Genomic DNA, 57,671 nt, shown 5'->3' on the forward strand with positions numbered 1-57,671 from the left:
CCGCGACGCGGCGGCGGTCTTCACCGTCACCGCGGGCGGCACGGTCACCGTCAACGACACGCTGATCGCCACGGGCAGCATGACCGGCCGCTTCACGGACGCGTCCGGCGCCGCGGTGCCGTGGGTGGACGTCAACGTGACCAACGGCGACTACTTCGGCACGGCGCAGACCGACGAGGACGGCCGCTACCGGTTCGACCAGGTCCCGGTCGGTTCGGGCTACACGGTGGAGTTCGCCAACGTCGGGCAGTCCGTCCACCAGTACGCCTACGGCACGGTGAACCCGGCGGCGGCCGCCCGGTTCGCGGTGGCCGAAGGCCAGACCGTCACGGTGGACGACCAGCGGCTGCCCACCGGCAGTGTCCGGCTCACCGCGGTGGATGCCCGCACCGGCGCGGCGATCCAGAACTTCACCTCCGGCATCGACCTCGACGCGCGCGACACGGAGAACGGTGAGGTCGTCTACCCCGCCATCCCGGTCGGCACCCACGAGATCTGGGCCCTGGCCGGCGGCTACTCCTTCGACGGCGCGTCGGTGACCGTCGTCGCGGGCGAGCAGGCCGAGGTCCGGCTGGTCATGGAGCCGAGGGCCCGGTTCACGGCCACGGTGGTGGACGCGGCGACGGGTGAGCCGCTGCCGGGCGTGTGCATCGTCCCGGTCCGCGTGCAGGAGGTCCGGATGCCGGAAGGCTGCGGCGAGGTCACGGACGCGAACGGCAGGCTGACCGAGATGTTCTGGCTGGGCGCGGGCACCTACCAGCTGCTGGCGTGGCCCCGGGAGGCCGACGGCTACGGCGCGCAGTGGGTCGGGTCGGCCGGTGGCACCGGTGACCTGCGGCGTGCTCAGCGGTTCGTGGTCGAGTCGGGTGACGTGGTCACCCCACCGGTGATCAAGATGGACCGCGCCGGTGTCATCACCGGTCAGGCCTTCGGGCCGGACGGGGTCGCGCTGGGCCGGGGCGCCGTGCGCGTCGCGGGTGAGCCGGTGGGCCTGGGCGGCGGCTTCGGCGCCTTCCCGATCGGCATCGACGGCCGTTACCGCATCGACAAGCTGGGGCCGTACGAGTGGCCGCTGCTGTACGAGGTGTACGGCCAGGCCACGCAGTGGAGCGGGGGCGAGGCCGACCGCGACCGGGCCGACCGCGTCAAGGTGGTCGCCGGCGGCACCACCACCTACGACTACCGGCTCGAAGCCGGTGTCACGGTGACGGTGACGAGCACCACCGCCGGATTCAGCGGCTATGTGGTGGCCCGTCACGCCGACACCGGTGACATCGTCGGCACGTGGTCGATCGTCGGGCCGAACGCCGGGGTCACCGAGCAGCTCATCGGCGGCCAGCGCATCCGGTTCGAGTACTACGCGGGTGGCGGGACCGGCCGGCAGTTCGTCGGCGGCGAGGACTTCGCGTCCGCATCCGAGTTCAAGATTCACCGGCACAAGGACTCGTCGTTCGAGCTGACGCTCGCCTGATCGGTCCGCGAGGGGCCGGGTACGCGTGCCGTACCCGGCCCCTCGCACGTCCGGACCACGCCGGGTCGCTAGCGCGTGTCGGATAAGCGGCAATTGGGGTCATACGCGTAGCCTCCCTCCTGCGTCGTGCTGCCCCGCAGGAGGAAGTCGTGAGTCATCCGTGGATCGCCGTATTGTCCACCACCGTGCTGGGGCTGAGCGTGCCACTGCCCGCGGCCGCGGCCGCTCCGGCGGGGCTGGCGCTCGGGCTGCCCGCCGCGGTCACCGCCACCGAGCTGGGCGGCGAGGACGGTGTGGTGCGGCTGGAGAACACCACCGGGCACGACCTGAGCCGGGTGATGCTGCGGCTGCGGCTCACCGGGGCCGCGGCCGGCCGCGTCGAGCTGGCCTCCGCCGACTGGTGTGACCACACCAGGACCACGGCCGTGTGCAAGGTGGACCGGCTGTCGCCCGGCGACGCGATCTCCATCCGGCTCGACCTGCTTGCCCGGAAGAACGCGCCCGACGGGGCCGCGGGCGGCGTCGCGGTGAGCGCTTCGGCGGCCGGGGTCGCGGCCGCCACCGGCACCTTCCCGGTCGCCGTGGGGTCGCCGCCGTTCACCGACGTGTCGGCTGTCGCCGAGCAGTCCGAGGTGTACCTGCACACGGGCGACACCGCCGCGCTCGGCGTGGTGTACCGCAACTCGGGGCCGGTGCCCGCGCGGCTGCGGGTGGCCGACCCCGCCGCGACCGGGTTCGACGACGTGAGCTGGACCGACTGCCCCGACGACGACGGGGACGCGTGCCTGGTCGAGCTGCCGTCCGGCGCGTCGCGGCGGCTCGGGTTCACCATGCGCCTGGCCGGCGACCACCCGGCCGAGCCGCACGTCGCGATGACGGTCGAGGGCGCCTACGACCGGATCGTCACCGACAACCTGGCCGTCTACCCCGTCTGCGTGTACGACACCGGGCGCTGCACCAGGAACGTGCCGGGCACCCACTCCGACGTCTTCGCCGCGCCGAGCGCGCGTGCCGTGACGGCGGAGCCCGCTCCGGAGGCGGTGGGCGGCGGCTTCGGCGCGGTGAACCTGACCGAGCCGGACCACGCGCCGGTCCCGGTGGCGCATGAAGCGGACGCGGAGCCGCCGTACGACTTCTTCGACGAGGTCACCGGCATCCTGGCGTACTCGCTGCTGGGGCTGTTCATCGTCGGGGCGAGCGTGGCCCTGGGGCTGCGCAAGCGCGCGGCCGACCAGTCCTGACCGCCGGGTCAGCCCTCGGGGCGGTGCAGCAGCCCGACGGCCAGGCGGTGAAGTGACGCGGCCTGGTCGGGGGAGGTGACCGGCACGGTCGCGCCGGTCACCGTGTACCACTCCTCGGCGCCCAGGTACTGCACCCGGAGCCGGGCGGTGCCGTCACCGCCCAGCTCCGTGGCGAGCGTCAGCTCACCGGTGACCACGCCCACCTCGTCGGTCATGACTCCGCCAGGCCCCGCGACGATGTTCGTGGTCAGGTCACTCATACACAGGTCCCCAGCATGTCGGTGAGCGCGCCCTTCTCGGCCTCGGTGATGGTGAGCTTCCAGTAGCTCTTCACCGTGATCCAGTGTTGCGCATAAGTGCACCAATAGTCACGACTCGGCGGTTTCCACTGCGACGGGTCCTGGTCGCCCTTGGACCGGTTGCTGCTCGCCGAGACCGCGAACAGCTGCGGCCGCTCCAGGTCGTTGGCGAAGGCCGAGCGCTTCTCGTTGTCCCACTTGTCCGCGCCGGACCGCCACGCGTTGGCCAGCGGCACCATGTGGTCGATGTCGACCTTCAGCGGGTCGGTGGTCTGCTGGCCGTCGTAGACGCTGGACCAGGAGCCGCCGGTGACGTTGCAGCCGTCCAGCTTGACGTTCTTGCCGTCGCGGGCGAGCACGGTGTCGCGGACGTCGCAGTTGGAGCCGGCCTTGTTCCAGTGCGGGAACTTCTCGCGGCTGTATCCGGTCATCGGCCGGGAGTCGGCCACGGTCAGGCCCTTGAGGGAGGCCAGGGCATTGGTGCCGGCGTTCGGGTCGACCGACACGCCGCCGGGCTTGGCGCCCGAGTCGCCGGGCGCGGCGGGGTCCGCGCCACACGCGGCGGCCACGGCGGCCGCCACCAGGAACAGGATGATCCTCGTACGTCTGGGGGTGTTGGGGGTTCGCACGTGCTCACCTTACGAGCAGTGCTCACCATCCCTCACTGTCGAGTTCCGCGGCGCCGCGTCGGAGATCCGACGACAATGGACGGGGTGGACGGAGCCGGGCTGCGTATGCGCAGCGCCGCGGGCCGGGGCACGCTGGCCGCCGCGGTGCTGGCGTCCGGCATGGTCTTCCTCGACTCGACCGTGGTCAACGTCGCGCTGCCCACCCTCGGCCGGGAGCTGGACGCGAGCCTGGCCCAGCTGCAGTGGGTGATCAACGGATACACCCTCACCCTGGCCGCGTTCGTGCTGCTCGGCGGGGCGCTGGGGGACCACTTCGGCCGGCGGCGGGTGTTCGTCATCGGGGTCGTCTGGTTCACCCTGGCCTCCCTGGTGTGCGGGCTGGCCCCGAACGTGGAGACGCTGATCGCGGCCCGGGTGGTGCAGGGGGTGGGCGGGGCGCTGCTCACCCCGGGTTCGCTGGCGCTGCTGCAGTCGTCGTTCCGCGAGGAGGATCGGGCCCCGGCCATCGGCGCCTGGTCCGGGCTGGCGGGCACCACCACGGCGCTCGGGCCGTTCGTCGGCGGGCTCCTCATCGACCAGGTGTCCTGGCGCTGGATCTTCCTGATCAACGTGCCGCTGGCGGCGCTGATCGTCTGGCTGAGCGCCGTGTACGTGCCGGAGAGCCGCGACGCCGCGGCGGGCCGCCGGTTCGACGTGGCCGGGGCGCTGCTCGGCGCGGCGGCGCTGGCCGGGGTCACCTACGGGCTGATCGCCTGGCCGGACCACGGCCTGGGCTCGGTGCCGGTGCTCGGCGCGCTGCTGCTCGGGGCGGCTGCCGCGGTGGGCTTCCTCCTGGTGGAGCGGGTGCGCGGGCCTGCCGCGATGATGCCGCTGCATCTGTTTCACTCGCGCGTCTTCTCGGTGCTGAACCTCTACACCGTGCTGGCCTACGGCGCGTTCGGCGGCTTCTTCTTCCTGCTGGTCATCTTCCTGCAGGAGGTGCTGGGCTACTCGGCCCTGCTCGCGGGGCTGGCCACGCTGCCGATGACGCTGCTGATGCTGGCCGGGTCGGAGCTGTCCGGCAAGCTCGCCATGAAGTTCGGCCCCCGGCCGCAGCTCACCTTCGGGCCGCTGTGCTGCGCAGGCGGGGTGCTGCTGATGCGCGGGGCCGGTCCCGGCAGCGACTACCTGACCGGGCTGCTGCCCGGGGTGCTGCTGTTCGGGCTGGGGCTGACCGTGTTCGTGGCGCCGCTGACCGCGACGGTGCTGGCCGCGGTGGAGGTGCGGTTCGCGGGGGTGGCCAGCGGGGTCAACAACACCGCGGCGCGGGCCGGCTCGCTGCTCGCGGTGGCCGCGCTGCCGCTGGTCGTCGGGCTGTCCGGGGACGAGTACGCGTCGCCGGGCCCGCTGACCGCCGCGTTCCAGGCCGCCGCGATGTGGTGTGCCGCGGTGCTGGTGGTGGCGGCGGTGCTGGCGGTCTTCTCGTGCGGCGGGGTGCGGCTGGGGCGGCGGGAGAAGGAGCCCGTGCAGCAGCAGGGGCACCTGCCGCGCGTGCTGCAGCGCGGCCGGTGCCCCTGAGCGTGCTGGTTACTGCCGGTTGACGGCGCTGGCGACGGCCTTCAGCGAGGCGGTCACGATGTTCGCGTCGACGCCGACACCCCAGCGGATCTCGCCGTTCACCTCGCACTCGACGTACGCGGCGGCCTGCGCGTCGCCGCCGGAGGTCAGCGCGTGCTCCGCGTAGTCCAGCACGCGTACGCTCACGTTCTGGTCGGCCAGGGCGCGCACGAACGCGTCGATCGGGCCGTTGCCCACCCCGGTCAGGCGACAGGCGCCGCCGTCGAGGTCGGCCTCCGCCGCGAACTCCACCTTGCCGTCGATCGTGGCCACCGAGTACGAGCGCACCGCCAGGCGGCGGTCGGACAGGTACTCGTCGGCGAAGATCGCGTACATCTCGGCCGGGGTGACCTCGCCGCCCGCGTCGTCGGTGCGGCGCTGCACGACGCCCGAGAACTCGATCTGCAGCCGCCGCGGCAGGTCCAGCTGGTGCTCGGACTTCATGATGTACGCGACGCCGCCCTTGCCGGACTGCGAGTTGACCCGGATCACGGCCTCGTACGAGCGGCCCAGGTCCTTCGGGTCGATCGGCAGGTACGGCACGCCCCACTCGAACGCGTCGACCGGGACGCCGGCCTTGTCCGCCTTGCGGGCGTGCGCCTCCAGGCCCTTCTTGATCGCGTCCTGGTGCGAGCCGGAGAACGCGGTGTAGACCAGGTCGCCCGCGTACGGGTGGCGCTCGTGCACCGGCAGCTGGTTGCAGTACTCCACGGCGCGCTTGATCTCGTCGATGGCGGAGAAGTCCACCTGCGGGTCGATGCCCTGGCTGAACAGGTTCAGGCCGAGGGTGACCAGGTCCACGTTGCCGGTGCGCTCGCCGTTGCCGAACAGGCAGCCCTCGATCCGGTCCGCCCCGGCCAGCAGGCCCAGCTCGGCGGCGGCCACGCCGGTGCCGCGGTCGTTGTGCGGGTGCAGGCTCAGGATGATCGAGTTGCGCCGGGGCAGGCGGCGGTGCATCCACTCGATCGAGTCGGCGTACACGTTCGGGGTGGCCATCTCGACCGTGGCCGGCAGGTTGATGATCAGCGGGCGCTCGGGCGTCGGGTCGATCACGTCGATCACGGCCGAGCACACCTCCAGCGCGTACTCCAGCTCGGTGCCGGTGTACGACTCGGGGGAGTACTCGTACCGGATCTCGGTGTCCGGGGTGATCATCTCGGCGTACTTCTGGCACAGCCGCGCGCCGTCGGTCGCGATCGCGGTGATGCCGTCCTTGTCCAGGCCGAACACCACCTCGCGCTGCAGCGTCGAGGTCGAGTTGTAGAAGTGCACGATCGCCCGCTTCGCGCCGCGCAGGCTCTCGAAGGTGCGCTCGATCAGGTGCTCGCGGCACTGGACCAGCACCTGGATGGTCACGTCGTCCGGGATCAGCTGCTCCTCGATGAGCTGCCGGACGAAGCTGAAGTCGGTCTCGCTCGCGGCGGGGAAGCCGACCTCGATCTCCTTGTAGCCCATGCGTACCAGCAGCTCGAACATGCGGCGCTTGCGGTCGGGCGACATGGGGTCGATCAGGGCCTGGTTACCGTCGCGCAGGTCCACCGCGCACCATTGCGGGGCGGCCTCGACGCGGCGGGAGGGCCAGGTGCGATCGGATACGTCGACCTGGAACTGTTCGTGGTACCTGCGGTAGCGCGTGTACGGCATCTTGCTGGGGCGCTGAGCAGCAGCAGACATGGGTTCCATGCTCCTTGAGATCATGCGGTTCGCGCGTGGTCCGGCGGCGGAATGTGCCCAAGGCGACATCGGCCGTCATCGAGATTCGTTGCTGCCGCAACTGTCAGGCGGCAACCAGAACGCGGAAAGGGACCAGCGGGCGAGCACACGTCGCTACTCCGCGACGAGGTGCCGGTCGGTCAGACCTCGTCGCGGCGGCGAAGAAGCAGGCTCGCGCACCACATGATGTCGGCAACTGTACGCCCGCCGGCCGCACATGGGAGCGAATGTCCGCTTCGTGGGACAACGTGTCCCGCCCCGTGGCCGCCGACAGCCTGCGGCTGCGGCCCGCGGCCTGCGCCCTTCATGATCGTCGAACTTGCCAGGCAGATGGGCGAATGGCGGGTCAAGATACGCCCGGGTGCCTGGCAAGTTGGACGATCTTGGCGGACGGACGGACGGACGGACAGGCGGGCGGGCGGGCCGGGCGGATCAGGGCTTGGCTGACGGGGAGGCGGATGCGCTGGCCGAGGGCTTCGGCGACGGCGGGGCGGTCAGCGGGAGCGGCTGGCCGGGGACCACCGGGCCGGGCAGCGAGACGCTCGGCGGGGCGAGGCCCGGCGTGCCCTCCAGCAGCAGCGTGCCGAAGGCGACCTTGGCCGCGGTCAGCGTGCCGTCGGCCTCGTAGCAGTAGATGCCCGCGTCGAGCGGCAGTTTGAGGCTGGCCGCCGAGGACTCCACCGCGTAGCACTTCCCGCGCGCCCCGGGCAGCGGCGCCGCGTCGGCCACGGCCAGCGCCAGCCGCCGGTCGGTGAGCATGTTCTGCCAGTCGGTGATCAGGTGCTGCACCTTCACGTCGGCCTTGCCGGGCAGCGCGCCGGGCACCTTCACGCAGCCCGAGTACGGGTGGTTGCCCGCGGCCAGGGCGCACTGGTGCAGCGCGCCCCCGGTGAAGACCAGCGCGATGTCGACCGCGCCGCTGTGCGCGCCGCCGGGCACGTCGACGCGCCAGGTCCCGTCGAGCGCGCGGGTGACGGTCACCCGGCGGTCGGGCCGCTTCGGGCTCTTGAACGTGTACAGCGCCACCTGCCGCAGGTCCTTCGCGGCCGCGGCGCGCGCGGCGAGCTGCGCCCGTGGCTCGGCCGGCTCGGCGGCCGCGGCGCTGACCGGCGGGGCGGACGTCGGCGCCGCCTCCGGAGCCGCGTCGCCGCAGGCGGACAGCGCCCAGCAGGCGGCGATCAGGGAGGAGACGGTGAGGACGGCCCGGCGCACGCGCCCATTCTTCACCGCGCCACGCCGTTCCCCGTCCCGACGCGCCCCAGGGTTACGCAAGATCGCAGGATACGCAGCCAACTCACAGAGTGTGGCGCGTGTCACACACATGAAATTCCTACGGCGGTGATGGGCGGCGCGCGGGTGTCTGCGCGGCAGCGGAAGGCGTTCGGCAAAGGATCTCGGAAATCCCCGGGCCCGGCGCCCGAGTGCTGGGATCGACCCGCGATCGGCTGCCCGGCCCGCCGCTAAGCTGACTCCGTCCTTAAGTACCTGAGGTTGAGAGGAGCCGGCAACCGTGGCACTCGTGGTGCAGAAGTACGGCGGCTCATCGGTCGCCAACGCCGAGCGGATCAAGCGGGTCGCCGAACGCATCGTCGCGACGCGCAAGGCCGGCAACGACGTCTGCGTGGTCGTCTCGGCGATGGGCGACACCACGGACGAGCTGATCGACCTGGCCCACCAGGTCAGCCCGCTCCCGCCGGGGCGCGAGTTCGACATGCTGCTCACCGCGGGCGAGCGCATCTCGATGGCGCTGCTGGCGATGGCCATCCACAACCTCGGCTACGAGGCGCGCTCGTACACCGGCTCGCAGGCCGGTGTCATCACCACCTCGGTGCACGGCCGGGCGCGCATCATCGACGTCACCCCCGGTCGCCTGCGCGGCGCGCTCGACGAGGGCGCGATCGTGATCGTGGCCGGCTTCCAGGGCGTCGCCCAGGACACCAAGGACATCACCACGCTGGGCCGCGGCGGCTCGGACACCACCGCCGTGGCGCTGGCCGCGGCGCTCAAGGCCGACGTCTGCGAGATCTACACCGATGTCGACGGCGTGTTCAGCGCCGACCCGCGGATCGTCCCGAACGCCCGGCAGGTTGAGCAGATCACGTACGAGGAGATGCTCGAACTGGCCGCGTCCGGGGCCAAGATCCTGCATCTGCGCAGCGTGGAGTACGCCCGCCGGTTCGGGCTGCCGATCCACGTCCGCTCGTCGTACTCGAACAAGACCGGCACCCTGGTGACTGGATCAATGGAGGACCTTCCCGTGGAGCAAGCACTCATCACCGGCGTCGCGCACGACCGCAGCGAAGCCAAGATCACGATCGTCTCGGTGCCGGACGAGCCGGGCGAGGCCGCCTCGATCTTCCGCGCGCTCGCCGACGCCGAGATCAACATCGACATGATCGTGCAGAACGTCTCCACCGAGGCCTCCGGCCGTACCGACATCTCCTTCACGCTGCCCAAGGTCGACGGCCCCACCGGCATGACCGCGCTGCAGAAGATCCAGGAGCGGGTCGGCTTCAAGGGCCTGCTCTACGACGACCACATCGGCAAGATCTCGCTCGTCGGTGCGGGTATGCGGTCCAACCCCGGCGTCACCGCCACCTTCTGCGAGGCCCTGGCTCGCGCGGGCGTCAACATCGAGATCATCTCCACCTCGGAGATCCGGATCTCGGTGGTATGCCGCGACACCGAGCTCGACAACGCGGTGCGCGCCGTGCACGACGCCTTCGAGCTGGGCGGCGACGAGGCGGCCGTGGTGTACGGCGGGACCGGCCGATAGCGATGGGTCATCACGGCAAGCTGCCCACCCTCGCCGTCGTCGGCGCCACCGGCGCGGTCGGCACGGTGATGCTCGACATCCTCAGCCACCGCCGCAACGTGTGGGGCGACATCCGGCTCATCGCGTCCCCACGCTCGGCCGGCCGCCGCCTGCTCGTACGCGGCGAGGAGGTCGAGGTCGTCGCGCTCACCGAGGAGGCGTTCGACGGCGTCGACGTCGCCATGTTCGACGTGCCCGACGAGGTCTCCGCCTACTGGGCGCCGGTCGCGGTCTCTCGCGGCGCGATCGCCGTCGACAACTCCGGCGCGTTCCGGATGGACCCCGACGTCCCCCTGGTCGTCCCCGAGATCAACCCCGCCCAGGTGCGCAACCGGCCCAAGGGCATCATCGCCAACGCCAACTGCACCACCCTGGCGATGATCGTGGCGATCGCCCCGCTGCACAACGCGTACGGCCTCAAGGAGCTGGTGCTCGCCTCCTACCAGGCGGTCTCCGGCGCCGGGCAGGTCGGCGTGGACACGCTGCACGACCAGATCGCCAAGGTGGCCGGCGACCGGGTGCTCGGCACCCGCCCCGGCAACATCCGGCACGCGGTCGGCGACGACCTCGGCCCGTTCGCCGCACCCGTCGCGCTGAACGTGGTCCCGTTCGCCGGCTCGCTCCGGGACGGCGGCTGGTCCAGCGAAGAGCTGAAGATGCGCAACGAGTCCCGCAAGATCCTGGGCCTGCCCGACCTGAAGGTCAGCGCGACCTGCGTACGCGTGCCCGTGGTCACCGGCCACTCGGTCGCCGTGCACGCCGTCTTCGGCTCCGAGGTCGACGCCATGGGCGCCCGCGAGGTGCTCCAGGGCGCGCCCGGCGTGATCGTGGTCGACGACCCCGGCGCGGGCGAGTTCCCGATGCCGATCGACGCCGTCGGCACCGACCCGTCCTGGGTCGGCCGCATCCGCCGCGCCGTCGACGACCCCCGCGCTCTCGACTTCTTCGTCACCGGCGACAACCTCCGCAAGGGCGCCGCCCTCAACACCGCCCAGATCGCCGAACTCCTCGCGGTCGAACTCTCCCGCTGACAACCCCAAGGAAGGGCACCTTCTTAACGCTATGCGTAGAGGAAGGTGCCCTTCTTAACGTCCCCAGCTCGGCTGGACGGGCGGCCGCCTGGGCGGGGCGAGGCGGGGCGGTTGAAGATCGGTGTCTCGTGTCGGAAGGTGCGCTCAGGCGCAGGGTTTGGACACGAGACGCCGATCATGGTGGGCCGCCCGAGGTGGGAGCACGGCCGGGAGTGGGTGATGATCGCGATTTCGTGTCGAAAAGTGTGCTCTGAGCGCAGGTTTGGACACGAACTAGCGATCTTCAGCCGCGAGCCGCGAGCCGCGAGCCGCGAGCCGCGAGCCGCGAGCTGAGGTCGCGAGTCCGGCGTTCGGGGTCGCGGGGCGTTCCGCGTGGTGAGGGTGGCTGGTCAGGCCGGGGCGGGCGGTGGGGCAGGGTCGGGGGCGAGGCGGACGCCGTTGCGGCCCGCCCGTTTCACCGCGTAGAGGGCCTGGTCGGCGCGGTAGAGGGCGGCCTCGGGGGACTCCTCCTCGCCCTGGACGGCCACGCCCACGCTGATCGTGCGGCCGGTCGCCCGCGCCGCCGCGACCAGGCGCTCGGCGACCCGCACCGCCTCGGCCTCGCTCGGCACGTCGACCACGGCCACGAACTCGTCGCCGCCCACCCGGAACAGCTCGTCGCCGAGCCGCAGCGCCTGCTGGAGCGCCCCCGACATCTGTACCAGCACCCGGTCGCCCGCGGCGTGGCCCAGCGTGTCGTTCACCGTCTTGAACTGGTCGATGTCGATCGCGAGCAGCGCCGTCCGGCCCGGCGTGGCGGCGGCCAGCCGGTCGCCGAACGGGCCGCCGTGGCGCAGCCCCGTCAGCGGGTCGGAGTTGGCCTGCAGGTGCAGCCGGCGCAGCGTGGTCAGCTTCTCCAGGCAGGTGCTGGCCTGCGCGGCGAGCAGTTCGAGCAGGTTCACCAGCGCGCTGTCCGGCACGATCGCGGTCTCGTCGAGCACGACCAGCGCCCCGACCGACGAGGAGACCGTCGCGGTGCCCGCCCCGAGCGGGACGGCGATCATCGTGCGTACGCCTGCCGCGGTCAGCGCCTCGAACCCCCGCGCGTCCAGCACCGCCGGATCGCCCAGCGTGTACGACGCACCGTAACGGCACGCCTCGTCGAGCAGCGCGGCGAGCCGGTCGGGCTCGATCTGCGCCAGCCGCGCGACCAGCGGCCGGTCCCGGGGCTCCGGTGAGCTGGCCGCGATGACGACGCGGAGCTCCTCGTCCTCGGGCAGCAGGTCCGGTGCGGGACGCAGCAGCACGGCCGCGGCCAGGCCGGTCACCTCACGGGCCGCGCGGCAGGCCCGGACCAGCACCTCGGCGTCGGTCTCCGCACTGGTCAGCGCCAGTGCATGACGCAGCAGCTGCTCGCTGCGGGTCTCCGCCGGTGGCCCGCCCAGCTCGCTGAGCCGCGCGCCGAGCAGCCGCCCGGCCTCGACGAGGGTCTCCTCCCAGCCGTCGAGCGGCTGCTGCTCGGCCCACTCGGCGTTGATCACCCCTACCGGGTGCCCGGTGCGGTCGATGATCGGCGCGCAGATCTCGGCGGTGATGGGGGGCCCGAGCCGGATGTAGTCCGGGTCGTTGGCGACGTCCGGGATGGTGACGGCCTTGCCGCTGGCGTACACCCGGCCGACGACGCCGTGCCCGAGCGGGACCGCGGAGAACACCTGCCACGCGCCGCTCGCGGAGACGCACCGGAGCTGGTCCTTCACGTGCAGCAGCGCCTCGATCAGAGCGGGCGTGTGCCGGCTGAGCACGGAGACCGTGGCGTGGCACGCTTCGACCGCGCTGCGGGAGGTTCGCAGTGCTGCGGTTACATCATCAACGATGCGAGGAAGGGGCACGGGGCAGATTTCGCTCTTTGCTCAGGGGTGGGCGTGGGGGCTTACGGGCGCCAAGCTTACTCACCGTAGGCACGTTCAGCGGCCATTATGAAAATCGTTCGCCCAGCGTGGCCATCGGATGAGTGGATCCCGTCGGTCGGCGGGCGGACCATACGAAACATTTCGGCCTACCCGGCCGCACCGGTACGAGTGACGGGGTGAACTAAGTCACAGCGGACTGCGGCCCGCGCAAAGGCTGAGGGCGCTGCGGCTCAGGATGCCGGAAGGGCCCGCCGCCGGGTGATGCTCAGCAGCACAGCGCCGCCGAGCAGCAGGAGCAAGCCGACTCCGGCGGTCAGCCAGGCCTGTGGCCCGGTGATCGGCAGGCCACCGCCGTCGGCGGTCAGCATGACGGCGAACCCGTCCTGGTTGTCGCTGTCGTCCACGTCCGCCACGCGTACGGCGACGGCGTTGGCGGGCAGCCCGCGCCGGGCCAGATCGGTTGCGGCCGGAAGCTGCTGGCCCAGGCTCTCGACCCGTACCGTCCCATCCCGCAGGGTGGCCGGGGCATCCAGCGCGGCCGAGACCGTCACCAGGTGGTACAGCTCGACGGCGGAGTGCAGGCCGTCGCCCGGGTCGGTGTCCTGCCCCGCAGGGATGAGGGCGAGCTCGTCGTAGGTGCAGACCGCCGAGCGGCGGTCGTCGCCGAGCACGCATCCGCCCGCCGGCTCGGCGAAGGTCACCCCCGGTGGCAGGCGCAGCTCGACCCTGACCCCACCGGCGGTCGCCAGGCCCTGATTGGCGATGGTGTACCGCACCGCGCCGGTCTCGCCGGGGCTCAACGTTCCGCTGGGTTCGGGGCTCCCGCCCGCACCGATACGCACCGACTGCGTCACGTCCGGCGCCACCACGGCCAGGTCGGCCTCGGGGCGGTCCAGCACCTCGATCGGAAACCATCGGCTGTCGTCCGCGGGATACGCGTCCGCGGGTTCGGCGTCGACCGTGACCTTGATCCGGCCCTTGACGGGCGTATCGGTCTGCACCGTCGCGTCGACGGGAAGGTCCACCGTCTCGCCCGGCCCCGGGAACCGGTCCGGTCGCAGCTCGCAGTACCACCCGACGACGTCGCCGTCGCATTCGCCGATGCCGCCGCCGGGCCAGAGGGTCAGCTTCTGCCCGAACACGGCCAGCTCCGAGGCGTCCACCCGGACGACGACCCGGGTCGGGGTCTGGTCTCCCTTGTTGGTGACTTTGAGGTGGAGAACCTTGCTCGTGGACCCGAGCGCGATCGTCGCGCCGGTCAGGTCGACGGTGAGGTCCACACCCCCCGGATCCGCCGAAACGGGGGCGGCCGGCATCCCGGCTCCGCCGAGCAGCAGCAGCACCGTGGTCGCTGTTCGGGCCAGCAGCCGGCGTCCGGATCGCATCACGAACCCTCCGAGGGGACGGACAGTGCGATCGGGAACCTATCGGTCGCGGCTCGGTTCGGGCATCCGTCGAACGGTCCAGGCTAGATCAAGTCGGGACGCGGGCCCGATCCCTGATCCGCGCCCGTCACCTGCGGCCGGGTGATCCGGACCTGGATACACCGAAGGCCCAGATCAGATTTCTCTGATCTGGGCCTTCCTCGGTCGGGGTAGCCGGATTTGAACCGACGGCCTCTTCGTCCCGAACGAAGCGCGCTACCAAGCTGCGCTATACCCCGAAGCGGTGCCTCGAAATAGTAGCTGACCCGGGTCGCTCCGCCAAAACGGGTATCCCCCTCAGCGTGGGATGAGTGTCAGCAGGCTCGCCTCGGGCCGGCAGGCGAAGCGCACCGGGGCGGTCGGGTGGGTGCCCAGCCCGGCCGACACGTGCAGCCAGGCCCGGCCCCAGCGGTGCAGCCCGCGGGCCAGCTTCCGGTCCAGGCCGCAGTTGGTGACCAGCGCGCCGACGCCCGGCACGCGCACCTGCCCGCCGTGCGTGTGCCCGGCCAGCAGCAGCTCGAACCCGTCGGCGGCGAACGCGTCGAGCACCCGCGGCTCGGGGGCGTGGCTGAGCGCGATGCGCACGGCGGCGGTCCGGTCGGCGGGGCCGGCCGGGTACACGTCGAGGCCGATGTGCGGGTCGTCGACGCCGGCCAGGTCGATCACGCGGCCGCCGGCCTTGAGCGTGGCGCGGCTGTTGTTGAGGTCGGCCCAGCCCGCGGCGAGGAAGGCCGCGCGCAGGTCCTCGAAGGGCAGGTCGACACCGTGCTGGTACTCCCGGTCGTCGCGGAAGTAGCTGAACGGGCTCTTCAGCACGGGGCCGGTGTAGTCGTTGGAGCCGAAGACGAAGGCGCCGGGCAGCTCCAGCAGCGGCTCGTACGCGGCGAGCACGCCGGGCACCGCGTCCGGGTGGGCCATGTTGTCGCCGGTGACCACGACCAGGTCCGGGTCGAGGCCGGCCAGCTCCCGCACCCAGCGCTGCTTGCGCCGCTGGTTCGGGGTCAGGTGCAGGTCGGACAGGTGCAGCACGCGCAGCGGCTCGGCCTCGGGGGCCAGCAGCGGCACGTCGTACCGGCGGAGCGTGAACATGTTGCGTTCCACGAGCGTGCCGTACGCCAGCGTGCCGGCGCCCACCGCGATCGTGGCCAACGCGATTTTCCCGAGCGGACCCATGCGGCTAAGAGTAGTTTCCTCGAAGGCAAGCACACGATGTGGTTGTGCGGAGCACACAGTGAGGTGGGTATGGGCACCCTGAAGGAGCGCCTGACCGAGGACATGCGCGCGGCGATGAAGTCGCGCGACGAGGTCGTGACCAGCACGCTGCGGATGGCCCTGGCGGCCGTCGGGGTGGTGGAGGTCTCCGGCAAGGCCAAGCGGGAGCTGAGCGACGACGAGGTGCTGGCGGTGATCGCCAAGGAGGCGAAGAAGCGCCGCGAGGCCGAGGTCGCGTTCGCCGACGCGGGGCGCACGGAGCAGGCCGCCAAGGAGCGCGCCGAGGAGGAGGTGCTCGCCCGTTACCTGCCCAAGCAGCTCACCGACGAGGAGCTGGTGACGATCGTCACCGAGGCGCTGGCCGCGGGCGGCTTCAGCGGCATGGGCTCGATGGGCCCGGCGATGAAGGCGGTCCAGGCGGCGGTGGCCGGCCGGGCCGAGGGCGGCAAGGTCTCCGCGGAGGTACGCCGCCAGCTGGCCGGCTGAGTTCCGGCCCCGGATACGGCGGAGGCCCCGTTCACCCAGGTGAACGGGGCCTCCGGTGTCTGTGCGGTCAGCCGCCGATGGTCTCGCGGCCCGTGATGAACACCGCGGGCAACAGCCAGTCGAGGAAGCCCCGGTTGCCGTTACCGCCGTTGCCCCCGTTGCCGGGTCCGCCGCCGGTGCCGGGGCCCGGCGGGTTGCCGGGCGTTCCCGCGCCGTTGCTGACCTGGATCACGACCACGCCGCCCTTGATGGTCTTGCCCGAGGGCGTGGTGCCCGCGACGGTGCCCTTCGGGCACTTGGAGGCGACCTCTTCGGGTGCGACGCTGACCTCGAAGCCCCGGTTCTTGAGGATGCTCTTGGCCTCCGCCACGGGCTTGCACTCCACGTTCGGGATCGACACCTGCTCGCCCGCCGCGATCTTCTTCGACGGCTTGGCGAACTGCATCGTCGGCTTGCCCTTCATCGCGTCGCGCAGCGCGTACTGGACGGCCGGGTTGACGATGTCGTGGGACATGCCGCCGTTGTGCGCGTAGTCGGGGTCGGTGAGGAAGCCCGAGATGGTCAGCTGGCGGGTGGACAGGGTCAGCGTCGCCGACTTCGAGTCGTCGGTGGTGCCGGTCTTGCCCATGATCGGCTTGCCGACGATGCCGCGGGAGGCCTGGTTGGTGGTCCCGTTGCAGTTGTTGTACGCCGAGCGGTCGCCACCGGGGCAGCGGGCGGCGTCGGTGGCCGCCCGCGCGACGTCCGTCTTGATCACCTGGTTGCACCGGGTGTCGCCGACGGCCAGCTTGTTGCCCTTGCTGTCGTGGATCGACACGACCGGCGTCGGCTCGCAGTACTTGCCGTCGGCGACCAGCGTCGCGTACGCGTTGGCCAGCTCCAGCGGCGTGGTCGCCGAGACGCCGAGGACGAACGCGCCCCACTGCTCGGCGTGGTTGGAGTAGTAGAAGTCGTCCTGGTTCGTGCCGGGCTCGTCGTGGAACGTGATGCCCATCTTCTTGGCCGCGTTCACCGTGTTCTGCACGCCGGCCATGATCGCCAGCGGCACGAAGTAGGTGTTGATCGACTTGCCGAACGCCTCCCACATGTTCAGCGGGCCGTAGCCCTTGCCGCTGGCGTTCTTGGCACAGTAGTAGCCGCCGCAGTTCGCGTCCTTGCCGCTGATCGGGAAGTTCGTGACGAACTTGTCCTTGGCGTCGATCGTGGTGGCCAGCGGGTAGCCCTTCTCCAGGGCGGCGACGATCGAGAAGATCTTGAAGGCCGAGCCCGCCTGGTAGCCGGTGAACCCGTCACCGCCGGTGAGCAGCGGGTTCGTGGTGTTCGGCCGGCTGCCCTTGATGCCCTTGCGCTTCTTGGCCGGGTCGGAGGAGAGCAGGTTCTTCGAGTCGTCGATGGAGAAGACCCGGTTGACGGCCAGACCTCGCACGTAGCCGGTGCCCGGCTCGACGGCGGCCAGCATGAGCGCCTCGGCGTCGGTGGTCTTGCGGCGCTTGTCCACGTTCTTCTTCATCGCGAGCTGGACGGCCGGGTCGAGCGTGGTGACGATGCGGAAGCCGCCCGACTTCAGGGCACGCTCACGGTCGTACGCGGTCGCGCCGAACACCTCCTGCTTGTTCCACCAGCGCTGGAAGTAGTCGCAGAAGAAGCCCCAGCTGGGGTTGCCGGTCTGCACGCAGCCGTTCGGGGTGACCTTGCCGACGACCTTGAGCTCTTCCTTCTTGCTCTGGTCGGCCTCGGCCTGGGTCAGCGCGCCGGTGCCCACCATCTCCTGCAGCACGTAGTCGCGCCGGTTGATGGCGATGTCCTTGCCCGTGCCGGTGGAGGCGTTGTAGTCGCCGGGGAACTTCACCAGCGCGGCGAGGAACGCGGCCTCGGCGGCGGTCAGCGCCTTCGGCTCCTTGTCGAAGTACACCTTGGACGCGGCGTAGATGCCGTATGCCCGGTTACCGAAGTATGCGGTGTTGATGTACCCGGCGAGGATCTCGTCCTTGGTCATCCGCTGCTCGATGGCCATCGCGTAGCGCATCTCGCGGACCTTGCGCTTGGTGGTGTCCTCGGTGGCGTCCACGACCTCCTGCGCCGTGTCCGCCGAGTACGAGATCGACAGACGCACGAACTGCATGGTCAGCGTCGAGGCGCCCTGCTGGACGGTGCCCGCCTGCTTGTTCGCGACGAAGGCGCGGGCGATGCCCAGCGCGTCGACGCCGTTGTGCTCGTAGAACTTCTGGTCCTCGGCGGCCAGCACGGCCTTGCGCACGACCTCCGGGATCTCCTCGAACGGCAGCTCGCGCCGGTTCTCGTCGTACATGGTGGCCAGCGGCGTCTTGCCGTCGGCCGCGTACAGGTAGCTGATCTGGGGGGAGCGCTTGACGGTCAGCTCGTCGGGGAGCTTGCCGAACGCGTCGCCCGCGGCCTTCGCGGCCAGTCCGGACATCGCCACCGCGGGGAAGGCGGCCGCGGCGACCACCACTCCGGCGAGCAAGCCGCAAATCAGGAGCGATGCGGCGTTGGCCAGGAGGTTGTGGTCGCGCTTGCGCATCAGATTCACCGCCTCAGGTTACGTGAGCAGGTTTCGTCCTCGCGGACCCCACCGTGCCGGGTGTGAGCCGCCTGGTTCGGGGCTGCGGGGGAAGACCTCTCCCATGCCCGCAACCGTCCCCGGCGAACGTTCGTTGTCCAAGACGCACGACCCCTGGCGTGTGGTTGCGTTGCCCGGCTGTGAGTTGTCCCCCCGGACGCCACGGCCGTCCCGTTACTCGCATTGCGACGCTCCGTCGAGGGTCGCGGACCCCCGTCCGCGGCCCTCCCGCGTGATCGCTTCCTCCGGCGCGTACTCGCAGCTCAGGTATGGCTCAGCGCAGTTAACGACCTTTTTCCGCCATTTTGGCTCACAACGTTGCGTAACCGTCTGACTACGGAGCATGATGGGCGGGCGAGTAACGCACACCGTTCGCGTCGGTTCGGGGGAACCATCGGGGGGATGTGCTCGGTTTTCGCTGGGTTTGCGACCCGGCGGGACGGGGCAGGTCGCGAGCGGTGAGGGGGAACGTCAGGGGGGACGTGGACACATGGGCATGGTCAACGATTGGCCCAGTCTCGCGGCGTGCCGGAACGGGGATCCGGACGCGCTGTTCGTTCAGGGCGCGGAGCAGAACATCGCCAAGAGGGTCTGCCGCGGCTGCCCGGTGCGGTACGAGTGCCTGGCGGACGCACTCGACAACCGCATCGAGTTCGGGGTCTGGGGCGGTATGACCGAGCGGGAGCGCCGCGCACTGCTGCGCCGGCACCCGCACGTGGCGAGTTGGAAGCGCGCCTTCGAGGTAGCCATGCAGGAGCAGGACCGCCGGGAGCTGGTCCGGGCCTGACGTCCGATTGACGAGCCGATGCGCCGTTCGCGCCGTTCCCACGGCACGGGCGGCGCATCGCTCGTCATGATCGAAACTGCCCTCACGCTGGTCTAACGACGCGGGGGCGACTTGATCACGCGGTAGGCGCGGCCAGTGCGCCGCCGATCTCGCGAAGGCCGGCGAGGTCGTGCACGTCGGTCGGCTGGGCGGGCACGTACGCCACCGGGACGTGCGGGAACTCGTCGGTGAAGCCGGTCGACACCTCCGACTCCCGGGCCACCTGCCGCATCAGCAGCGCGTGCACCTCCAGCGCCTGGGCGGTCAGGGTGTGCTCGGCGTGCTCGGCGGTCAGCTTCTCGGCGGCCTCCGCGCTGTCGGCGGCCGACAGCTCCGGCAGCTCCGAGCGGTGCACCCGGTTCAGCACCAGCCCGGCCAGCGGCATGCGCTCGGCGCCGAGCCGCTCGGCGAAGTACGCCGCCTCGCGTACCGCATCCGGCTCCGGGGCCGCCACCACGAGGAACGCCGTCTGCGGGTCCTGCAGCACCCGGTAGGTCCGGTCGGCGCGCTCGCGGAAGCCGCCGAACGTCGAGTCGAGCGCCGACACGAAGCCGGACAGGTCGCTGAGCAGCTGCGCGCCGAGGATGCGCTGCACCGCCTTGGAAAACACCCCGAACGAAGCGGTGACCAGGTTGAACATGCTCTTGCCGCCGGCCCGCGCGGGCACCATCAGCAGCCGCAGCATCTTGCCGTCCAGGAAGCGGCCCAGCCGGGCGGGCGCGTCCAGGAAGTCCAGCGCGGAGCGCGACGGCGGGGTGTCCACCACGATCAGGTCCCACCGGTCGGTGGACCGCAGCTGGCTCAGCTTCTCCATCGCCATGTACTCCTGCGTGCCCGAGAACGTCGAGCTCATGGCCTGGTAGAAGGGGTTGGCGAAGATCTCCTTGGCCCGCTCCGGCGCGGTGTGGGTCAGCACCACCTCGTCGAAGGTGCGCTTCATGTCCAGCATCATGGCGTGCAGCTCGCCGTCCCCGGCGAGCCCTTCCACCGGGCGGGGGGTGTTGTCCAGCTCGGTGAGCCCGAGCGACTGTGCCAGCCGCCGGGCCGGGTCGATGGTCAGCACCACCGTGCGCCGCCCGTGTTTCTCGGCGGCGCGCAGGGCCAGCGCGGCGGCCGTGGTGGTCTTGCCGACCCCGCCCGAGCCGCAGCACACCACGATCCGTACGCCGGGGTCTGCCAACAGGGCGTCCACGTCGAGCATGTGCCCAGCCTAAGGGGCGGCGCTCAACAGCTTGGCCAGGTGCTGGACACCGGCCATGTCGATGCCGTCGGGCAGCAGCGGCAGCTCCATCACCGGCCGCCGCAGCGCCGCCAGCTCGCCGCGCAGTTCCTGCTCCAGCGCATGGCGCGCCTGGTGGTCCCTGGCCTCGGCGAGCAGGGCGGTGACCGTACGCCGGTCGTCGGGCAGGCCCACTGCGGCCAGCCCGCGCTTCAGCTCGGCCTGGGTGAGCCGGTCGCCGGCCAGCAGCGGCGGGCGGGCGCAGTTCACGATGACCTTGCCGACCGGGATGTTCAGCGTGGCCAGCTCGCGCAGCGCGTCCGCGGTCTCCTGCACCGGCATCTCCTCCAGCAGGGTGACCAGGTGCACCGACGTCATCGGGGAGCGCAGCAGCGCGGCCACGCCCTCGCTCTGCGACTTGATCGGTCCGAGCTTGGCCAGCTTCGCGGCCTCGGCGGTCACGTTCAGGAAGCGGCCGATCCGGCCCGTCGGCGGGGCGTCGAGCACCACCGCGCGGTACACCCGGCGCCCGCTGTCGTCGGTGCGGGTGGTGGCCTCCTTGACCTTGCCGGTCAGCAGGATGTCGCGCAGGCCCGGGGCCACCGTGGTGGCGAAGTCGATCGCGCCCAGCTTGCGCAGCGCCCGCCCGGCCGCGCCCATCCGGTAGAAGAGGTCGAGGTACTCCAGCAGCGCCTCCTCGGGGTCCACCGCGAGCAGGCGCACGTCCACCCCGGCGTCGGGCAGGCGGCGCTCGGCGTAGGGCAGCGGCTCCAGCTCGAACAGCTGCGCCAGCCCCTGCCGGCCCTCCACCTCGACCAGGAGGGTCCGCTGCCCCTGCGCGGCCAGGGCGAAGGCCAGCGCGGCGGCGACGGTGGTCTTGCCGACCCCGCCCTTGCCCGTGACCACATGCAGACGGGCCGGCCAGGCGGTGTCACGTGCACCGCGATCCTGGACCGGCCCGTCGTACGCGTCGTTCAGCACCCCTCGATGGTGCCAGGTGGCTACTTCACCTCGCAGACGAACCAGCCTTCGTGCTTGACGAGGATCAATGTGAGCTGCTGCTCCGACATCTTCTCGTCACTGGTGACGAGCTTGATGGTCACCTCGGCGGTCGCCTCGGTGGCGGACTCGCCGGAGATCTTCGGGGTCTCCCAGGTGAAGTCGGCGCCCTTGAGCGCCGAGGTCTCGGCCTTGATCTCGGCGATCTTGGCGTCGATCTCCTTGCGGTCGCGGGCGTCGCCGCACACCAGCTTCTCCGCCGCGGCGGCGTCGCCATCCTTGTAGACCGCGGTGAGGAAGCTGGTCGTGGCGTCCTTCGCCGACGCCGCGCCGACCCCCTCGGTGTTCCGGGTCAGCAGCACGTACGCGGTGATGCCGCCGCCGCACAGCAGCAGCAGGACGCCGAGCACGATGCCGATGATCAGCGGCGCCTTGCTCTTCTTCACCGGGGCCGGCGGGAAGCCGGGCGCGCCCGGGTACGGCGCCGCGGGGTAGCCGGGCTGTCCCGGCACGTACGGCGGCTGACCGGCGGCCGGATAGGCCGGCTGTCCCGAGGTCGGGTAGACGGGCTGTCCGGAGGTCGGGTACGCGGGCTGGCCCGAGGTCGGGTAAGCGGCGGTGGGCGTGGTGAAGGCGGGAGTGCCCGAGACGGGGGTCGGCGCGCCCGACACCGGCGCGACCGGGACCGGGGCCTGCTCGGCCGGCGGCTGCGGCGCGGGCACCTGCGGCGCGACCGGAGCCGCGGGCGGCGGGGTAACCGGCGTGGTCGGCGGCAGCGGCACGGCCGGCTGCGGAGCCGTCGGCGGCGTCACCGCGGCGGACGCGAACGGGTCGGCAGGCGGCGGATAGGCGGCCTGGCCCGGCGTCTGCGGAGCCGTCGGCTGCTGGTCGTCGGTCGGCTGGGTCATCTGATCTCCCCTGGTCCCTCTCACGGAGCCGCGACACACCTGCTGCCCCCGCGGCGGCTCAGCTTAACCGCACCTGGCACGACCTCGCAGTAGGGATCGACCTGCGAGATCTTGGGGGCAGGTTAGGTTATGCCCATGACGAAGTGGGAGTACGCCACCGTGCCGCTGCTGGTCCACGCGACCAAGCAGATCCTCGACACCTGGGGCGCCGACGGCTGGGAGCTGGTGCAGGTCGTGCCCGGCCCCAACAACCCCGAGCAGCTGGTGGCCTACCTGAAGCGGCCGAAGGCCGACTGAGCGCGATCCGCGGGGGACCGCGGCGAAGGAGACAAAGATGTCTGACCCGTACGAGAAGCTCGCCGAGCTGGGCCTGAAGGTGCCCGAGGTGGTGCCGCCGGTGGCGGCGTACGTGCCCGCGGTGCGCTCCGGCAACCACGTGTACGTATCCGGCCAGCTGCCCATGGCCGACGGCAAGCTGCTGGCCACCGGCAAGGTCGGTGCCGAGATCACCGCCGAGCAGGCGAAAGAGCTGGCCGCCCGATGCGCCCTCAACGGCTTGGCCGCACTTGAATGGCTGGTCGGCCTGGACAAGGTCGTCCGGATCGTCAAGGTCGTCGGCTTCGTGGCCTCCGCGCCCGGCTTCAGCGGCCAGCCCGGCGTCATCAACGGCGCCTCGGAGCTGTTCGGCGCGGTGTTCGGGGAGAGCGGCAAACACGCCCGCAGCGCCGTCGGAGTGGGCGAGCTCCCGCTGAACGCCCCTGTCGAGGTCGAGCTGATCGCCGAGGTCCGCGACTGACCCGCGCGCTCGCGAACGCATCGGCCCGTCCGGGTGAACCGGGCGGGCCGACGTCTGTCCGGCACCGGCCGCCGCCCTCCGACGGGTCTGCGGCGGCAGGTGGTGGGCGGCCGGTGGATCAGTAGAGTTCTCGGCATGACGGCGCGGCTGGACTCCGAGCTTCTTCCCGACTGGGTGACCTGGTTGCGGGCGCCCAATGCCGGGCCGATGACCCTCGACGGCACGAACACCTGGCTGCTGGACGACGGCACGGTCATCGACCCGGGGCCGGACGACCTCGCCCACCTGGAGGCGATCATCGAGGCGGGTCCGGTCCGCCGCATCCTGTTCACGCACGGCCACCCGGACCATGTGGACGGGATCATGACGCTGCTCGCGCTGACCGGCGCGAGCGTGGGCGAGGTGCCGGACTGGCTGACGGAGCTGCCCACGCCGGGACACACCACCGACTCCGTCTGCTTCGTCGCCGAGCGCGACGGGCAGCGCGTGGTCTTCACCGGGGACACGATCCTCGGCCGTGGCAGCAGCGTGGTGGCCTGGCCCGACGGCGACGTGGGGGCGTATCTGGCGAGCCTGGACGTGCTGGCCGGGTACGAGGTGCCGGGCCTGCCGGGGCACGGGCCGGTGCTGCCGGACTGCGCGGCGGCGGCGCGCTGGCTGCGCGACCACCGGCTGGAGCGCCTCGACCAGGTGCGCGCGGCGCTGAAGCAGGGCGCGCGTACGCCCGAGGACGTGGTGAACGTCGTCTACGCCGACGTCGATCCGGGGATCAGGTTCGCGGCGGAGTGGACCGTGCGGGCACAACTCGCCTACCTCGAGACGTTGAGCGAGCTGTGAACGCGTCATGACCTGCCCTGTGTGCGGGACCGTCCCGGTGCCGGCGGCCCGCTTCTGCCACCACTGCGGCGCGGCGCTGCCCGCGGCGGCGACGCTGCCTGCGACCGAGCGCCGCGTGGTCACCGTGCTGTTCGGCGACCTGTCGGACTTCACCTCGTGGTCGGAGGAGCTGGACCCGGAGCGGGTCGGCGCGGTGACCGACCGGGTGCTGTCGGCGCTGGCCGGGGCGGTGAAGACGTTCGGCGGGCACGTGGACAAGCTGACCGGCGACGGCATCATGGCGGTGTTCGGGGCGCCGGTGGCGCACGAGGACGACGCCGAGCGGGCGGTGCGGGCGGCGCTGTCGATGCAGCGCGCGGTGCGCCGGGTGCTGGACGACGAGCGGGGCGGCAGCGCCCCGACCGGCCTGCGGCTGGGCATCAACACCGGGCCGGTGGTCGCGGGCGTGCAGGCGGGCCTGGAGTACACGGTCATCGGCGACACGGTGAACACCGCGGCGCGGCTGGCCGACGCGGCCGCGGTGGGCGCGGTCTACGCGGGCGCGCGCACGGTCGCGGCGACCGGGTCGGTGGCGGGCTGGCGCAACCTGCGGCCGCTGCGGCTGAAGGGCAAACGCGAGCCGGTCGAGACGTACGAGCTGCTGGGCCTGCACGACGCCCGGGGCAGCCGGGCGGGGCTGGGCGAGGAGGGCCCGTTCGTGGGCCGCGAGGCCGAGCTGGGCCGGGTCGCCGGCCGCCTGGCCGAGGTCGTCGACCGGGACGAGCCGCGGGTGCTGGTGTTCACGGCCGAGGCGGGCATCGGCAAGACCCGGTTCGCGTCCGAGGTCGAGCGCTTCGCCAACGGGTATGAGGTCAGCGCGGGCCGCTTCGCGGCGCGTACGCAGGCGCGGGTGCTGTCGGTGCGGTGCGCCGCGTACGGCGAGCGCCGCCGGCTGGCGCCGCTGTCGGACCTGGTCCGGCTCGCAGTCGGCCTGCCCGCGGACGGCTCGACGGCGGTCACCCGGGCGGTCGCCGAGGAGCGGCTGCGCCGCCTGACCACCCGGCTGACCCAGCGCAGCGAGCCCGGCAAGCCGGTCAGCGTGGACGTGGACGCGCTGCTGTCGCTGCTCGGCTACGCCGACCCGACCGAGCTGGCCCAGTGGCACGGGATGTCCGGGGACGACCCGGAGCAGCCGGGCCGGGAGACCGCGACGCTCGCGGTGGCCGTGGCGCGCCTGCTGGACGCGCTGGCCACCGAGTCGCCGCTGGCCGTGATCGTGGACGACCTGCACGACGGCACCCCGGAGACGCTGGACGCGCTCGGCGTCGCGCTGGAGGAGCTGACCGGCCCGGTGCTGGTGCTGCTGCTGGGCCGCCCCGAGCTGGTGCGCCGGGCGGGCCAGCTGACCAGGGTCGCCGACGCCGAGGCGCTCACGCTGCCGCCGCTGCGTGGCGCGGACGCGGCCCGGCTGCTCACCGCATACCTGAAGGGCGGGCGGCTGCCGCAGGCCGACGAGGACCGGCTGCTCACCACCGCCCAGGGCAACCCGTTCTACCTCGCGGAGCTGACCACGCTGCTGATGGAGCGCGGCGCGCTGGTGAAGGCGGGCGCGCAGTGGCGGCTGACGCCCGGCTCGCTGGGCAACCAGCTGCTGTCCCGGGACCTGGCCGCGGTGCTCGCGGCCCGCATCGACGCGCTGCCCGTCGAGGCCCGCGCGGTGCTGCGCGACGCGGCCGTGGTCGGCGACACCGTGCCGGCCGGTGCGCTGGAGGCGCTGCGCGAGCGGCGGTCCACCCGCGACGGCCGCCCGGCCGCCGTGGTCGCGGTCGAGCTGGAGCGGGCGATCGACGAGCTGCTGCAGCGGCGCATGCTGCGCCGGGTGCGGGGCGGGTTCGCGTTCGCCACCCCGCTGCTGCGCGAGGCCGCGTACGGCGGCGTGGGCAAGGCGGACCTCGCCGACCGGCACGCGTTCCTGGCCCGCTGGGCCGCGCCCGGCCAGCCGCCGCTGGCGGTGTCGTCGGGACGGACCGTCGCGGGCCTGACCGGGGTGACCGACGCGGTGCGCGACGCGTTCGTGGCCGAGCACGCCGAGCGCGCCACCCGGCTGGCCGACGCGGTGCGGCTGCGCCCCGACGTGCCCGCGCGGCAGGTCGGGCCGCTGGGCGTGGCCGCGCTGGGCCGGGCGGCCCGGCGCGCGGGCCAGGCCGGCGAGCCCGCCGAGGCGGTCGGCTACGGCGAGCGCGCGGCCCGGCTGGCGCCCGGCGCGCTGCCGCTGCCGGACCGGCTGGTGCACGCCCGCTCGCTGCTGCAGTACGGCCGGATCGCCGAGGCGCTGCACGACGCCGAGAAGCTGGTCGCCGACGCCACCGACGACCCGCGCACCCGGGCTGGCGGCCTGCTGCTGGCCGGCCGGGCACACGTGGCGCAGGGCGACCCGGGCCACGCCTACCGGCTGTGGTCGGAGGCGCTGAACACGGCCACCGACGCCGAGCTGCCGGGCGAGCGCGCCGAGGCGATGCGCCGCCTGGGCATGGCCGACTTCCTGGGCGGGCGGCTGGGCGACGCGTCCAGCCGGTTCGCCGGGGCGTACCAGATCGCGGTGTCCGCGGGCGACCGCAAGTCGCAGGCCTGGTCGCTGCAGAACCTGGCCTGGGTGACCACCACCCGGGGCGACTTCGCCGGGGCCGACGCGGCGCTGGCCCGTGCGGCGCGGCTGTTCGCCGAGACCAAGGACCCGGTGGGCCGGGCCTGGCTGCGCGGCACGTCCGCGTTCGCCCGGCTGCTGTCGGGGCGGCTGACCGAGGCGCTGCGGCTGGCGCACGTGTTCCTGCCGTTCGGCGAGCGCGTCGGCGAGGCGTGGGCGGTGGGCACGCTGCGGGCGGTGGCCGCGTTCGCCGCCGCCGAGCTGGGCGAGCTGGGTGAGGCGGACCGGGAGGCGCGCCGCGCCTACCGCGACTTCGCCGCCGCCAAGGACACCTGGGGGCGCGGGTTCGCCCTGGTCGCCCGGGGTGTGGTGGCGCGCGGGCTGGGGGAGTACGGCCACGCCGAGGACCTGCTCGGCGAGGCGCTGCAGGAGGGGGAGAAGGTCGGGCACCCGCTGCTGGTCGGCATGGCGGGCACGGTGCGCGGCTTCGTGGCGCTGGACCGGGGCGACCCCGAGGCGGCCGAGCTGGACGCCCGCTCGGTGCTGACCATGGTCTCGCCGTACGGCGTGCTCGATCCGGCCCGGGTGGGCCCGCGCGCGCTGCTGGGCGCGGCCCGGCTCGCGGCGGGCGACACGGCCATGGCGATCCGGCTGCTCACGCCGGTCGCGGCCGCCCCGCACGCGCCGTCCATGCTCTACTCCCGCCGCCAGGGCGTGGCCCTGTACGCCGACGCGCTGCTGGCCGGTGGGCAGATCGAGGAGGCGCTGGCCGCCGCCGAGCTGGCCGAGTCGCTGCCCGCGGTGGACGTACGCAGCCGGGTGCGGTCCGCCGCGACGTACGCCCGGGTCCTCGCCGCGGCCGGGCGCGACGCGGAGGCGCTGGTCGCGGCGGAGCGAGCCCGCTCGATCGCGGAGGGCACGCAGCAGGCGAGCGAGCGTGCCGTTGCATTGGCGACATGGGGTGCCGTGACCGAAGGGCGAGGCGCTACCGTCTAGCGCGTGAAGCACACCCCGACCTCGTTCCCGGAGATCCCCGGACTCACCGATCTGTCGCTGCTGGCCGTCGGCGGCTACGCGACGATCTTCCGGGCCACCCAGGGCTCGGTGGGGCGCGAGGTCGCGGTCAAGGTGGAGAACCGGACCATCGAGGGCGACCGGGACCGCGCCCGCTTCCTGCGCGAGGCCCGCGCGGCGGGCAAGATGTCCGGCCACCCGCACGTGGCCGACCTGTTCGACGCCGGGGTGACCGCCGACAACCACCCCTACCTGATCATGGAGCTGTACGCGGGGTCGTACCAGGACCGCATGCCGCTGCGGGCGCACGAGGTGCGCGACATCGGCGTGAAGATCGCCGACGCGCTCGCCGACGCGCACGAGCGCGGCGTGGTGCACCGCGACGTCAAGCCCGCCAACATCCTGATCAGCGCGTTCGGTGAGCCGGCGCTGGCCGACTTCGGGCTGGCCATCCTCGCCGAGATCCGCGACCCGGACATCACCCTGGACGTGATGACCCCGGCGTACGCGCCGCCGGAGGCGTTCCGCCGCGCCGAGCCCGGCCCGGCCGGGGACGTGTACGCCCTCTGCGCCACCCTGTACGCCCTGCTGCGGGGCGCGCCGCCGCGCTGGGAGCCCGACCACCCGCCGGGCCTGCTCACGCTGATCGAGATGTTCGCCCAGCCGGTGCCGGACCTGCCCGAGGTGCCCCTGGCGCTGTGCGCCGTGCTGCGCCAGGGCATGGAGAACGACCCGGACAAGCGGCCCACCGCCCGTGCGCTGGAGGAACTGCTCGCCTCCGTCGACCTGGACGGCCCCGCCCAGGAGGACCAGTCGACCGCGGACGTGTCGAACTTCGACCCGCCCACCGTCCCCGTGCAGCGCCCCGGCTTCTTCACGAACCTGATCGACAACCTCTTCGGCCGCTGACCGCCGCCCACGACGCGCCGCCGGGTGCGTGTCGCGCTCCTTGAACCACTCGTTGCTCTGGTGTCAACAAGCGGTGGAGCACGGAGAGCAGGTTCACCATGGCGACTCTCGACACCGCGCTGGATCCCCGCGCGCCCTCCTTCCTCGACAACCGGAGCACCGCCCAGGCGGCGCTGCGTGCGCTGGACCACGCGCACGGGCAGGCCCGCGACGGCGGCGGCGAGAAGGAGGTGACCCGCCACCACGCCCGCGGCAAGCTGCTGCCGCGCGAGCGCATCGAGCTGCTCGTGGACACCGACACGGCGCTGCTGGAACTCGCCGCGACGGCCGGCCGGGAGACCGGCGAGCCCGCCGGGGCCGGCCTGGTCACGGCGCTCGGCGTGGTCGACGGCATCGAGTGCATGCTGATCGCCAACGACCCGACCGTACGCGTCGGCGGGCCGTCCGCGGCGGGCCGGCGCAAGTTCGCGCGCGCCGTCGAGCTGGCCGGGCGCCATCTGCTGCCGCTGGTGCTGCTGCTGGAGTCGACCGCCGACGACGAGCGCGGCGCGGGTGCGCCCGATCCCAGCTTCGCGCGGCTGAGCCGGATGGCGGCGCCGGTGCTCTGCGCCGTGTTCGGCCCGCTGGACGCCTGGCTCGCCCCGCTGCCCGACCTGGCCGACCACGCGCTCACGGTGCGCGGGCGCGGCGACGCGACCCGGGTGGACGTCGTCGCCGAGGACGAGCGCGACGCGCTACGCCTGCTCCGGCAGACCGTACGCCAGCTCGTCACCTTCCGGCACGGGCCGCGCCCCGCCGAGAGCCTCCTGGCCGGGGCCGCCCGGCCGGACGAGCCGCCGCGCTACGAGGCCGAGGAGCTGCTGGCGGTGGCCAGCGCCGACCCGCGCGGGGTGACCGAGCCGCGGGAGGTGCTGGCGCGCGTGCTCGACGGGTCCGACCTGGACGAATTCCGCCCGCAGCGGGGCCCGGCCGTGCTGGCCGGGTTCGGCGCGGTGCACGGGCACCGGGTCGCGGTGCTCGCCGCGACCGGCCTGGCCGTGGACGCCGAGTCGGCGGACAAGGGCGTGGAGCTGGCCCGGCTGGCCGCCAACGCGGGCGTGCCGGTGCTGGTGCTGGCCAACCCGGTGGTGGAGCCCGCGCCCGACGCCTCCGCGCCGCTGCTGCGCGCGCTGTCCCAGGCGGACCGGATGACGCTGGTGCTCGGCGTGGAGCCGGGCGCCTGGACGCTGGCCGGGCCGGGCTTCCGGTTCGCCTGGCCGGTGGGTGACCTGACCAACGAGCCGTACGACGGCGTGATCGACCCGCGTGACACCCGTACCGTGCTGGGCATCTGCCTGTCGGTGAGCGCGTCGGCGGCCCGCCGCGGCGTGCCGGGCCACGTGGCCGAACGGGAGGTGGCGTCATGATCCGCAGGCTGCTGGTGGCGAACCGGGGCGAGATCGCCCGGCGCATCTTCGCCACGTGCCGGGCCGTGGGGGTGGAGACGGTCGCGGTCTACTCCATCGCCGACACCGACTCCCCGTACGTGGCCGAGGCCGACTACGCGGTGCAGCTGCCGGGCTCGGCGCCCAGCGCCACGTACCTGCGCGGGGACCTGATCCTGGCGGCGGCCCGCAAGACCGGCGCCGACGCGATCCACCCGGGCTACGGCTTCCTGGCCGAGAACGCCGACTTCGCCGCCGCGGTGACCGACGCCGGGCTGACCTGGGTCGGCCCGCCCGCGAAGGTCATCTCGGTGATGGCCTCCAAGGTCGACGCCAAGCTGCTGCTGGCCGAGGCCGAGGTGCCGGTGCTGCCGAGCTGGACCGACCCGGCCGCGGTGGACGAGTTCCCGGTGCTGGTCAAGGCCGCCGTCGGCGGCGGCGGGCGCGGCATGCGGGTGGTGCGCGACGCCGACTCGCTGGCCGAGGCGGTCTCCTCGGCCCGGCGCGAGGCCTTCGGCGCGTTCGGCGACTCGGCCGTGTTCTGCGAGCGCTACGTCGAGCAGGCCCGGCACATCGAGGTCCAGATCGCCGCCGACCAGCACGGCAACACGGTGACCCTGGGCGAGCGCGAGTGCTCCATCCAGCGCCGGCACCAGAAGATCATCGAGGAGGCGCCGTCCCCGGCGGTCTCGCCCGAGCTGCGCGAGAACCTGTGCGCCGCCGCGGTCCTGGTCGCCGAGGCCATCGGGTACGTCGGCATCGGCACGGTGGAGTTCCTGCTCAGCCCCGACGGCGAGTTCTACTTCCTGGAGATGAACACGCGGCTGCAGGTCGAGCACCCGGTCACCGAGTGCGTCACCGGCTTCGACCTGGTCCGGCTGCAGATGTTCCTGGCCGAGGGCGGGCAGCTGCCGTTCCTGTCCGCGCCGCCGATGCGCGGGCACGCCATCGAGGTGCGGCTGTGCGCCGAGGACCCGGCCAGCAACTGGCTGCCCGCCACCGGGCAGGTGCACCGCTTCGAGGTGCCCGAGGTGTCCGCCCGCTTCCGGCCCATGCTCCAGCCCGGCCTGCGCGTCGACTCCGGCGTAGAGCCCGGCACGGTCGTCGGCGTGCACTACGACTCCCTGCTGGCCAAGCTAGTCGCCTGGGCGCCCACCCGCTACGAGGCCGCCCGCATGCTGGCCGGGACGCTGGCGCGGACCCGCATCCACGGCCTGGTCACCAACCGGGACCTGCTGGTACGCGTGCTGCGCCACCCCGCCTTCCTCACCGGGCAGATCGACACCGGCCTGCTCGACCGGCAGCCCGAGGTGTTCGCGCCGCTGCTGTCTTCCGTGGAGGCCGTCCGGCTGAGCTGCCTCGCCGCCGCGCTCGCGGCCGCCGCCCGGCGCCGGGCCGAGGCCCCGGTGCAGCGCGGCATCCCGTCCGGCTGGCGCAACGTGCCCACCGTCGCACAGAGCGTCGTGTACGACGGCCCCGCGGGCCCGGTCGAGGTCGGCTACCGCCTCGACGCGTCCGGGGCGCTCGCCCAGTGGTGGGTCCGCGCCGTCGACCCCGAGGAGCTGGACCTGGCCGGGCTCGGCCCGTCCGGGCCCGTCGACGACCACCCGCCGGTCGCGGTCCTGTCCGCCTCCCCCGACGAGGTGGTGCTGGATGTGGCCGGCATCCGGCTGGCCCTGCACGTGCACGAGGTCGGCGAGACCGCGTACGTGGACAGCGCCGAGGGCTCCCTGTCGCTGCGCCGCCTGCCCCGCTTCCCGGTGCCGGTGCAGGAGCTGGAGGAGGGCTCGCTGACCGCCCCGCTGCCGGGGGCCGTCGGGCGGGTGCTGGTCGCCCCCGGCCAGCGCGTCGGCGCCGGTGACCTGCTGCTCACGCTGGAGGCGATGAAGCTGGAGCACCCGGTGCACGCCCCCGCCGACGGCGTCGTCGCGGCGGTCACCGTCCGCCCCGGCGTACTCGTCGACACCGGCGCCCTGCTCGCCGTGCTGACCCCCGCCTGACCTGCGTCTTCTTGTCGCAACTCGTAAAGACTCGCGCCCTCGGAGCAGCTCTGAGGGCGCGAGTCTTTGAACGCCCCCCAGGAGGACGACGGGGCGGGGACGAAAAGGGACGTCCCCCGGGCGGTGGGCTGGATGGGTGCCCGGTCCTGGGGGACGTCCTGGTGGTGCTGGGGCCAGCGCGAGGGTCGTCAGCGAAAGGGTTTCGCGCTGGTGCCGGCCTGTCGGCGGGTGAGGCGGGTGCAGTGTTTCGCCGGTTCCGGTCCGCGGGTGACGGGGAAAGTCATCGTGGGCCGTGCCCGCCGGCAGGCCGGACGGCTACTGCTGCGCCGAGGCGCCGCCGGTGCTCCACGCGGCCGCGTTGCCCAGCACGCCGATGGCGACGCCGCTGACGTCGACCGGGACCTGGATCGGCGCGTACACCTGGGTGCCGTTCAGGATGCCGGAGTTGCCGGCGCTGATCAGCGTCACGTCCTTGCCGTGCTGGTGGCCGTGCGAGTGGTCGTGGCCGTGGTCCGGGCAGGGCTGCGGGCGCGGCTTCGGCTTCGGGCGCGGGTGGTGGTTGTGGCCACCGCCGCCGCCGTTGCCGCCGCAGCCGGTGTTGCACTTGTGCTCGCTGCCGCCGCCGGTGCCGCCCGTGCTGGTATTGTCCACGGCGTCGTCGCTCTCGGTGTCGAAGCGGCCGACCGTGCCGACGCCGTCGATCGAGTCGAGGTCGATCGCGTCGGCGCCGCGGGCCACGCTCGGGCCGCCCAGCAGCGAGCCGACGACCGGCAGGCCGCCCTTGGTCAGGCTGCCCACCACCGGCAGGCCGCCCTTGGTGAGGTCGCCGACGATCGGCAGGCCGCCGTTGGTGAGGCCGCCGACCAGCGGCAGGCCGCCGTTGGTCAGACCGCCCAGCAGCGGCAGGCCGCCCAGCAGGTCGCCGGACTCGGCCGACTCGCGGCTGTACCCGTCGCTGTCGTCGTGGTCGCAGCGGTCGTCGCAGCCGTGGTGCTTCGGCTTGTGCTTGTGGTTGCCGCCGATCTCGGCGGAGGCGCCGCCCTCGCACCACGCCGCGGCGTTGCCGAGCACGCCCGCGGCCACGCCGCAGACGTTGATCGGGGCCTGGATCGGGGCGAAGACCTGCGTGCCGTTGAGGATGCCGTGGTTGTTGGTGCTGAGCATCCGGACGTCGTACACGCCCTCCAGCTCGGCGGCGCTGCCGCCCTCGCACCCGGCGATCGCGTCGCCGCCCACACTCGCGGCCACGCCGCAGAGGTTGATCGGAGCCTGGATCGGAGCGAAGACCTGGGTGCCGTTCAGCACGCCGGTGTTGCCCGCACTGATCACGGTGGTCTCGGCGTACGCGGCGGTGCCGGTGGCCATGACCGCGCCGGCGGTGAGCGCGCCGGCCTTGAGTGAGCGTCGAACCCACGTGTTCATAGTGGTAGGGACCTCTTTCGATCGTCGGAGACTTCCGACCGACCGATCGAGGCGGTGCGAGAGGTGTCCATTCGCCCAGGCACAGGCGTACGGTCACCGCACGATCGGTCACTGTGGACACGTCTAGCCGCACCTGAATTGCGAGGTTCGCGACCACTCGGACCAACGAAGCCCTCGGTCCGCTGACATGTCGGCGACCGGTTCCCGACACTTTGGCCAGGCAAAACGCCCGGTTATGTCCCGTTTCGCCCCATTCTCAAGGCGCCCGCCGCAACGCTTAACGACTCGCGGCCCCAGGTAGCACCTGAGGCCGCGACTCTTTGGGGCTTGTGCCCGGAAGGGGCGCCCGGATCAGACGCGGGCGCGGCGGGCGAGGCGCTCGGGGTCGAGGATGATGACGCTCTTGCCGTCGAGGCGGAGCCAGCCGCGCGAGGCGAAGTCGGCCAGGGCCTTGTTCACCGTCTCGCGCGAGGCGCCGACGAGCTGCGCCAGCTCCTCCTGGGTGAGGTCGTGCGTCACCCGCAGCACGCCGCCGTCGCGGGTGCCGAAGCGGCCCGCCATCTGCAGCAGGTTCTTGGCGACGCGGCCGGGCACGTCGGTGAAGATCAGGTCGGCGAGCGCGTCGTTGGTGCGGCGCAGGCGGCGGGCCAGCACCCGCAGCAGCTGCTCGGCGATCTCCGGCCGGTTGTTCAGCCAGGGCCGCAGCGCCTGCTTGCGCAGCCGGGCCAGGCGCACGTCGGTGACGGCAGTGGCGGTCGCGGTGCGCGGGCCGGGGTCGAACAGCGACAGCTCGCCGAGCATGTCGGACGGGCCCATCACGGAGACCAGGTTCTGCCGGCCGTCGGCGGCGCGCCGCCCCAACTTGATCTTGCCGGAGAGTACGATATAGAGACTGTCACCCGGCTCGCCCTCGTTGAATACGATCTCGCCCTTGCGGATCTCGATCGTCTCCATCTCACGAGCCAGCGCTTCGGCGGCCTCCGGGTCGACACCCTGGAAGATTCCGCTGCGAGCCAGCACCTCGTCCATCGCCATCCCTCCATCGACGCGGATGCGTGGGCACACCGTTGATTGACTCGTCGCTACCCGTACGCCGCGCGAGGTCAGTCTAGGCGCACACAGGCGGCAACCGGACGCCAACCCCCAGAATCCTGCATCGGCGACCGATGCGGGTCGTCGCAGCCTCCGGGTAGAGTGCCCGGCGATGTCCATACACCCCCTGAGCCCGCCCGATACCCCCGACCCCGCCGCCCAAACCCCGCCCGGCTCCTTCCTGGACCGGTTCGTGGGAGCGCTGCGGGCACGCCGGGCGGTCTCCGCCGCGGGCGCGATCGTGCTCCTTGTCACAGTGGCCGGCGTCGCGCTGACCGCTGCCAACTCGTCGGCCGAGGATGCCGAGGCGCTGTGGCACCCGCCGGCGGGCGCGGCCGCCGAGCCGTCGCAGGAGGCCACGGCCCCGGTGCGCGAGACGATCAGCCTGTCCGCGACCGGTGACATCATCATGGGCGACGCGCCGGGCCACCTGCCCCCGCGCGACGGCAAGGGCTACTTCGACAAGATCAAGGCGCTGCTGCCCGCGGACCTGGTGATGGGCAACCTGGAGCAGCCGATCACCGAGGAGACCGGCTCGGGCAAGTGCCCGCCGAAGCCGTCCCCCGTGCCGAACGCGACGCCCAGCCCCGGCGCCAGCCCGGCGAAGAACAACTGCCACCAGTTCCGGGTGCCCCCGCGCTACGCCCAGCACCTCAAGGACGCCGGGTTCGACCTGCTCAACACGGCCAACAACCACGCGCGCGACTACGGCACGGCCGGGTTCACCAACACCCAGCGCGCGCTGGAGGCCGCCGGGCTGCAGCACACCGGGGAGACCGGCCAGATCACCATCGCCGAGGTCAAGGGCGTGAAGGTGGCCGTGCTCGGCTTCTCGTCGTACTCGGGGAACAACAGCCTGATCAATCTCACCGCGGCGAAGAAGGTCGTGGCCAAGGCCGCGGAGCGGGCCGACATCGTGGTGGTCCAGGTGCACATGGGCGCCGAGGGCGCGGACAAGAGCCACGTCCGGCCGGGCACCGAGACCTTCCTGGGCGAGAACCGGGGCAACCCGGTCGCCTTCTCCCGCGCGGTCATCGACGCCGGGGCCGACCTCATCATCGGGCACGGCCCGCACGTGGTCCGCGGGCTGGAGTTCTACAAGGGCCGGCTCATCGCGTACAGCCTGGGCAACTTCGCCGGCGGCGGCCAGCTCAGCAGCAACGGCCGGGTCGGCTGGGGCGGCGTGCTCCAGGTCTCGCTGACCCGGGACGGCGGCTTCGTCTCCGGGCGGTTCCACTCGACCTATTTCAGCGGCTCGTACGGCATCCCGCAGCCCGACACCAAGGACCGCGCGCTCGGCCTGCTCCGGCAGATGACCGACGAGGACTTCGGCGCGAACGGCGCGGTGGTGAGCGCGGACGGGTCGATCGGCGCACCCGCGACGTAGGCTCTCTGCCGTGGCGGTCACGGTGAGCGGTGAGACGGAACTGGCGCGCAAGCGACGGGTGCGGCGGATGGCGCGCGAGCTGGCCGTCATCCACCCCGACGCGCACTGCGAGCTGGACTTCACCAACCCGCTGGAGCTGGCGGTCGCCACCATCCTGTCCGCGCAGTGCACCGACGTACGGGTCAACGAGACCACGCCGAAGCTGTTCGCGAAGTACCGCACCGCGGCCGAGTACGCCGGGGCGGACCGGGTCGAGCTGGAGGAGATGATCCGGCCGACCGGGTTCTTCCGGAACAAGGCCGCGTCGCTGATGGGCCTGGGCCAGCAGCTCGTCGACCGGTTCGGCGGCGAGCTGCCGCGCACGCTGCCGCAGCTGGTGACCCTGCCCGGCATCGGCCGCAAGACGGCCAACGTGATCCTCGGCAACGCGTTCGGCGTGCCCGGCATCACCGTGGACACCCACTTCCAGCGCCTGGTCGAGCGGTGGGCCTGGACCGCGGAGAGCGACCCGGTCAAGATCGAGCACGCGGTCGGCGCCCTGGTCGAGAAGCGCGACTGGACCATGCTGTCGCACCGGGTGATCTTCCACGGCCGCCGCGTCTGCCACGCCCGCAAGCCCGCCTGCGGCGCCTGCCCGCTGGCGGCCATGTGCCCGTCGTACGGCACCGGCCCGACGAACCCCGCCGAGGCCGTCAAACTCCTCAAGGGCCCCCGCGCCGCCGAGATCGCCGCCCTCGCCGGAGTCACCCCATGACCTCACCCACCCCCGCGACCCCCGGCGGGGCCGCGCACCCTGACGTGCCGGCAGTTTCGGGGAAACTGCACCAACCGACCCCCGCGAACCCGCAGTTTCCCCGAAAGAGGGAAGTCGCTGCGGCGTTGACGGCGACCGTCGACGCGGCAACGCCGGCGGTTTCCGGGAAATGGCGGTCACCGCTGCGGAGGGCCGCGGACAGCCCTCGCAGCGGACACCTCGCGGCGGCGCTGACCGCCCTCGTCGCCGTGCTCGTGGCGGGCTGCGGCGGGCCGGGCGCGCCCGGCCCGGACGAGAAGGTGCCGCAGCCGTTCGCCGCCTGCGCTCCGCTGACCGGCGGCGCGGCGACCGCGTCTCAGCCCAGCGGCGCACCGAGTTCGGCGGCCGTCCCGGATGCGAGCCCGGCGATCGGCGCCAGCCCCGGCCAGGCGGCTTCGGCCGGCGCTCGGCCGGCGGCGAAGCTGCGCGTCGTGGATCTGCCGGAGCTGTCGCTGCCGTGCCTGGCCGGGGGTGACGACGTACGGCTCGGCGAGCTGCGCGGGCCGCTCGTGATCAACCTGTGGGGCTCCTGGTGCGAGCCGTGCCGGGCGGAGCTGCCCGCGCTGCAGCGGCTGGCCGACAGCGGCCGGGTGCCGGTGCTCGGCGTGGTGACCAGGGACGACCGCGCGAAAGCCGCCTGGCTGGCCGACGAGCTGAGGATCGGCATGCCCGCCGTGTACGACCGCGGCGGCACGCTGCAGGCCGCGCTCGGCGAGAAGGTGCTGCCGATGACGCTGCTCGTCGGGCCCGACGGCCGAGCCGCCGTCTACCGCGACGTCGCGCTCACCGACGAGACCCTGTCCCGGCTGGTCGACCAGCACCTGGGCAGGGTGTGAGCGGGCACGGCGGCCAGCAGGCAGGAACACGCGGGCAGGCGGGCCGGGATCGGCAGCCGCCGGCCGCGACGGGAGCAGGGAGAGGGCGACGGGAGCAGGGAGAGGCATGAGCGAGCGGGCCGGGACGACCGAGCGGGCAGACGGGCGGCTGCCGGGCTGGTTCGAGCCGCTGCTGACCCGGGTGCGCGACGCGCGGGCCGTGGACTTCACCCGCATCCCCACCCCAGACGAGGGCGGCCGCCCCGCCGCCGTGCTCATCCTGCTGGCCGAGGGCGAGCAGGGGCCCGACGTGCTGATCATGCAGCGCGCCGCGACCCTGCGTACCCACGCGGGTCAGCCCGCCTTCCCCGGCGGCGCGGTGGAGCCGCAGGACGCGGACCTGACCGAGACGGCGCTGCGTGAGGCGAACGAGGAGGTCGGGCTCGACCGGTCCAGCGTCACCGTGCTGGCGCAGCTGCCCACGCTTTGGATCCCGGTCACCGACTTCCTGGTCACCCCCGTGCTGGCCTGGTGGCACGCGCCGCACCCGGTGGGCGCGCACGACCCGCGCGAGGTCGCGCACGTGGCCCGGCTGCCGCTGGCGGAGCTGGCCGACCCGGCCCACCGGCTGCGGGTGCGTCACTCGAGCGGCTGGATCGGCCCGGCCTTCCACTCCCGGGGGATGCTCGTCTGGGGCTTCACCGCCGGGGTGCTCAGCACCCTGCTGGAGCTGGGCGGCTGGGCCCGGCCGTGGAACACCGACCGGATCGAGGCGCTGCCCACGCCGCCCGCCACGCTTAGTGGCACCTCCGATGTCCCTTCCGTAGGCTGAACCGATGTCGATCGTCGACGGTGTCCTCCTGCTCCTGCTGCTGCTCTTCGGGGTCAGCGGCTACCGGCAGGGCTTCGTGGTGGGCGTGCTCTCGTTCACCGGCTTCTTCGGCGGCGCCCTGATCGGACTGCAGCTCGGGCCGCTGCTGGCGGGCCTGATCACCGATCCGGTGCTGAAGCTGGTGGTGTCGCTGATCGCGATCTTCGGCCTGGCCGTGCTCGGCCAGTCGCTGGCCGGCTGGTGGGGCAGCAAGCTGCGCCGCGCCATCACCAACCGCACCGGGCAGATCGTCGACGACCTGGGCGGCGCCGTCGTCTCCGTGCTCGCGGTGACCGTCGTCGCCTGGCTGGTCGCGGTGCCGCTGAGCGACTCCGACCAGCCCTGGCTGGCCCGCGCGGTGCGTAACAGCAGCATGCTCGCGGCGATCGACAAGGTGATGCCGGGCGAGGCCAAGTCGCTCACCGAGGCGCTGCGCCAGACCGTGGACACCAACGGCTTCCCGGAGGTCTTCGGCGACCTGGTGCCGACCGAGGTCAAGGAGGTCCCCGCGCCGGACCCCAAGCTGGCCGGGTCGCAGGTCGTGCTGAACGCGAAGAAGTCCGTGGTCAAGGTGCTGGGCAACGCGCCGAGCTGCAGCCGCCGCATCGAGGGCTCCGGGTTCGTGTTCGCCGAGCAGCACGTGATGACCAACGCGCACGTGGTCGCGGGCACCCAGAGCGTTCGGATCAACCTCAACGGCAACCTGATGTCCGGCAAGGTCGTGGTGTACGACCCGGAGCGCGACCTGGCCGTGATCCACGTGCCGTCGCTGAGGGCGCCGGTCATGCGCTTCGCCAACTCGCCCGCCAAGAGCGGCTCGGACGCCATCGTGCTGGGCTTCCCGCTGGACGGGCCGTACAACGCCCAGTCCGCCCGGGTGCGCGACGTCGGCGACATCACCGGCCCGGACATCTACGAGGACGGCACGGTGACCCGCGAGGTCTACACCATCCGCGGCCTGGTCCGCAGTGGCAACTCGGGCGGCCCGCTGGTCTCGGCGGACGGCACCGTGCTGGGCGTGATCTTCGCGGCGGCGGCCGACGACCCGAACGTCGGCTACGCCGTCACCGCGGACGAGGCCTCCACGATCGCGCTGATGGGCCGCACCCGCACCAGCGCCGTGCCGACGGGCAAGTGCGCCTGATCAGGAGAGCGGGAGCGCGAGCAGCGGGGCGCCGTCGAGGGCCAGCTGCAGCCCGCCGTTGACCCGCTGCGGCGTCGGCGCCGGCCGGGTGTCGGCCGCCGGGGTGGGCGTGGCCGCGGCGGCCGGGGACACCTCGGGCGCGGGCCCGAAGCCGGCGCGTCCCGGCGGCGGCAGGACGTCCAGCGAGTTCGTGCGGACCGGGGCGACCTCGGCGGTCAGCGCCGCGACCGGGTCGATCAGGCCGAAGCCGAACTCGTCGTCGCGCCCGGCCGGGCCGAGGTCCTGCGCGGTGCTGATCAGCCGCTGCACCACGTCGGCGGCGGACATGCCCGGGAAGCGGGAGCGGACCAGCGCGGCGGTCGCCGAGACCAGCGGCGCGGCGAAACTCGTGCCCTGCACCCGCCAGTAGCCGCCCGGCTTCGCGCCGAGCAGATCGGTGCCGGGCGCGGCGAGCACGGCCTGCTCGCCGGTCAGGGAGCCCTGCCAGCGCTGGTGCCGCTGGCCGGGGGCGATCGCGGTCACGGCCAGCACGCCGGGTTCGCGGGCCGGATACCAGATCTCGGTGCTGCCGCCCGCGCTCACGTTGCCGACGCAGGCCACCACCACCACGTCGCGGGCGAACGCGTAGTCGATCGCCTCGGCCAGCGCCTCGCTGGTCACCGAACCGCCGAGGGAGAGGTTGATCACCTTCGCGCCGTGGTCGACGGCCCAGCGGACCGCCTCGGCGACCACCCGCGCGTCGTCGTACCGGTTCTCCGCGTCGAGCACGCGCACCGGGAGGATCTTCGCGCGCGGCGCCAGCCCGGCGACCCCGTGCCGGCCGTCGCCCTGGCCGGCGATCAGCGCGGCCACCGTGGTGCCGTGCCCGACCTGGTCGTTGCTGCCGTTGCCGGTCGCGTCCACCAGGTCCAGCCCGGAGAGCACGCGGCCGGTCAGGTCCGGGTGCGGCGCGACCCCCGAGTCGATCACGGCGACGACGACGCCGTCGCCGGTGGCCAGATCCCAGGCGCGGGTGGCGCGCAGGGTGGTCAGCTGCCACTGCCCGCTGCGCTCGGCGTCGCGGGAGACCCGCTGCGCGCCGACCTCGGCCCGCAGCCCGGCGGTGTCGGCCAGGGGAGCCTGCGGCGGGGTCGTCGCGGCCATGCTGCCCGCCACGGCCAGCGCCAGCGCCGCGGTCACGCGAGGCAGCGCCGTCGCGTTCTTTCGCGGGACGGCGCTGCGGCGGAATGACCGGAACCCAGGCACAGTTCCGCCATTCTCACACGCTCACCCGCGCGGGCAAAGAAACCCGGCTATGCCGCCCAGCCCTGGATCATGCCGTAGACCCCGAGCACCCAGGCCGCGACCGGCACCACCGAGACGACGACGAGCAGGTCGAACAGGTCCGCAGCGCGGCCGACGTACGGCGAGGGGGCCTTGCGGGACCAGGTCTGCCCGGCCAGCGCGATGATCATCGCGAGCACCACGGTGCCGACCGCGAAGAAGGCGCGGGTGCCGCCGTCGGTGAGGAAGACCGCCGCGCCCAGCAGCAGCACCCAGCCGAACAGGCCCGCGATCACCAGCGGCACCCGCTGCCGGACCGTGACGAACAGCCGCGAGCGCAGCAGCAGCGCCGTCGCGCACACCGCGACCAGCACCCGGCCCGCGGTGCCGCCCGAGCCGACCAGGATCAGCCCGGCCGCGCCGGTCAGCACGGCGTACCCGATGAGCATGCCGGTGAGCAGCTCCTCGGAGCGGGCCACGGCGGCGAAGACGCGGGAGCGGTCGGGCAGGTCCGAGGCGCCCCGGTTGGCCGGCACGGCCGCGAAGGCGTTCTCGCCGGCCGGGCCGCGCGGCGGGGTGACCGACGGCACCGGCACCTTGCCGAACCGGATGGCCAGCACCGGCACCAGGCCGATGCCGCACACCAGCGCGCTCACCAGGACCGCCGCGGCACCGGCCGCGCCGAGGCCGCCGAGCAGCGCGGTCAGCGCGCCGAGCAGGCCCGCCGTGCCACCGGCGGTGAAGATGCGCAGCCCGTGGCCGACCCCGGCCGCTCCGAGCATCGCGAACAGCAGCACCGCCACGCAGCCGACCAGCAGCTGCGGCTCGCCGAGCCACGGGGCCAGCGGCGCCGGGCCGCCCTCCGCGCCGCCGAGCACCAGCGCGCCGCCCGCGAACGCGTACGGCAGCGCGAAGCCGGCCAGGGCGCTGCCGGTGACGCCGTCGCCGTACGCCCGCGATGCCAGCACGCCGCCGACCAGCAGCAGCACCGCCACCGTCAGGCCGAGGTAACCGCCGGGCGTCCACTGCGGACCGCCGTGCACCAGCGCCAGCACGCCCGCCGCGAGCAGGATGCCGGAACCGACCAGGGTGGACATCCGCGTCGCCGCGGGCGTCCACAGGGTGCCCCGGCGGCGCGCGCCCTCGGCGATCGCCTCGACGACGTCGTCGTACTCCAGCTCGGGCCAGTGCTCCTGGGCTGGCACCAGGTGCAGGATCTCGCCGTCGCGCACCGACTGCTGCTGCAGCGACATGCCCTCGGCGAGCGGGCTGCCGTCGGTGCGGCGCAGCACCCAGCCGCCGTGCTGCTCGCCGTCGTCGGCGAGGCCGACCCCGGCGTGGCGCAGCAGGTCGGGCAGCAGATCCGCCAGCGTCACCTGCTCAGGCAGCGCCACATCGACGCGGCGCTGCGGCGTCTGCAGCGAGATACGGGCGAGGCCGGTGGGGGACGCGGTCGTCGCGGCGGGGTAGCTCACCCGGTACGTCTACCACGTTCCGGAGGAACGCGTCACCCCGCATCGATCGCGGACGTCTTCATCACAGGCGGCCGGAAGCGACGGGTTCTCACATGGCCTAGCATGGCGGGCGGTCGATCGTCGTGGGGAGGCAATCGCTATGGGTACGGTGATCGTCAAGCGGGCGCCGCGTCGCCCCGCACCGGAGATCCCGGCGGGGGAACTCGTCATCGACGCGCCGCCGGAGATTCCGCAGGCCGCGGGCGGGCGCTGGCAGCAGGCCATGATGATCCTGCCGATGCTGGGCAGCGGCCTGGGCATGGCGATGATGGTCGGCCGCGGCCAGGGCGACAAGATGTCCTATCTGGCCGGCGGCATGATGGGCGTGTCCAGCCTCGGCATGATCGCCGCGAGCCTGATGAACGGCGCCGGCCAGCCGAAGAAGGCCGAGATGATGGCGGCCCGCCGGGAGTACCTGCGCCACCTCGCGGGCCTGCGCCGCCGCGCCCGCCAGGCGGTGCAGGCGCAGCGCACCGGCCTGTTCTACCGCCACCCCGACCCGCAGCGGCTGTGGTCCACCGTGGACAGCCACCGGCTCTGGGAGCGCCGCGGGCACGACCCTGACTTCGGCATCGTGCGCGTGGGCATCGGCCCGCAGTCGCTGGCCACACCCCTGGTGCCGCCGGAGACCCGGCCGCTGGAGGAGCTGGAGCCGATGACGGCCGGGGCGCTGCGGCGCTTCCTGGACGCGTACTCCATCGTGCCGGACCTCCCGGTGGCGCTGTCCATGCGCGGCTTCGGCCGGGTGTTCCTGCGCGGCGACGCCGCGCCCCGCACCGAGGGGATGTACACCAGCTCGGGCGAGCGCGACCACCGCGACGGCTCGGACGCGCACGGCCTTGCCCGCGCGATGCTGGCCCAGCTCGCCGTGTTCCACGCCCCGGACGACCTGGTCATCGCGGTGTGCGGCTCGTCCTACCGCCGCGACGCCTGGGACTGGGCCAAGTGGCTGCCGCACCACCAGCACCCGAGCCGGGTCGACGCGCTCGGCCCGATGCGCCTCTACGCCACGTCCGCGCCCGAGCTGGAGGAGCTGCTGACCGAGCTGCTCGCCGGGCGGCCCCGGTTCGGCGGCAGTGAGGGCGCCGGCCCGCACGTGGTCGTGGTGCTCGACGGCGCCGACATGGCCGGGGCGAACCTGCTGGCCGTGCCCGAGGGCCTGTCCGGCATGACCATCCTGGACCTGGACACCGCGCCGCCGCGCCTGCTGGAGCGCGGCATGCTGACGCTCGAAGTCCGCGGCCGCGAGCGCGAGCTGCACACCACCACCGCGACCTCCGTCGCCGAGGTCGGCGCGGCGGACCGGCTCGGCGTCGTCGAGGCCGAGGCGCTGGCCCGGCGGCTGGCCCCGCTGCGGCTGTCCGCCACCACGGTCACCAGCTCCACCGCGATGACCACCGAGAAGGGCCTGGCCGACCTGCTCGGCATCCCGGACCCGGAGCGCTTCGACGTCGCGTACGGGTGGTCGCCGCGCAGCAGCCGCAACATGCTGCGCACGCCGCTGGGCGTGGGCCCGGACGGCTCGCCGGTCGAGCTGGACATCAAGGAGTCGGCGCAGGACGGCATGGGCCCGCACGGCCTGCTGGTCGGCGCGACCGGCTCCGGCAAGTCCGAGCTGCTGCGCACGATGGTGCTCGGCCTGGCCGCGACGCACTCGTCGGAGCAGCTCAACTTCGTGCTGGTCGACTTCAAGGGCGGCGCGACGTTCGCCTCGCTGGACCGGCTGCCGCACACCTCCGCGGTCATCACCAACCTGGAGGGCGAGAGCCACCTGGTCAACCGCATGGGCGACGCGATCACCGGCGAGGTGCTGCGCCGCCAGGAGCTGCTGCGGGCGGCGGGCAACTTCGCCAACCTCAAGGACTACGAGAAAGCGCGCGCGGGCGGCGCGGCGATCGCTCCGCTCGCCTCGCTGTTCATCGTCTGCGACGAGTTCTCCGAGCTGCTCACCGCCAACCCGGACTTCATCGAGATCTTCGTGCAGATCGGCCGGGTCGGCCGGTCCATCGGCATGCACCTGCTGCTGGCCAGCCAGCGGCTGGAGGAGGGCCGCCTGCGCGGCCTGGACACGCACCTGTCGTACCGGATCGGCCTGCGCACCTTCTCCGCGATGGAGTCGCGCGCGGTGCTCGGCGTGGGCGACGCGTACGACCTGCCCAAGGCGCCCGGCCACGGCTACCTGAAGTTCGGCTCGGAGCCGCTGCAGCGGTTCAAGGGCGCGTACGTGTCCGGCTCGTTCAAGCGGGCCGGCGAGACCGCGACCCGCCGCAAGGACGACGGCAGCCAGATCGTGTACGACTTCAGCAACCACTTCGTGCCCGTGCCGAAGAAGCCCGCCAACGCCGAGCCCGAGGTCAACTGGGACGTCAAGCCGGGCGAGAGCCTGATGGACGTCATGATCGAGCGCATGGTCGGCCAGGGCCCGCCCGCGCACCAGGTGTGGCTGCCGCCGCTGGACATCTCCGACCCGCTCGACCTCGCCTTCGGGCAGCTCGGCCTGGTCGAGGGCCGGGGCCTCACGGTCGCCAACCCGGAGCTGCGCGGCGCGCTGCGGGTGCCCGTCGCCATCATCGACAAGCCCGCCCAGCAGCTGCGCGACCTGCAGTGGCTGCGGCTGGCCGACGGCGCGGCGGGGCACGTGGCGATCGCGGGCGGCGGCCAGAGCGGCAAGTCCACGCTGCTGCGCACCATCATCACCGGCCTGGCGCTCACCCACACCCCGCAGGAGGTGCAGGTCTACTGTCTGGACTTCGGCGGCGGGTCGCTGGGCGCGCTGCGCGACCTGCCGCACGTCGGCGGCGTCGCGGGCCGCCAGGACGCGCTGATGGTGCGGCGCACCGTCAGCGAGGTGTCACAGCTGCTCAACGCCCGCGAGGCCCGGTTCGCCGAGCACGGCATCGAGTCGATGGCGGCCTACCGCAGGCTGCGCGCGGCGGGACGGTTCACCGACGACCCGTACGGCGACGTGTTCCTGGTCGTGGACGGCTGGACCACGCTGCGCGAGAACTACGACGACCTGGAGCCGGTGCTCACCGACTTCGCCACCCGCGGTCTCGCCTACGGCGTGCACCTGATCGCCTCCACGCTGCGCTGGCGCGACTTCCGGCCCGCCATCGCCGACCAGTTCGGCAGCAAGCTGGAGCTGAAGCTGGGCGACGCGAGCGACAGCATCTGCCGCGTCCGCAAGATCGCCCCGCAGGTGCCGGCCCGCCCCGGCTTCGGTGTCACCGTGGACGGCCTGTTCACACTGGCGCTGCGGCCCGACGTCGACGCCCTCGGCGACCGCGACGCGCTGGTGCAGCACATCACCAAGCGCTGGACGGGCCAGCCCGCGCCACGGGTGCGCATGCTGCCCACGGTGTACGCGTACGAGCGGATGAGCCTGGACACGGCCGGGGACTGGACGCTGCCGATCGGCATCGCCGACGACCTGACCCCGGCGACCGTCGACTTCTTCGCCGACGTGCACCTCAGCGCGTTCGGCGAGAGCGAGAGCGGCAAGTCGACGCTGCTGCGGCAGATCGCCACCTCGATCGCGCGCAAGTACACGCCGGACCAGGCGAAGATGATCATCATGGACCCGAAGCGCAGCCTGCTCGGCGCGGTGACCACCGAGCACCAGCTCGCGTACCTCAGCAACCCCGCCCAGCTGCGCGACTACGCCGAGGCGATCCGGCAGAAGATGGACGAGCGGCGCCCGCCGGACGACGTGCGCCCCCAGGACATCCCGCTGCGGCCCTGGCTGGCCGGGCGCGGCGAGTTCTTCCTGATCATCGACGACTACGACATCGTGGTCGGGGCGTCGATGGGCCACCCGCTGGAGCCGCTGAGCGAGTTCCTGTTCCAGGCCCGCGACGTCGGTCTGCACCTCATCACGTCGTCCAACGCGAACTGGGGCGGCTACCGCTCGTCGAGCGACGTGGCGCTCACGAGGCTGGCCTCCGCCGGTGCGCCGTTCCTGATGCTGTCGGCGGAGAGCAGTGCGACCGCCCCGTTCGGCGCCCGCATCAAGTACGAGCGGATGCCTCCCGGCCGCGGCCGCCTCATCACCCGCCGCGGCGGCCGCCTCGTCCAGCTCGCGGAGCTGCCGGCGTACTGACCGCTTGCAGTTTCGGGGAAAGTGCAGCCATCGGGCGACCGGAGGGCGCGGTTTCCCCGAAACTGCGAACGGATACGCGAAAGGGCCGCCCCGACGGGCGGCCCTTTCGCGTATAGCCCGCGTCAGTGCTCGTGCGGGGTCTCCTTGGCGCGCTCGAACGAGCGCACGATCTCGGCCTCGGCCTCGGTGCGGCCGACCCAGGTCGCGCCCTCGACGCTCTTGCCGGGCTCGAGGTCCTTGTAGACCTCGAAGAAGTGCTGGATCTCCAGGCGGTCGAACTCGGCCACGTGATGGATGTCACGCAGGTGCTCCAGGCGCGGGTCGTCGGCCGGGACGCAGAGGACCTTGTCGTCGCCGCCCTTCTCGTCGCGCATGCGGAACATGCCGATGGCCCGGCACCGGATCAGGCAGCCGGGGAAGGTCGGCTCCTGCACCAGCACCAGGGCGTCGAGCGGGTCACCGTCCTCGCCCAGCGTGTTCTCGATGAAGCCGTAGTCGGCCGGGTACTGCGTGGAGGTGAAAAGGGTGCGATCCAGCCGGATGCGCCCGGTCTCGTGGTCGACCTCGTACTTGTTCCGCTGCCCCTTGGGGATCTCAACCGTGACGTCGAAATCCATTTCACACTCCCATTGGCCTGTTAGTTCGCCGACGTTGGCGAATTTTAGTTAGTCTCGCCTGGCTGGTTCGGGGCTTCGGAGGAGGGCCGCGTTGGGGAGGCAAGGTTCACACTACGGGGCCGAACCCGCAGATGGCGGGGGATCCACGCCGGGCGAGTGGGTGTGGAGCGGCCGGGAGTGGGTGTGGCAACCCCACAATGGTTATCCACAGCCCGTGGACCAGGGACTTGGTGGGTATCCACCGTCTTATCCACAGGCCGCGAGCCCGGGACCGAGCGGTTATCCACAGGATGTGCACAGCTCGCCCACTGACCCGCAGTATGCGTCCGGATACGGTGCGTACGGACAGAACGCCCCTGGTCACAGCGGTCATCCCCAGCCGGGCGGTTATCCACAGACCACCCCTGACCAGCGGGGATATCCACAGGTCGGCCACGGCCCCGGTGGACATCAGTCGGGTATGGGACAGACCGGATATCCACAGCCCTACGGGCAGACCTACCCACAGGCCCAGCCCTACGGCGGCCCGCCCGGCTACGGCTACGGCGCCCCGGGCCAGGACGAACCGACCCAGACCCAGCCCGCGGTGACCGGCCCGCCACCGGGCGCGCGCCCGAGCGCCCCGGTCCGCCCGCCCGCGCGTCCGGAGGGGAGCGCCTCCGGCAAGCCGAGGAAGCGCAAACGCCGCGGCCTGCTGGTGACGGTGCTCACACTGGTCGTGACGCTCGGCGTAGGTCTGGTCGGCGTCGCCGTCCTGAAACCCGGCCTGCTGTCCGATCTCCTCGCCAGCCCCGGCTGGCAGTCGCCGAGCGCGGCGCCGCCCGCCGAGCCGGTCGCGGCGCCGGTGCTCGCCAAGCTGGCCGACGCGCCGCTGCCCGACGCGCAGCAGCTGAAGGCCCTGCTCGATCCGCTGGTCACCGGCACGGAGCTGGGCGACCAGGTGAGCGTGTCGGTGGTCGACGCCGGCACGGGGCAGGTGCTCTACGAGCGGGCGCCCACCGAGATGCTCACCCCGGCGTCCAACACGAAGCTGGTCACGGCCGCGGCCGTGCTGTCCACCCGGGGGCCCGACTACCGGATCACCACCCGGGTGGTGGCCGGGGCGAACCCGGGCGAGGTCGTGCTGATCGGCGCCGGTGACGCCACGCTGGGCGTCACCAAGGAGAAGTACTACGCGGGCGCGCCGCAGCTCGACGACCTCGCGGCCCAGGTCAAGAAGGCGATGGGGGACACCCCGATCACCAAGGTGATCCTCGACGGCTCGCTGTTCCCCGGCCCGGTCACGGCCCCCACCTGGTCGCCGAACGCGGCCAAGGAGGGCAACGTCTCGAAGATCCCCGCCCTGATGATCAACGGGGCGCGCACCGGGCTGAAGGACCGCAAGACCCCCTTCGAGCGCTACAACGACCCCGAGCGTGCGGCCGGGGACGCGTTCGCGAAGCTGCTCGGCGTGCCGGCCAGCGCGGTCGCGAAGGGCAAGGCCCCCGCGGGCACCGGCGGCGGCCAGGTCGCCGCCAGCGCCTCCGCCGCGCCCAGCGCGGCCGCCGGGCCGCCCGCCCCGGGCACCGAGCTGGGCGCGGTCCGCTCGGCGCCGCTGCTGCGCCAGGTCGAGCAGATGCTCATCGAGAGCGACAACACCCTGGCCGAGACGCTGGCCCGGCAGGTCGCCCTGGCCAAGGGCAAGCCCGCCTCGTTCGCCGGTGCCGCCGAGGCGCTGGAGGAGGTGGTGGCCGAGCTGGGCCTCGACCCCGCGCAGAGCACCCTGCACGACGGCTCCGGCATGTCGGCCGGTAACAAGCTCACCCCGCGCATCCTGACCAGCCTGCTGGTCAAGGCGTACGGCGGCGGCACCGTGCTCGGCGACTTCTTCAACGGCCTGCCGGTCGGCGGCTGGTCGGGCACCATGACCGAGCGCTTCGGAAAGTCCACCACCGGCTTCGGCGTGGTGCGCGCCAAGAGCGGCACCCTGAACGGCGTGAACTCGCTGTCCGGCGTCGTCGAGACCGCCGACGGGCGGCTGCTGGCCTTCGCCGTGCTGGCCGACAAGGTGCCGATCGGCATGTACCCGGCGCAGGAGCTGCTCGACAAGATCCCCGCCGCGATGGCCACCTGCGGCTGCCACTGAGGGCTCAGCCCGGTGCGGCGGCCAGCTCGCCGTCGCGCCGGGCCACCGCGATCCCGCCGGGCAGCAGCGTCGGCCCCTGCCCGTGCCACGTGGTGACCAGCGCGTCCAGCGCCGCCACATGCCGGTGCGACAGCGCCGCGCGGGGCGCGCCCAGCTCCGCGGCCCACCCGTGCAGCACCCGCGTGCGCAGCGCCGCGGGCAGCTTCCCCAGCTCGGCTGTGGACAACCCATCGGGGGTACGGCAGCGCGCCAGCGCCGCCTCCGCCAGCTCGTCGAGGTACGCCGTGTCCTCGGCCAGCAGGCCCGCGGTCCGGGCCAGGTTCGCCACCACGCCCTCGCCGAGCGCCGTGACCAGCGCCGGGAGCAGGTCCGCCCGCACCCGCGCGCGAGCGTAGGACGGGTCTGTGTTGTGCGGGTCCTCCCACGGGGTCAGCCCGAGCGCGGCGCACGCCGCCCGGCACGTCTCCCGGGGCACGTCCAGCAGCGGCCGCGCGAACCGTGCCCCGAGGTGCTCCCGCAGGGTCGGCATGCCCGCCAGCCCGCGCGGCCCGGCGCCGCGCGCCAGCGCCAGCAGCACCGTCTCGGCCTGGTCGTCGCGGGTATGTCCGAGCAGGACCGCCGCCGCATCGTGCCGCCGTGCCGCGCCGGCCAGCGCGGCATACCGCGCCTCCCGCGCCGCCGCCTCCGGCCCGCCCGCCGTCCCGACCTCGACCGTGGCCACCTCGACGGGCTCGAATCCCTGCGTGCGCGCCCAGCTCGCCACCTGCCCGGCCCGCTCCGCCGAACCCTCCTGCAACCCGTGATCCACCGTCACCAGCCCGGCCCGCCACCCCAGACGCGGCGCGACGAACGCGGCGCACGCGGCCAGCGCCAGCGAATCCGCCCCGCCCGAACACGCCACCAACACCATCGGCGGCCGTGCGGCCACCTCGGGGAGGGTGGGCAGGAGGGTGCGGATCGCGGCGCGGATCGCGGCGATCGAGGGGTCGAGCCGGGTCATCCGGGGGCGGCGGCGGTGACCACGCGGGTCACCCACACGTCCGGGTCGGCGATCTCGTCGAGGGTGGGCAGCGTCTGCGGCGACGTCCAGATCCGGTTCAGGCCGTCCATGCCGACCCGGTCGAGGACCGCCTGCACGAAGCGCCTTCCCTCGGCGTACTGCCGCATCTTGATGTCTATGCCGAGCAGCTTCCGCAGATACTGCTCCACGGGGTTGCTGGGGTTGCGGCGCTTGTCGAACGCGGCGCGGATCCGGGCGACCGACGGGATGACCTGCGGGCCGACCCCGTCCATGACCACCTCGGCGTGCCCCTCCAGCAGCGTCAGCACCGCGGTGAGCCGGTCCAGCACGGCCCGCTGCTCCGGGCTCTGCACGGCCTCCAGCAGCGACGTGCCGCGGGCGTCGTCCGGCTCGCGGGCCGCCTTGACCGCCGCGACCACCTGCTGGTACGCCTGCGAGAACATGCTGCCCGACGGCGGCTCGGTGGCCTCGACGAACGCACGCACCTCGGCCAGGAAGTGCTCGCGCAGCCACGGCACCGCGGTGAACTGGGTGCGGTGGGTGACCTCGTGCAGGCACACCCACAGCCGGAAGTCGCGCGGGTCGGCCTTGATCCGGCGCTCCATGCCCACGATGTTCGGGGCGACCAGCAGCAGCTGCCCGACGGGCGCGCCGAAGATGTCGTACTGGCCGAGCACCTTGCCGGACAGGTAGCCGAGCACGGCACCGGCCTCCACGCCGGTCACCTTCGCGCCGACCACGTTGCCGAGGAAGCCCACCTTCTCCTCGAGCTTGTCGGTCAGCGGGCTGATCACCGTACGCAGGCCCTGCACGTTGACCTCGGCCCACGTGCGCCGGTCCACCACGCGCACCGGCCCGTCCGCGAGCTGCGGGGTCATCCTGGTGTACTCCGCGACGTGGCCCACCGCCTCGTCGGCCAGCCGCCGCAGGTCGGCGACGACCTCGGTGGCCTGCTCCAGCGTCACGGACGGCCCGGTGGGGCCGAACCGCGCGGCGGTGGTCGAGGCGAGATCCCAGTCCACGAGAGCCATGCCTAAGAACCTACTCCCCCGTAGCGAGAAACCACGGCGTGCTTGGATCTAGGAATGCGACAGGCGGTGTACGCGCCCCAGGGAGCGGTGGCCACGAGTCAGCCGCTCGCGGCCCAGGCGGGCCTGGCCATGCTGCGCGAAGGCGGCTCGGCGGTCGACGCGGCGGTCGCCGCCGCGGTGACCCTGACCCAGGTGCAGCCCGGCTCCAACGACATCGGCGGCGACCTGTTCGCCCTGGTCTGGGACGGGGAACGGCTGCACGGCCTGAACGCCTCCGGCCGCGCCCCGGCCGCCCTCACCCTCGACGCGATGCGCGCGGCGGGCAGCGCGCCCTCAGCCGCGCTCGGTGGTGGGCAGGCGCGCGCCGAGCTGGCGCCGCCGGACCGCGGCTGGCTGCCGGTGACCGTGCCCGGCGCCCCGGCGGGCTGGCGCGACCTGCACGACCGGTTCGGGCGGCTGCCGTTCGAGCGGCTGTTCGCCGACGCGGTGCACTACGCCGAGCAGGGCTGGACCGTGTCGCCCACGGTCGCCGCACGCTGGGCGAGTTCGGTGGAGCTGCACCGCTCGCTGGGCCACCCCGAGTGCCGGGCCTGGGCCGACGTGTTCGCGCCGGACGGGCGCGCGCCCCGGGTCGGGGAGCGGTTCCGCAACCCGGGCGCGGGGCGGGCGCTGCGGCTCATCGGCGGCAGCCACGCCGACGCCTTCTACCACGGGGAGATCGCCGCCGCGCTGGAGGCGTACGCGGCGACCACGGGCGGCCTGCTCACCGCCGCCGACCTCGCCGCGCACACCAGCACCTGGGTCGAGCCCGCCGCTGCCGCCTACCGCGGGCACACCGTGTACGAGCTGCCGCCCAACGGGCAGGGCGTCGCCGCGCTGCAGGCGTTCGCGCTGCTCGACGGGCTGGCCGGGCACGGGCTGCACGAGCAGATCGAGGCGATGAAGCTCGGCTTCGCCGACGCGCACGCGTACGTCGCCGATCCCGACCTGGCCGCGGTGCCCGACCTGCTGGAACCGTCCTACCTGGCCGCGCGCCGGAAGCTGATCACCGGCCGGGCCGGGGACCCGGCGCCCGGCGACCCGATGCGCGGCGGCACCGTCTACCTCGCCGCGGCCGACGCCGACGGCATGATGGTCAGCCTGATCCAGTCCACCTACATGGGCTTCGGCTCGTTCGTGACGCTCCCCGGGTACGGCTTCAGCCTGCAGAACCGGGGGGCGGGGTTCAGCCTCGACCCGGCCCATCCGAACGTCGCCGCGCCGGGCAAGCGGCCGTTCCACACGATCATCCCCGGGTTCCTGTTCCGGGACGGGGAGCCGGTCGGGCCGTTCGGGGTCATGGGCGGGCACATGCAGCCGCAGGGGCACCTGCAGCTCGTGCTGGCCACCGTGGACGGCGGGCTCGGGCCGCAGGAGGCGCTGACCCGGCCGCGCTGGTACTGGCACGCGGGCCGGAAGGTCGAGGTCGAGCCCGAGTTCGACCCGGTGCTGGTCGAGGAGCTGCGCTCCCGCGGTCACGAGGTCACCGTGGCCACCGACCGCTCTACCTTCGGCATGGGCCAGGCCATCTGGCGTATCCCCGGTGGCTACGTCGCCGGCTCCGAACCCCGCGCCGACGGCCAGGCCGCCGCCTACTGACCCCACCCTCGGACCTCGCCGCACCGGCTGCCCGCCGCACCGGCTGCCCGCTAGTGGCCGGGCGACTTCCGGGGCCGGGCCGCCCAGCCATGATCGCGAGTTCGTGTCGAAACCTGGGGTGGGACCACAGGTTTCGACACGAACTCGCGATCATCCCGGTGGCCAGAGGGGGCTGGTCCGTCCATGATCGGCGTCTCGTGTCAAAAGGTGAGGTGAGACCGCAGATCTTGACACGAAACGCCGATCATCCCGGTGGCCGGTGGCCGGTGGCCGGTGCCGGTGCCGGTGCCGGTGCCGGTGGCGGTGGGGGGTGGGGCGGGAGGCGGACGATCGGGTCGGGGTGGAGGGGGTTTGAGCTGGGCGGATGGGGGGTTGGCAAGTCCCGGGCTGTGGGGTGGTCGTTGACGCCACTGTGAAGATGGCTACTTTTGTCCGGATCAGCTGCGGGCTGGCCCTGGTGGCAGGCGCGGCGGTGATACCGGCCGGCGGCGGCGCGGCCGCGCCGGACGACGGCCCGCGCAAACTCCGTCCGGCCTCGCGGACCACGGTCGGCAAGGCCCCGACCAGCAGGCTCGCCAGGACCGACCGGAGCCTGCTCGACCGCAGCGACGGCGAGCGCATCCCGGTGCTGGTGAAGCTCGACTACGACGCGGTGGCCAGCTACGCGGGCGGCCTGCCGGGGCTGCCGGCGACCAGCCCGGCGGTCACCGGGGCGCGGCTGCGCAGCGGTGACGCCGAGCGCGCGTACGAGCAGTACCTTGCCGAGCGTGAACGCAGCTTCACCACGGCGCTCGCCGCGCGGGTGCCGCAGGCGCGGGTCGGGCAGCGGCTGCGCACCGTGTACGGCGGCGTCGCCCTCACCCTGCCCGCGAACCAGGTCAAGCAGCTGCTCGCGGTCGAGGGCGTGGTCGCCGTGCAGCGGGACGAGCTGCGCGAGCCGCTGACCGACGCCTCCAGCTCGTTCATCGGTGCGGACGTGCTGCAGAGCGGCGCGGCGGCGAACGGCGCCCCGACCAGCCAGGCCGGCAAGGGCGTCATCGTCGGCGTGCTGGACACCGGCGCCTGGCCGGAGCACCCGTCCTTCGCCGACCAGGGCGTGCTGGCCGCGCCCCCCGCGAAGACCGACGGCGCGCCACGCCGCTGCGACTTCGGCGACAACCCGCTGACCCCGGCCCGCGACGTGTTCCGCTGCAACAACAAGCTGATCGGCGGCGCCCCGTTCCTGGACGCGTACCTGGAGTCGTTCCCGGACGAGACGTACAAGACGGCGCGGGACAGCGACGGGCACGGCACGCACACCGCCTCCACCGCCGCGGGCAACGTGGTCACCTCGGCGAAGGTGTTCGGCGTCGAGCGCGGGCCGGTGCACGGTGTCTCCCCGGGCTCCTGGGTCAGCGTCTACAAGGTGTGCGGCAAGCAGGGCTGCATGTCGTCGGACTCGGCGGCGGCCGTGGCCCAGGCGGTGCGCGACGGCGTGGACGTCGTCAACTTCTCCATCTCCGGCGGCACCGACCCGTTCAGCGACCCGGTCGAGATGGCGTTCCTGGACGCGTACGCCGCCGGGGTCTTCGTCGCCGCCTCGGCGGGCAACTCGGGCCCCGAGGCGGGCACCGTCAACCACCTGTCCCCGTGGGTGACCACGGTGGCCGCGTCGACGCAGCGCCGCGAGTTCAGCTCGGCGCTGACCCTGCAGGCCGGTGCGGTGCGCAAGGTGCTGCACGGGGCGTCGCTGACCGGGGCCGCCGGACCGGCGCCCGTGGTCCGGGCCGGTGACACCAAGGGCTACAAGGGCGGCATGACCTGCGCGAAGCCCGCGAAGAAGGGCCTGTTCACCGGCAAGATCGTGGTCTGCGAGCGCGGCGGCAACCCTCGGGTCGAGAAGGGCTGGAACGTGCTGCAGGGCGGCGCCCTCGGCATGGTCCTCTACAACCCGGAGCTGCAGGACGTCGAGACCGACAACCACTGGCTGCCCACCGTGCACCTGCCCGACGCGGCCCTGCTGGAGTTCCTCGACGCCAACACCGGGATCACCGCGACCATCGGCGCGGGCGAGGCCGGCGCCGGCACCGGCGACGTGATGGCCGCGTTCTCCTCGCGCGGGCCGGGCGGCCTCGCCCTCAAGCCCGACGTCACCGCCCCCGGCGTACAGATCCTGGCCGGGCACACGCCCACCCCCGACGAGGCCGCGGGCGGCCCGAAGGGCGAGCTGTTCCAGGCCATCGCGGGCACGTCCATGTCCTCGCCGCACGTGGCGGGCGCCGCCGCGCTGCTGGCTGCCCGGCACCCCGGCTGGACCCCCGGCGAGCTCAAGTCCGCGCTGATGACCAGCGCGGTCACCGACGTGGTCACCGAGGACGGCAAGACCGAGGCCGGGCCGCAGGAGATGGGCGCGGGCCGGATCGCCGTCGACCGGGCCGACGAGGTCACCCTCACCGTCTCCGACACCGCCGACCGCATGATGGCCCTGGCCGGGGACGAGGTGCGCGCCGTCGACCTCAACCTGCCGTCGATCAACGCCCCGGTCATGCCGGGCCGCCTGACCACCGTGCGGACCCTGCGCGACATGACCGGCCGGACCACGGCGTACGACGTCAGCACCACCGCGCCGAAGGACAGCGCGATCAGCGTGCCGCCGGTCGTCGTCGTCCCCGCGGGCGGCACCGCCACGCTGCCGATCACCGTCAGCTCCCGCGCCACCGGCGACGCCTACCTGTCCGGCGAGGTCATGCTGACCCCGCAGGGCGGCGGCCGGGCCCTGCACCTGCCCGTGTCGTTCAAGCCCGGCCAGGGCCAGGTCACCCTCGCCAGCACCTGCACCACGAAGAAGGTGGCGCTCGCGGGCACCGCGAAGTGCACCGTCACCGCCGCCAACACCGGCTACGACGACGCGCCCGTCGACCTGGTCACCCGGCTCGACCCGGCGCTCGCCCTGACCGGCGTCGACGGCAGCGCCCGCGCCGCCGGGCCGCGCGAGATCCGGCACACCGGCACCCTGCGCGGCATCGAACCGGGCCGCCCCGGCCTGGCCGACCTGGACGACCGCGTCTGGCGCCCGCTCACCGTCCCCGCCGACCCCATCGGCGACGAGGAGATCATCAACTACGAGGTGCCCGAGTTCGGCTACGGCGGGCAGACGTACACCCGCCTCGGCGTCGTCTCCAACGGCTACCTCGTCGTCGGCGGCGGCACCGGCCAGGACGTGCGCTTCGAACCGCCCACCGCCGACGGCGCGCCCAAACACGACCCGGCCCGCCCGAACAACGTGCTCGCCCCGTACTGGGCCGACCTCGACGGCACCAAGGCCGAAGGCGTGCGCGCCGCCACCGTCAAGGGCGGCGGCATCGAGTGGATCGTCATCGAGTGGCGGGTCAACCGCTTCGGCACCAAGGACGGCCAGCGCTTCCAGGTCTGGCTCGCCACCGGCCCCGACGAGGACGTCCGCTTCGCCTACGACCGCAAGGACCTGCCCGGCGGCGCCAAGACCTTCGCCGTCGGCGCCGAGAACGCCCTCGGCAAGGGCGAGCTACGCACCACCAGACCAGGCCCCGACCTGCGCGTGCGCACCACCGACGGCAAACCCGGCGGCACCGCCTCCTACACCGTCCACCTACGCGCCCTGCTCCCCGCAGACGCCCGCATCACCACCACCATGACAAGCCCCGAAGTCCCGGGCACCACGGTCGTCCGTACCAAGATCCCCATCACCACCCCCTGACGATGGCAAGGAAGGGCACCTTCTTAACGGATTCCGTAGAAGAAGGTGCCCTTCTTAACGCCCTGACCAGCCCTTGACCAGCCCTCGGGATGATCGTCACCAATTCCGACCCCGGCGTGCGCAAAGCACCGACAGTCGGGCACCCTTAAGCACATGGGCTGGTACGACGCGGACATCGACCGTGTGATCATCACTGAAGAGGAGCTGCGGGCCAAGACCGCCGAGCTCGCCAAGCAGGTCGCCGCCGACTACGCGTCGGTCGACAGCCTCCTGCTCGTATGCGTACTCAAGGGCGCGGTCATGTTCATGGCCGACTTCTCCCGCGAACTCGGCAAGGTCGGCGCGCCGCCGGCGGAGCTCGAATTCATGGCGGTCTCGTCGTACGGCCAGGGGACGACCTCCTCCGGCGTCGTCCGGATCCTCAAGGACCTCGACCGGGACATCGCGGGCAAGCACGTGATCGTCGTCGAGGACATCGTCGATTCCGGTCTCACGCTCTCGTGGCTGTTGAAGTACCTCGAGTCTCGGTCGGCCAAGTCGGTCGATGTGGTGGCTCTGTTCCGGAAGCCTGAGGCGATCAAGGTGCCGGTTCCGGTGAAGTATGTCGGGTTTGATATTCCGACTGAGTTCGTTGTGGGTTACGGGCTGGATTATTCGGAGCGGTACCGTGAGGTGCCTTATGTCGGTATTTTGAAGCCTGAGGTATATCAGCGCTAGTCGTTGGCTTCGCTCCGCAGGGGGTGTCGCCGGGAACGCTGGGGGCCGCCAAGAACGGGCGGCCCTTTACGCTTTTCCCGGCGACACCCCCTGCTCCGCTAGGTTCAGGTGGCTGGGTTGGGTGGGGCGTGCAGCATTTTTTAGGGGCAGCACACGGGTAACGCCCCATATTGGCTCCTACGAGGTTGGAGTCACCGTGGCTGGGTTTTGGGGGTCACTGACCCACAAGGTCACCGTGGGAGCCGTTCCTGGTTACTTCTTGTGTTCTGGTTAGCGTGCAGGCATTGAAACTCTGCCTTCGGTATCAGTCGAGCGGAGCGGGGTGGTCGGACGGGGCCGCGTAAAAGGCCGCGGGTTTTGCGGCCCCAGCGGCACCGGCCGGCCACCCCGCGGAGCGACCCCACGGCGGCCGGGACGAAGCGAGTCAGCCCACAGCGAACACCCGGGGGATTTGGGTAGATTCGGGGC

The 57,671-nt window shown here is 72.9% G+C and carries 41 protein-coding genes, 1 tRNA gene and 1 pseudogene (1 of these 43 cut by a window edge); 24 read left to right on the top strand and 19 right to left on the bottom strand.

Translation table 11 applies throughout. The features are described from left to right. Both Cba03nite_RS13305 and Cba03nite_RS13310 read left to right on the top strand, forming a co-directional pair. Positions 1 to 1,471, top strand: the 3' portion of a protein-coding gene (locus Cba03nite_RS13305; RefSeq protein ID WP_203745643.1) for an MSCRAMM family protein. The gene continues 578 nt to the left of window position 1, outside the view; the window shows 1,471 of its 2,049 coding nt (coding positions 579–2,049); its start codon lies beyond the left edge, outside the window; the stop codon is at positions 1,469 to 1,471. Between the two features lie 149 nt (positions 1,472 to 1,620). Next, positions 1,621 to 2,712 carry a hypothetical protein gene (locus Cba03nite_RS13310; RefSeq protein ID WP_203745644.1) on the top strand — a complete coding sequence of 364 codons (1,092 nt, stop codon included), beginning with the start codon at positions 1,621 to 1,623 and terminating at the stop codon, positions 2,710 to 2,712. 8 nt (positions 2,713 to 2,720) lie between these two features. Here the strand turns inward: Cba03nite_RS13310 and Cba03nite_RS13315 are convergent. After that, positions 2,721 to 2,960, bottom strand: a pseudogene (locus Cba03nite_RS13315) (hypothetical protein); the annotation flags it as partial. Positions 2,961 to 2,968: 8 nt separating this feature from the next. Continuing rightward, a complete protein-coding gene (locus Cba03nite_RS13320; RefSeq protein WP_239125694.1) occupies positions 2,969 to 3,640 on the bottom strand; it encodes an HNH endonuclease family protein in 672 nt (223 codons plus the stop codon). A gap of 84 nt (positions 3,641 to 3,724) precedes the next feature. Between Cba03nite_RS13320 and Cba03nite_RS13325 the strand changes: the two genes are divergently transcribed. Then, positions 3,725 to 5,197, top strand: coding sequence for an MFS transporter (locus Cba03nite_RS13325; protein WP_346111255.1), 1,473 nt, complete (start codon positions 3,725 to 3,727; stop codon positions 5,195 to 5,197). A 9-nt stretch (positions 5,198 to 5,206) separates the two neighbouring features. Here the strand turns inward: Cba03nite_RS13325 and leuA are convergent, their stop codons facing one another. Together leuA and Cba03nite_RS13335 are read right to left on the bottom strand one after the other, a co-directional pair. After that, complete coding sequence (leuA, locus tag Cba03nite_RS13330; RefSeq protein ID WP_373315747.1) at positions 5,207 to 6,919, bottom strand: 2-isopropylmalate synthase; 1,713 nt, start codon at positions 6,917 to 6,919, stop codon at positions 5,207 to 5,209. Positions 6,920 to 7,381: 462 nt separating this feature from the next. Further along, positions 7,382 to 8,161 carry a hypothetical protein gene (locus Cba03nite_RS13335; RefSeq protein WP_203745649.1) on the bottom strand — a complete coding sequence of 260 codons (780 nt, stop codon included), beginning with the start codon at positions 8,159 to 8,161 and terminating at the stop codon, positions 7,382 to 7,384. A 298-nt stretch (positions 8,162 to 8,459) separates the two neighbouring features. Between Cba03nite_RS13335 and Cba03nite_RS13340 the strand changes: the two genes are divergently transcribed. Both Cba03nite_RS13340 and Cba03nite_RS13345 read left to right on the top strand, forming a co-directional pair. Beyond that, on the top strand, positions 8,460 to 9,725 hold the full coding sequence (locus Cba03nite_RS13340) for an aspartate kinase (protein WP_203745650.1): 1,266 nt from the start codon (positions 8,460 to 8,462) through the stop codon (positions 9,723 to 9,725). A 2-nt stretch (positions 9,726 to 9,727) separates the two neighbouring features. Continuing rightward, positions 9,728 to 10,795 carry an aspartate-semialdehyde dehydrogenase gene (locus Cba03nite_RS13345; protein ID WP_203745651.1) on the top strand — a complete coding sequence of 356 codons (1,068 nt, stop codon included), beginning with the start codon at positions 9,728 to 9,730 and terminating at the stop codon, positions 10,793 to 10,795. A gap of 389 nt (positions 10,796 to 11,184) precedes the next feature. On the opposite strand, the gene Cba03nite_RS13350 is transcribed toward Cba03nite_RS13345, so the two are convergent. From Cba03nite_RS13350 to Cba03nite_RS13365, 4 genes are all read right to left on the bottom strand, one after another. Continuing rightward, complete coding sequence (locus tag Cba03nite_RS13350; RefSeq protein ID WP_203745652.1) at positions 11,185 to 12,663, bottom strand: diguanylate cyclase; 1,479 nt, start codon at positions 12,661 to 12,663, stop codon at positions 11,185 to 11,187. Between the two features lie 251 nt (positions 12,664 to 12,914). Then, positions 12,915 to 14,069: a COG1361 family protein gene (locus Cba03nite_RS13355; RefSeq protein ID WP_203745653.1), complete on the bottom strand. Its 1,155-nt coding sequence runs from the start codon at positions 14,067 to 14,069 to the stop codon at positions 12,915 to 12,917. A gap of 204 nt (positions 14,070 to 14,273) precedes the next feature. Then, positions 14,274 to 14,347 (bottom strand) — tRNA-Pro (locus Cba03nite_RS13360). A gap of 58 nt (positions 14,348 to 14,405) precedes the next feature. Further along, entirely contained in the window at positions 14,406 to 15,281 is an 876-nt protein-coding gene (locus Cba03nite_RS13365; RefSeq protein WP_203745654.1) for a metallophosphoesterase, read from the bottom strand. A 69-nt stretch (positions 15,282 to 15,350) separates the two neighbouring features. Between Cba03nite_RS13365 and Cba03nite_RS13370 the strand changes: the two genes are divergently transcribed. Next, the gene (locus tag Cba03nite_RS13370) at positions 15,351 to 15,806 is read left to right on the top strand and encodes a GatB/YqeY domain-containing protein (protein WP_203745656.1); all 456 of its coding nucleotides are present in this window, start codon (positions 15,351 to 15,353) and stop codon (positions 15,804 to 15,806) included. Between the two features lie 67 nt (positions 15,807 to 15,873). Here Cba03nite_RS13370 and Cba03nite_RS13375 read toward each other — a convergent pair whose 3' ends face one another. Further along, positions 15,874 to 18,345 carry a transglycosylase domain-containing protein gene (locus Cba03nite_RS13375; RefSeq protein WP_203745748.1) on the bottom strand — a complete coding sequence of 824 codons (2,472 nt, stop codon included), beginning with the start codon at positions 18,343 to 18,345 and terminating at the stop codon, positions 15,874 to 15,876. 529 nt (positions 18,346 to 18,874) lie between these two features. Here Cba03nite_RS13375 and Cba03nite_RS13380 point away from each other — a divergent pair. After that, on the top strand, positions 18,875 to 19,171 hold the full coding sequence (locus Cba03nite_RS13380; RefSeq protein WP_203699140.1) for a WhiB family transcriptional regulator: 297 nt from the start codon (positions 18,875 to 18,877) through the stop codon (positions 19,169 to 19,171). A gap of 115 nt (positions 19,172 to 19,286) precedes the next feature. On the opposite strand, the gene bagB is transcribed toward Cba03nite_RS13380, so the two are convergent. The 3 genes from bagB to Cba03nite_RS13395 are packed head-to-tail and all read right to left on the bottom strand — an operon-like array spanning position 19,287 to position 22,336. Next, positions 19,287 to 20,411: an ArsA family ATPase gene (gene bagB / locus Cba03nite_RS13385; protein WP_203745657.1), complete on the bottom strand. Its 1,125-nt coding sequence runs from the start codon at positions 20,409 to 20,411 to the stop codon at positions 19,287 to 19,289. A 9-nt stretch (positions 20,412 to 20,420) separates the two neighbouring features. Continuing rightward, positions 20,421 to 21,407, bottom strand: a complete 987-nt coding sequence (gene bagA / locus Cba03nite_RS13390; protein WP_203745749.1) for an ATPase BagA — start codon at positions 21,405 to 21,407, stop codon at positions 20,421 to 20,423. A 23-nt stretch (positions 21,408 to 21,430) separates the two neighbouring features. Then, positions 21,431 to 22,336, bottom strand: a complete 906-nt coding sequence (locus Cba03nite_RS13395; RefSeq protein WP_203745659.1) for an Rv0361 family membrane protein — start codon at positions 22,334 to 22,336, stop codon at positions 21,431 to 21,433. 135 nt (positions 22,337 to 22,471) lie between these two features. Between Cba03nite_RS13395 and sp36 the strand changes: the two genes are divergently transcribed. From sp36 to Cba03nite_RS13430, 7 genes are all read left to right on the top strand, one after another. Then, the gene (gene sp36, locus Cba03nite_RS13400; RefSeq protein WP_203745660.1) at positions 22,472 to 22,633 is read left to right on the top strand and encodes a Sp36 family protein; all 162 of its coding nucleotides are present in this window, start codon (positions 22,472 to 22,474) and stop codon (positions 22,631 to 22,633) included. 37 nt (positions 22,634 to 22,670) lie between these two features. Then, the gene (locus Cba03nite_RS13405) at positions 22,671 to 23,132 is read left to right on the top strand and encodes a RidA family protein (protein ID WP_203745661.1); all 462 of its coding nucleotides are present in this window, start codon (positions 22,671 to 22,673) and stop codon (positions 23,130 to 23,132) included. 135 nt (positions 23,133 to 23,267) lie between these two features. Continuing rightward, a complete protein-coding gene (locus Cba03nite_RS13410) occupies positions 23,268 to 23,969 on the top strand; it encodes an MBL fold metallo-hydrolase (protein ID WP_203745662.1) in 702 nt (233 codons plus the stop codon). A gap of 7 nt (positions 23,970 to 23,976) precedes the next feature. Beyond that, positions 23,977 to 27,588, top strand: a complete 3,612-nt coding sequence (locus Cba03nite_RS13415; protein WP_203745663.1) for an adenylate/guanylate cyclase domain-containing protein — start codon at positions 23,977 to 23,979, stop codon at positions 27,586 to 27,588. Between the two features lie 3 nt (positions 27,589 to 27,591). Further along, positions 27,592 to 28,515 carry a serine/threonine-protein kinase gene (locus Cba03nite_RS13420; protein ID WP_346111263.1) on the top strand — a complete coding sequence of 308 codons (924 nt, stop codon included), beginning with the start codon at positions 27,592 to 27,594 and terminating at the stop codon, positions 28,513 to 28,515. A gap of 98 nt (positions 28,516 to 28,613) precedes the next feature. After that, positions 28,614 to 29,921, top strand: coding sequence for a carboxyl transferase domain-containing protein (locus tag Cba03nite_RS13425; protein WP_203745664.1), 1,308 nt, complete (start codon positions 28,614 to 28,616; stop codon positions 29,919 to 29,921). Beyond that, positions 29,918 to 31,939: an acetyl/propionyl/methylcrotonyl-CoA carboxylase subunit alpha gene (locus Cba03nite_RS13430; RefSeq protein ID WP_203745665.1), complete on the top strand. Its 2,022-nt coding sequence runs from the start codon at positions 29,918 to 29,920 to the stop codon at positions 31,937 to 31,939. The genes Cba03nite_RS13425 and Cba03nite_RS13430 overlap by 4 nt, the downstream gene beginning before the upstream one ends. A 315-nt stretch (positions 31,940 to 32,254) precedes the next feature. On the opposite strand, the gene Cba03nite_RS13435 is transcribed toward Cba03nite_RS13430, so the two are convergent. Further along, entirely contained in the window at positions 32,255 to 33,361 is a 1,107-nt protein-coding gene (locus Cba03nite_RS13435; protein WP_203745667.1) for a chaplin family protein, read from the bottom strand. Positions 33,362 to 33,712: 351 nt separating this feature from the next. Beyond that, positions 33,713 to 34,390 (bottom strand): Crp/Fnr family transcriptional regulator, encoded by a 678-nt coding sequence (locus tag Cba03nite_RS13440; protein ID WP_120317442.1) that lies wholly within the window; start codon positions 34,388 to 34,390, stop codon positions 33,713 to 33,715. A 175-nt stretch (positions 34,391 to 34,565) separates the two neighbouring features. Here Cba03nite_RS13440 and Cba03nite_RS13445 point away from each other — a divergent pair, with 175 nt between their 5' ends. The 5 genes from Cba03nite_RS13445 (at position 34,566) to Cba03nite_RS13465 (ending at position 39,463) form a co-directional block, all read left to right on the top strand. Next, entirely contained in the window at positions 34,566 to 35,840 is a 1,275-nt protein-coding gene (locus Cba03nite_RS13445) for a CapA family protein (protein ID WP_203745670.1), read from the top strand. Positions 35,841 to 35,850: 10 nt separating this feature from the next. Then, positions 35,851 to 36,594, top strand: a complete 744-nt coding sequence (gene nth, locus Cba03nite_RS13450) for an endonuclease III (RefSeq protein WP_203745672.1) — start codon at positions 35,851 to 35,853, stop codon at positions 36,592 to 36,594. A gap of 125 nt (positions 36,595 to 36,719) precedes the next feature. Then, a complete protein-coding gene (locus tag Cba03nite_RS13455) occupies positions 36,720 to 37,469 on the top strand; it encodes a TlpA family protein disulfide reductase (RefSeq protein ID WP_239125696.1) in 750 nt (249 codons plus the stop codon). Between the two features lie 106 nt (positions 37,470 to 37,575). Further along, on the top strand, positions 37,576 to 38,280 hold the full coding sequence (locus tag Cba03nite_RS13460; protein ID WP_203745676.1) for an NUDIX hydrolase: 705 nt from the start codon (positions 37,576 to 37,578) through the stop codon (positions 38,278 to 38,280). 4 nt (positions 38,281 to 38,284) lie between these two features. Beyond that, positions 38,285 to 39,463, top strand: coding sequence for a MarP family serine protease (locus tag Cba03nite_RS13465; protein WP_203745679.1), 1,179 nt, complete (start codon positions 38,285 to 38,287; stop codon positions 39,461 to 39,463). On the opposite strand, the gene mycP is transcribed toward Cba03nite_RS13465, so the two are convergent. Both mycP and eccD read right to left on the bottom strand, forming a co-directional pair. Beyond that, positions 39,464 to 40,606, bottom strand: coding sequence for a type VII secretion-associated serine protease mycosin (gene mycP / locus Cba03nite_RS13470; RefSeq protein ID WP_203745751.1), 1,143 nt, complete (start codon positions 40,604 to 40,606; stop codon positions 39,464 to 39,466). A 149-nt stretch (positions 40,607 to 40,755) separates the two neighbouring features. Further along, a complete protein-coding gene (eccD, locus tag Cba03nite_RS13475; RefSeq protein WP_203745681.1) occupies positions 40,756 to 42,201 on the bottom strand; it encodes a type VII secretion integral membrane protein EccD in 1,446 nt (481 codons plus the stop codon). A gap of 139 nt (positions 42,202 to 42,340) precedes the next feature. Between eccD and eccCa the strand changes: the two genes are divergently transcribed. Further along, entirely contained in the window at positions 42,341 to 46,339 is a 3,999-nt protein-coding gene (eccCa, locus tag Cba03nite_RS13480) for a type VII secretion protein EccCa (RefSeq protein ID WP_203745682.1), read from the top strand. Positions 46,340 to 46,461: 122 nt separating this feature from the next. On the opposite strand, the gene Cba03nite_RS13485 is transcribed toward eccCa, so the two are convergent. Continuing rightward, a complete protein-coding gene (locus tag Cba03nite_RS13485; RefSeq protein WP_203745683.1) occupies positions 46,462 to 46,956 on the bottom strand; it encodes an inorganic diphosphatase in 495 nt (164 codons plus the stop codon). A 460-nt stretch (positions 46,957 to 47,416) separates the two neighbouring features. Here Cba03nite_RS13485 and dacB point away from each other — a divergent pair, with 460 nt between their 5' ends. Beyond that, on the top strand, positions 47,417 to 49,081 hold the full coding sequence (dacB, locus tag Cba03nite_RS13490; protein ID WP_203745684.1) for a D-alanyl-D-alanine carboxypeptidase/D-alanyl-D-alanine endopeptidase: 1,665 nt from the start codon (positions 47,417 to 47,419) through the stop codon (positions 49,079 to 49,081). Positions 49,082 to 49,085: 4 nt separating this feature from the next. On the opposite strand, the gene tilS is transcribed toward dacB, so the two are convergent. Continuing rightward, positions 49,086 to 50,081 (bottom strand): tRNA lysidine(34) synthetase TilS, encoded by a 996-nt coding sequence (gene tilS, locus Cba03nite_RS13495; protein ID WP_203745685.1) that lies wholly within the window; start codon positions 50,079 to 50,081, stop codon positions 49,086 to 49,088. Next, a complete protein-coding gene (locus Cba03nite_RS13500; protein WP_203745687.1) occupies positions 50,078 to 51,133 on the bottom strand; it encodes an Rv3626c family coenzyme F420 biosynthesis-associated protein in 1,056 nt (351 codons plus the stop codon). Before Cba03nite_RS13500 ends, tilS begins: the two co-directional genes overlap by 4 nt. Before the next feature lie 87 nt (positions 51,134 to 51,220). Between Cba03nite_RS13500 and Cba03nite_RS13505 the strand changes: the two genes are divergently transcribed. The 3 genes from Cba03nite_RS13505 to hpt all read left to right on the top strand — a co-directional run bounded on the left by Cba03nite_RS13505 (position 51,221) and on the right by hpt (position 57,203). Next, the gene (locus Cba03nite_RS13505; protein ID WP_239125698.1) at positions 51,221 to 52,771 is read left to right on the top strand and encodes a gamma-glutamyltransferase family protein; all 1,551 of its coding nucleotides are present in this window, start codon (positions 51,221 to 51,223) and stop codon (positions 52,769 to 52,771) included. A 418-nt stretch (positions 52,772 to 53,189) separates the two neighbouring features. Then, positions 53,190 to 56,486, top strand: coding sequence for a S8 family serine peptidase (locus Cba03nite_RS13510; protein ID WP_203745691.1), 3,297 nt, complete (start codon positions 53,190 to 53,192; stop codon positions 56,484 to 56,486). Between the two features lie 153 nt (positions 56,487 to 56,639). Beyond that, positions 56,640 to 57,203, top strand: a complete 564-nt coding sequence (gene hpt, locus Cba03nite_RS13515) for a hypoxanthine phosphoribosyltransferase (protein WP_203745693.1) — start codon at positions 56,640 to 56,642, stop codon at positions 57,201 to 57,203. Positions 57,204 to 57,671 lie beyond the last annotated feature (468 nt).

Origin of the sequence: Catellatospora bangladeshensis (assembly GCF_016862575.1) — a bacterium.
Taxonomy (GTDB): Bacteria; Actinomycetota; Actinomycetes; order Mycobacteriales; family Micromonosporaceae; genus Catellatospora; species Catellatospora bangladeshensis.

What these genes read in the sequence shown, in the direction of transcription:
- Cba03nite_RS13410 (WP_203745662.1), top strand. Translation starts at nt 23,268, where the DNA reads ATGACGGCGCGGCTGGACTCCGAGCTTCTTCCCGACTGGGTGACCTGG.
- Cba03nite_RS13435 (WP_203745667.1), bottom strand. Translation starts at nt 33,361, where the DNA reads ATGAACACGTGGGTTCGACGCTCACTCAAGGCCGGCGCGCTCACCGCC.
- Cba03nite_RS13425 (WP_203745664.1), top strand. Translation starts at nt 28,614, where the DNA reads ATGGCGACTCTCGACACCGCGCTGGATCCCCGCGCGCCCTCCTTCCTC.
- leuA (WP_373315747.1), bottom strand. Translation starts at nt 6,919, where the DNA reads ATGGAACCCATGTCTGCTGCTGCTCAGCGCCCCAGCAAGATGCCGTAC.
- Cba03nite_RS13375 (WP_203745748.1), bottom strand. Translation starts at nt 18,345, where the DNA reads ATGCGCAAGCGCGACCACAACCTCCTGGCCAACGCCGCATCGCTCCTG.
- Cba03nite_RS13430 (WP_203745665.1), top strand. Translation starts at nt 29,918, where the DNA reads ATGATCCGCAGGCTGCTGGTGGCGAACCGGGGCGAGATCGCCCGGCGC.
- Cba03nite_RS13465 (WP_203745679.1), top strand. Translation starts at nt 38,285, where the DNA reads ATGTCGATCGTCGACGGTGTCCTCCTGCTCCTGCTGCTGCTCTTCGGG.
- Cba03nite_RS13345 (WP_203745651.1), top strand. Translation starts at nt 9,728, where the DNA reads ATGGGTCATCACGGCAAGCTGCCCACCCTCGCCGTCGTCGGCGCCACC.
- hpt (WP_203745693.1), top strand. Translation starts at nt 56,640, where the DNA reads ATGGGCTGGTACGACGCGGACATCGACCGTGTGATCATCACTGAAGAG.
- mycP (WP_203745751.1), bottom strand. Translation starts at nt 40,606, where the DNA reads ATGGCCGCGACGACCCCGCCGCAGGCTCCCCTGGCCGACACCGCCGGG.
- Cba03nite_RS13380 (WP_203699140.1), top strand. Translation starts at nt 18,875, where the DNA reads ATGGGCATGGTCAACGATTGGCCCAGTCTCGCGGCGTGCCGGAACGGG.
- Cba03nite_RS13405 (WP_203745661.1), top strand. Translation starts at nt 22,671, where the DNA reads ATGTCTGACCCGTACGAGAAGCTCGCCGAGCTGGGCCTGAAGGTGCCC.
- Cba03nite_RS13415 (WP_203745663.1), top strand. Translation starts at nt 23,977, where the DNA reads ATGACCTGCCCTGTGTGCGGGACCGTCCCGGTGCCGGCGGCCCGCTTC.
- Cba03nite_RS13460 (WP_203745676.1), top strand. Translation starts at nt 37,576, where the DNA reads ATGAGCGAGCGGGCCGGGACGACCGAGCGGGCAGACGGGCGGCTGCCG.
- bagB (WP_203745657.1), bottom strand. Translation starts at nt 20,411, where the DNA reads ATGCTCGACGTGGACGCCCTGTTGGCAGACCCCGGCGTACGGATCGTG.
- Cba03nite_RS13500 (WP_203745687.1), bottom strand. Translation starts at nt 51,133, where the DNA reads ATGGCTCTCGTGGACTGGGATCTCGCCTCGACCACCGCCGCGCGGTTC.
- dacB (WP_203745684.1), top strand. Translation starts at nt 47,417, where the DNA reads ATGGGACAGACCGGATATCCACAGCCCTACGGGCAGACCTACCCACAG.
- Cba03nite_RS13485 (WP_203745683.1), bottom strand. Translation starts at nt 46,956, where the DNA reads ATGGATTTCGACGTCACGGTTGAGATCCCCAAGGGGCAGCGGAACAAG.
- Cba03nite_RS13440 (WP_120317442.1), bottom strand. Translation starts at nt 34,390, where the DNA reads ATGGACGAGGTGCTGGCTCGCAGCGGAATCTTCCAGGGTGTCGACCCG.
- sp36 (WP_203745660.1), top strand. Translation starts at nt 22,472, where the DNA reads ATGACGAAGTGGGAGTACGCCACCGTGCCGCTGCTGGTCCACGCGACC.
- Cba03nite_RS13370 (WP_203745656.1), top strand. Translation starts at nt 15,351, where the DNA reads ATGGGCACCCTGAAGGAGCGCCTGACCGAGGACATGCGCGCGGCGATG.
- tilS (WP_203745685.1), bottom strand. Translation starts at nt 50,081, where the DNA reads ATGACCCGGCTCGACCCCTCGATCGCCGCGATCCGCGCCGCGATCCGC.
- Cba03nite_RS13510 (WP_203745691.1), top strand. Translation starts at nt 53,190, where the DNA reads ATGGCTACTTTTGTCCGGATCAGCTGCGGGCTGGCCCTGGTGGCAGGC.
- Cba03nite_RS13395 (WP_203745659.1), bottom strand. Translation starts at nt 22,336, where the DNA reads ATGACCCAGCCGACCGACGACCAGCAGCCGACGGCTCCGCAGACGCCG.
- Cba03nite_RS13355 (WP_203745653.1), bottom strand. Translation starts at nt 14,069, where the DNA reads ATGCGATCCGGACGCCGGCTGCTGGCCCGAACAGCGACCACGGTGCTG.
- eccCa (WP_203745682.1), top strand. Translation starts at nt 42,341, where the DNA reads ATGGGTACGGTGATCGTCAAGCGGGCGCCGCGTCGCCCCGCACCGGAG.
- Cba03nite_RS13445 (WP_203745670.1), top strand. Translation starts at nt 34,566, where the DNA reads ATGTCCATACACCCCCTGAGCCCGCCCGATACCCCCGACCCCGCCGCC.
- Cba03nite_RS13365 (WP_203745654.1), bottom strand. Translation starts at nt 15,281, where the DNA reads ATGGGTCCGCTCGGGAAAATCGCGTTGGCCACGATCGCGGTGGGCGCC.